Consider the following 57671-nt stretch of genomic DNA (forward strand, 5'->3'; position numbering starts at 1 on the left):
CCCGTCGCTGCGGACTATCCCCGACAATCCGCCCGAGTTCCTTGCCGCTGCTCTCCTGACCGGAGTACGAAAACTGCCGCTCACCCTCGGTCGGATGACCGGCAAACCGCGCTCGACACCAGCGACCCGGCTGGATGGAACGGAAAACTGAGGGAGGTGCGGGCTGTGTGGAGAACTCACGAGACACAGTTCTGGCTGCGCGGAGAGCAGCCTGAGAAGCCGGTCTGCTTTGACGAGTCGGCGGGCCTCTGGCATGTCTACGGCTATCCGGAGGTGCAGGCCGCCCTCGCCGATCCCGCGACATTCTCCTCCGACCTTCTCCGGATCACCCCCGAACATCGCCGGCCCAGGGCCGAGGGCAAGGACGTGTCCCTGGACGGGATGATCACCCTGATGGACCCTCCCCAGCACACCAAGCTGCGGAAGTTGGTCACCGCTGCGTTCGCGCCCAGAGCCGTCGCCAGTCTCGAACCCCAGATCGCGGCCCTCACGAACGAGCTACTCGACGAGGCAGGCACGGAACGGTTGGAGCTCGTCACCGACTTGGCCTTCCCGTTGCCGGTCATCGTGATCGCTGACATCCTCGGCGTGCCGAGGGAGGACCGCGACCTGTTCCAAAAATGGGTGGCCGGGATGTTCGAGCGCAATAATCAGCCCTCGCAGTTGGAACAGAGCGAGGAGCGAAGGCAGGAGGTGCAGAAGCACACAGACAGCATGCTGCAATTCCGGGCCTATATCGCTGAACATGCTGCCGAGCGGCGCAAGAAGCCCCGCGAGGACCTGCTCACCACGCTGGTCGTAGCCGAAATAGATGGTAAGCCCCTGACCGACGACCAGGTAGTGAACTTCGCGTTTCCGCTGCTGATCGCCGGGCACCTCAATACCACTATGTTGCTCGGCAACACCGTCCTTTGCCTGGACGCGTTTCCCGAGGTGCAGGACCGGGTCCGGGCCGACCGTTCGATCATTCCGGCGGTGATCGAGGAGTCGATGCGGTTCCTCACGCCTTTCGCCGCGCTGAGCCGGGCTACCACGCGTGAGGTCGAACTCGGTGGCGAGAAGATCCCCGCCGACCAGATGCTCATGGTCTGGCTAGCCACCGCAAACCGGGATCCACGCGTGTTCCCAAACCCGGACACCTTCGATCCCAGCCGTGGCTCCAGCGCCCATGTGGCGTTTGGCTGGGGGATCCACTTCTGCCTGGGCGCCTTGCTGGGCAGGGTGGAGGGCAGGGTGGTGCTCAACATCCTGCTCGACCGGTATCCGTCGCTGCGGACTATCCCCGACGAACCACCCGAGTTCCTTGCTGCTGCTCTACTGACCGGGTTGCGAAAGCTGCCGCTGAGGCTCAGCCGATGACCCCGACCCCACCAGCGGGCGGGCCAATGTCATCGAACTCGTGCGTTGGCCAAGGCCGGGGGTGACCGGCGAGGGACCGGAATTGCAGGGTCGACCCCCGGTCGATTGGGACGGCTCCCGCACGGTACGACCCTCAGCAGGCCGTTTATGCCCTATTTTGGGTCGCCGCGAGGGTGGTCCGATGCCGGTCCCTCTCTGGCGAAACCGCGATTTCCTCCTGTTGTGGACGGGTCAGGTCGCGTCGACGCTCGGCACCCGGATCAGCGGCCTTGCGTACCCGCTGCTCGTGCTGGCCGTGACCGGCTCACCGGCGTGGGCCGGCCTGGTGGCGTCCGCGCAGGCAGCCCCGTTCCTGATCTGGTTTCTGCCGGCGGGTGCCCTGGTTGACCGCTGGCCCCGCAAGCGGATCATGCTCGCCGCCGACGCCGGCCGGGCGGTCGCCCTGGCGTCGGTCGCGGTGGCCGTGGTGCTCGGGCGGATCACGATCGGTCACCTCATGGTCGTGGCTTTCGTCGAGGGGACGCTGTTCGTCTTTTTTCTGCTTGCCGAGACCGCCGCCCTGCCGCACGTGGTACCGAAATCCCAGTTGCCAGCGGCGATCGCCCAAAACCAGGCCCGCGACCAGGGTGCCGACCTGGCCGGTCAGCCCCTTGGTGGTTTGCTCTTCGGGTTGGGTCACGCGATGCCGTTCGCTGCCGACGCGGTGTCCTACGTGGTGGGCTTGGCCCTGATCGTCCCGATCCGGCGGAGCCTGGGGGAGGAGCAGGTAGCGCAGCGCCGCCACCTGCTGGCGGAGATCTCCGAGGGCGTCCGCTGGCTGTGGCGCCAGGACCTCCTGCGCGCCCTTGTGGCGATCGCGTCGGCTGGCAACCTCGCTTTCAGTGCCCTCGGCCTGACCATCATCGTCCGCGCCACCGACCTCGGCGCTTCCTCGGCCGCTGTCGGTGTTCTCCTTGGCCTGTTCGGCGTGGGCGCGATCGCCGGCGCTCTGGTGGCCCCGCCGGCCCAGCGCCTCGTCGCCCCGAAGGTGATCATGCTCGGCGCCCTGTGGTGGTGGGTCGCGCTACTGGTGGCCTTGGCCCTGGCCCCGACCGTGTTCGTGCTGGGCGCGGTCTACACGGTCGGTGCCTTGATGGGTCCGATCTTCAACACCACCAATGCCGCCTACCGCTACGTCCTGACCCCCGATCGGCTCCAGGGCCGCGTCAACGGCGTCTCCCGAATGATCGGCTGGGGCGCCCGCCCTGTCGGCGCCCTCCTCGGCGGCATATCCCTGGGAACCCTGGGCGCGGTGTGGACCTTCGCCGCCCTGGCGACGTGGCTGGCCATCGTCGCGGCGGCGTCGACGGCGAGCCGGCAGATCAGGCGGATCCCGAGGCTGGAAACGCTTAGTAGTGCATCTTGAGCACCTTGTCGTGCGCCTCGTCGCTCGGCGACGTGATCTCACAGACCAGCCGCACCGCCTCGACCGGTGCGACCACCACATCCAAGTCGAACGGCGATGTGATCACGATGTCTGGGATCAGTATCCGGCCCCGCTTCAGCCGGAGATTGAGGGGCCCGAGGACACGGAACTCCCGGGCCCGGGCCGGCAGATGAACTAGCTCGGAGGAGATGACCTGGTGCAAGACGCTTGCGAACGGACTTATGAAGAGAGATCCATCGATGATGGCTCGATGCGGTCCTTGGTCTCGCCGAGGGCAAGGTACTCCTCCTCGGTCCACGCGCCGTGGTCGGTGGGGATCATGGCTGTCACTGTCACCTCCCGAGGTCGCGAGACCGGAACTCTTGGCACAAGCCTTCCATGGGCTCCTACCGGCGTGTCGCGGTATAAAAGTTCTCTTGCACATCGAGGGCCGCGGGGCGAGGGCCCATCGAAACCGAGTCGTAACGACGTAGAATATTTTCAGTCTTCGCAGCTCGTTGTAAGTTCTCTACGAACGAGTGCGGAGGAGGCCCGGTGCGACCAGTCGGCGACGGCCCATATCTGCAGGTCCGCGACCTGCGGGTGCGGTTCGACACCGAAGACGGCGTGGTGCGCGCGGTGGACGGCGTCTCGTTCTCGGTCGAGCGCGGCAAGACTCTCGGCATCGTCGGTGAGTCGGGCTCCGGCAAGAGCGTCACCAGCCTGGCGGTGCTCGGACTGCACGATCCCAAACGCGCCCGGACCAGCGGCGAGATCCTGATCGGTGGCCGCGACATCGTGGGGCTCGCCGAGGAAGAGGTGCGCCGCCTGCGCGGTCGCGACGTGGCGATGATCTTCCAGGATCCGCTCTCCGCCCTGCACCCGTACTACACCGTCGGCCGCCAGATCGCCGAGGCGTACCGGGTGCACCACTCGGGCGCGACCCGGCGCGAGGCGCGACACCGCACAGTGGAGATGCTCGACCGGGTGGGCATCCCCCAGCCGGAACGCCGGGCCGACCAGTACCCGCACGAGTTCTCGGGTGGCATGCGGCAGCGCGCCATGATCGCGATGGCCCTGGTGAACGACCCCGACCTTCTGATCGCCGACGAGCCGACCACCGCGCTCGACGTGACCGTCCAGGCGCAGATCCTCGACCTGCTGAGCGACCTTCAGGACGATTTCGACTCCGCGATCATCTTGATCACCCACGACCTCGGGGTGGTGAGCCAGGTCGCCGACGAAGTGCTGGTCATGTACGGCGGTCGGGTGGCCGAGCACGGCAGCGCCCAGCAGGTGCTCCGCCGGCCACAGCACCCGTACACCTGGGGGCTGCTCTCCAGCGTGCCCTCGCTGCACGGCGACGCGGACGCGGACCTCGTGCCCATCCGGGGCAACCCGCCCAGCCTGATCAACCTGCCCTCGGGCTGCGCGTTCCACCCGCGCTGCCCGCACGCGACCGACCGCTCCCGGGACGACGTGCCCGACCTGCTGCCGGCGGCAGAGCCCGGCCACCTGGTGGCCTGTCACCTTCCGGAGCCCGACCGCCTTCGGCTCTACCAGGAGGCCCGATGAGCCTGCTCGCCGTCGAGGGGTTGACCAAGCACTTCCCGGCCCGCGGCGGCGTGGTGCGGGCAGTCGACGGGCTGGACTTCGCCGTACGCGCGGGGGAGACGCTCGGCCTGGTCGGGGAGTCCGGCTGCGGCAAGACCACCACCGGGCGGATGCTGGTGCGCCTGCTGGAGCCGACCAGCGGGCGGATCATCTTCGAAGACCGCGACATCACGCACGTGGGTCGCCGCGCGATGCGCCCGCTGCGACAGGACCTCCAGATAATTTTCCAGGACCCGTACGCGTCGCTGAATCCCCGGCACACCGTCGGCAGGATCGTCGCTATGCCGTTGACGGTCAACGGGATCCGGCCGCCGGGCGGGGTGAAGAAGCGGGTCCAGGAGCTGCTCGAACTGGTCGGCCTCAACCCCGAGCACTACAACCGGTACCCGCACGAGTTCTCCGGCGGCCAGCGGCAGCGGGTGGGTATCGCCCGCGCGCTCGCGTTGCGCCCCAAGCTGATCGTGGCCGACGAGCCGGTCTCGGCGCTGGACGTCTCGATCCAGGCCCAGGTGATCAACCTGCTGCGGCAGCTGCAGCGCGACCTCGGGCTGGCGTTCGTGTTCATCGCGCACGACCTGGCCGTGGTGCGGCACTTCTGCCAGCGGGTGGCGGTGATGTACCTGGGTCGGATCGTCGAGATCGGCGAGCGCGCCGAGATCTACGAGCGTCCCCGGCACCCGTACACGCGGGCGCTGCTGTCCGCGATACCCGATGTGGCGAAGCTCGGCGAGTCGCAGGGGCGGATCAGGCTCTCCGGCGACGTGCCCACGCCGATGAACCCGCCGTCCGGCTGCCGGTTCCGGACCCGCTGCTGGAAGGCCCAGGACATCTGCGCCAAGGAGGAACCGCCGCTGGCGGCGGGCGTGGCGTGCCACTTCCCGGAGGGAAGCCAGGAGCTCAGCCCGGAGGGAAGCCAGGAGCTCAGCCCGGAGGGAGGGAAGCTGTCGTGAGCCTTTCCCCCGAGATAGTCGAGCCGGTGCAGGCGACCGATCCCGTACCGGTTGAGCGCGGCGTCGTCGGCCGCTCGCCCGGCCAGCTTGCCTGGAGGCGGCTCCGCCGCGACCGCACCGCGGTGATCAGCGGCTGCACGCTGCTGGTCCTCGTGCTCGTCGCCCTCGCCGCACCGCTGATCGAGGCGCTGTACGGCGTCGGGCCCCACGACGAGTTCAAGCACCTACTGACCCGGCGCGGCAGCATCCCGCTCGGGTACGCCGGCGGTGTCAGCGCCGACCACTGGTTCGGCATCGAGCCGGGAACGGGCCGCGACATCTTCATCCGCATGGTGTACGGGCTGCGCACCTCGCTCTTCATCGCGCTGGCGTCCGCCCTGGTCACCGCCGCGATCGGGGTGACCGCCGGCATCGTCGCGGGCTACCTGGGCGGCTGGGTCGACGCGGTGATCAGCTGGATCACGGACTTCGCCCTCGCGCTGCCGTTCCTGATCTTCGCCTTGGCCGTCATGCGCCCGGTCGAGCTGCGCTTCTACGGCCCGCGTGAAGAGGTGCCGACGTGGTTCCGGGTGGCCGTACTGATCGCGATCTTCGCGGCGTTCGGCTGGACCAGCACCGCCCGCCTGGTACGCGGACAGGTGATCTCGCTGCGCGAACGTGAGTTCGTCGAGGCGGCCCGGGCCAGCGGCGCCGGGCTGGGACACATCCTGTTCCGGCAGCTCCTGCCGAACCTGTGGGCGCCGATCCTGGTGTCGTTCTCGCTGGCGGTGCCGGCGTACGTCACGGGTGAGGCGGCGCTGTCCTTCCTGGGCATCGGCATCGTCGACCCGACTCCCGACTTCGGCGCCATGATCTTCCGGAGCATCGCCTACCTACAGACCGACCCGGCATACGTCTTCTTCCCCGGAGTCACGATCTTCGCGCTCGTGCTGGCCTTCAACCTCTTCGGCGACGCGCTGCGCGACGCGCTCGATCCGAAGTCGTCCCGCTAGAGGTCGCCATGATCCGATTTTTGATCAAGAGGTTGCTGTCGGTCTCGCTGACGCTGTTCGCGGTCAGCGTGGTGAGCTTCCTGATGTTCTTCGCGCTGCCGAAGGACCCGGTCGCCGGCATGTGCCCGAAGAACTGCAACGCCGAGCGCCTGGAGCGGGTACGCCAGGAGCTGGGCCTGCGCGACCCGAAGGTCGAGCAGTACGCGGCGTACATGAAGGGGATCTTCGTCGGGCGCGACCTCGGCAGCGCCCAGGGCGGCAAGTGCGAGGCGCCGTGCCTCGGGTACTCGTACGTCAACAGCGAGGCGGTCACCGACACCCTCGGCCGGGTGCTGCCGGTGACGCTCAGCATCGTGATCCCGGCGGCCATCCTGTGGCTGCTGCTTGGCGTCGGGCTCGGCATGCTCTCCGCACTGCGGCGGGGCACGCTGCTCGACCGGCTCGCCATCGGCTTCTCGCTCACCGGCGCCTCGATGCAGCTGTACTTCGTCGGTGCGCTGTTGCTGCTGATCTTCACGTACCAGCTCAAGCTCGTGCCGGTGCCGCACTACACGTCCATTCTGGACAATCCGCTCGACTGGGCGAGCGGCCTGGTGCTCGCGTGGATGGCGCTGGCGTTCCTGTTCTCGGCGATCTACGCGCGGCTGGCCAGGGCACAGATGCTGGAGACCCTCTCGGAAGACTTCGTGCGCACCGCGCGGGCCAAGGGTCTCGCGAAACGCACGGTGTACGGCCGGCACGCGCTGCGCGCCGCGATCACGCCGCTGGTGACGATCGCCGGCCTCGACGTGGGCGCGGCGCTGGGCGGCACGGTGATCACCGAGACCACCTTCGGCATCCAGGGACTCGGGCGTACCGCGGTCTACGCCGTCCGCGGCGGCGACCTTCCCATGATCATGGCCACCGTTCTGATCGCGGCGGTCTTCGTCGTGGTCGCGAATTTCGTGGTCGACCTGCTCTACGCGGCCATCGATCCGCGCGTCCGATTGTCATAGGGGGTGTCTGATGGATCTTGTGGTGCCGCAGCTCCGTGAAGATCCATCAGGCATCGCCTCACCCCAGGGGAGGTACAGATGAGGTCTAAAGTGGCCGCCACCGCGGCCCTGGTACTCGTGATAAGCGCCGCCTGTAGCAAGACCACTGACGAGGGCGAGGAGGTCGACCAGACCCGCACCGCCACCGGCGTGATCGCCACGGACCCGAAGGACTCGATGGGTCCGGCGGCCGAGGTGCCCGGCGCCACGAAGGGCGGCACGTTCACGATCATCCGCGAGAACAAGATTTCGCACCTTGACCCGCAGCGCGTCTACTCGTTCGCGGGCCTGATGAACGCGCCCCTGTACGCCCGCTCGCTCACCACCTGGAAGGACGACGGCAAGGGCAACCTGACACTCGTCGGTGACCTCGCCGAGACGCCCGGCACGAACGTCAACAAGGACTGCAAGGTATGGGAGTACAAGGTCAAGAACGGGGTGAAGTTCGAGGACGGCACCCCGATCACGTCCAAGGAGATCGCGTACGGCATCGCGCGCTCCTTCGACCCGGACCTGACCGGCGGCCCCACGTACGTGCAGGAGTGGCTGGCCGACAGCGCCGACTACGACACCAAGTGGGACTTCAAGGCCAACAAGACGTCGCTGCCCCCGGGCCTGACCACGCCGGACGCCAAGACGGTCAAGTTCGAGTTCGCCAGGGCGCGGTGTGACCTGCCGTTCGCGCTGTCGCTGCCGTCCAGCGCGCCGCTGCCGCCGGCGAAGGACACCGGCGTCAACCTCGACAATCAGCCGTTCTCGTCCGGCCCGTACAAAATCACCAAGCACACGCCCGGCGTGGAGCTGGTGATGGAGCGCAACGAGCACTGGGACCCGAAGACCGACCCGGTGCGCCACCAGTACCCGGAAAGGTTCGTATGGACCTTCGGCGCGGACCCGGACGCGGGCGCCAACCGCGTGATCGCCGACACCGGCGGCGACGCCGCCGCGCTCGCGTTCAATGGCGTGCCGTCCTCACTGGTGTCCAAGGTGGAGGCCGACGCGACGCTGAAGGGCCGCACGATCACCTCGCCGACCCCGTCGGCATGGCGACTGACCATCAACACCCAGCGCGTCACCGACCTCGCCGTCCGGCAGGCGCTGAACTACGCGATCGACCGGCAGGGCCTCATCACCGTGTACGGCGGCACGACCGTCGCGTCGCCGCTGACCACGCTCATGCCGCCCGCCACGATCGGCTACAAGGAGTACGACGCGTATCCGGCCGGGGCGACCGGCAACCCGGAGAAGGCCAAGGAGGTGCTCGCCGGCAAGGCGCCCGAGCTGGTGCTGGGTATCAGCGACGACTCCACGGAGCTGGGCACGCAGCTCAAGACGAACCTGGAGAAGGCCGGCTTCAAGATCACGGTGAAGACGATCCCGGCGGACGCCAAGCTCGACGAGACCAAGAAGAAGGACAACCCGTGGGACATCTGGCTGGACCAGTGGGCCGCCGACTGGCCCAGTGGCGCGGCCATCCTGCCGGTTCTCTTCGACGGTCGCTCGATCAAGGCTGAGGGCAACAGCAACACGTCCTACTTCAACAACGACGCGATCAACGCGGAGTTCGACCGCGTGCTTGCGATGGACCCGTCCGCCCAGGCGTCGGAGTGGTCCAAGATCGACGAAAAGATCATGAAGGAGCAGGCGCCCGCCGTGCCGCTGTTCGTGGAGGTGGCGTACTACCTGCACGGCTCCAAGGCAGGCGGCGTCTTCATCTCCAGCGTCTTCGGGTACCCCGCGTTCGTGAACGCGTACGTCAAGCAGTAGTCACCGAGGTGTGGAGGGCGCCGGACGGGCGCCCTCCACCTTCAGATGTTGCGCCGCAGGAAGTCCAGCTCCAGCGCGAGCAGCTTTTCCGCCACGCCCCCCGCCGCCATGTGGGTCGCACCGGTCAGCGGAATCACCGAGTGCGGGCGGCCCGCCGCGAGCAGGGCCGCCGACAGGCGCAGCGTGTGTGCGGCCACCACATTGTCGTCGGCGAGCCCGTGGATCAGCAGCAGAGGCCGGGTAACGTCGGCCGGTTCAGCCGCCAGGTCGACCAGCGAATGATGCGAGTACACGTCCGCGTTGTCCTCGGGCAGGCCCAGGTAGCGCTCGGTGTACGCCGTGTCGTACAGGTGCCAGTCGGTCACCGGCGCTCCGGCGATCCCGCACTTGAAGAGGTCGGGCCGGCGCAGCACCGCCAGCCCGGCCAGCCAGCCGCCGAACGACCAGCCCCGCACGGCCACCCGGTCCAGGTCGAGGTCGGGGTGCTTGCCAGCGAGCGCGGCCAGCGCGTCGACCTGGTCGGTGAGCGCCACGTCGGCCACCCGCCGGTGGATCACCTTTTCGAACGAGGGAGCCACGCCCGGCGTGCCCCGGTTGTCGACGGTCACCACCGCGAACCCGGCGTCAGCCCACCACTGCCGCTCCAGCCAGCGCGAGCGCGCGGCCACCACCTCCTGGTGACCCGGCCCGCCGTACACGTCCAGCAGCACCGGCAGCCGCCGGCCACCCACGTGGCTGCGCGGGTAGACGACCGCGGCGGGGAGCCGGCGGTCGGTGACGCGCTCCAGGGTGGGGCGCGGCGCGTACGGCGGCTTGGCGGCCAGCGAATTCAGCGCGGTGACCTGCTTGTCGCCCCGCCAGACCGTCCACTGTGTGCCCGCGTGGTCGAGCGAGGCGGTGCCGATCACCACCACGTCGCCGCCGACCGCGCCGAAGTGCCAGCCCGGTGCCGTGGTCAACGCGCGGATCTCGGCGCCGCCCCCGCCGATCGCCGTGCGCACGCGATACAAGTGCTGCTCGCTCGGCTCACCCTCGCTGCCCTCGACCAGCAGGTCCGGCGAGCCGGAGCCGCCGGACATCCGGCCCACGACCCGGCGCACGTATAGCGACGGCGGCGTCAGCAGCGTGCCGTCGGCGAAGAGGCAGCGCGCGTCGTACCCGTCGTGCGCCAGCTCGCCGCCGACCAGCACCCGGCCGTCGGGCAGGTGGTTGGGCGTACCGGCGACCGGCTCCACCCAGCGCGGGTCGGCCAGCTCGGCGTGCACCTGGGTTTCGCCGGTGCGCGGGTCGACCGACAGCACGAGGCCGTGTTGCTGGAGGCGGCGCAGCACGGTGATCAGCGGGCCGCCCTCGGCCCAGTGCACGGACACGAGGTAGGGGTACGTCTCACGGTCCCAGTGGACGTCGACCCAGCCGCCGTCGAGGTCGAGCAGGTGCAGCGTGACCTCGGCGTTCGCGGCGCCGGCGTGCGGGTACGCCACGGAGCTGGGCGCCTGCTCGGGGCGGGCCGGGTCGTGCAGGTGCCAGCGCGGCACCCGAGACTCGTCGACCCGTGCCGCCAGGATCGAGCGGCCGTCGGGAGACCACCAATACCCGCGGTACCGGTCGAGCTCCTCAGCCGCGATGAACTCCGCGAGGCCCCACGTGACGCCGCCTTCTTCGCCGGCCAGCATGGCGTCGGTGCCGTCGGGATGCACGATGTGCAGGTGACCGCCGGTGACGTACGCGATGCGCGTGCCGGCGGGGTCGGGCCGAGGGTCGACCACCGGCCCGGCTGTGTCGACCTCGGTCACCTCGCCGCGCACCAGGTCGGCCCGAAAGAGCCGCCCCGCCAGCGGAAACGTGCAGACCCGCGCGGCGGTGTCGGTCGCGTACGACCCGATGCCGGCGGCGGAGAGCCGCAGCCTCTCGCGTAGCGCGCGTTCCTCGGCGGGCAGGTCCTCGGCGCCTCTATCGCCGCCTGCGAGCAGTGCCGCGGGGTCGGCGACGAGTCGCTCGGACGCTGTGCCCACATCGAGCACCCACAGCGCGTCGGCCGTCGCTTCCGGCCCGTCTGACCTGAGGAAAACCACCCGCGATCCGTCGCTCGCGACGCTCACCGCCCGTGGCGCGCCGCGCGTGAACCGGCGGGTGCGGGCTGCCAGCTCTGGATACTCCACACTTGGGATCGTAGATCCGGGAGGCCGCGGTGCCCGACCGCCACGGGCGTGTCTGCCCGGAACGTGGTGATCTCTACGCGCGCGCGTAGAGTGACGCGGGTGGCACGACGACTGATGCTGGTGCATGCGCACCCTGACGATGAGACCGTCGGCACCGGCGCGACCATGGCCCTCTACGCCGCCGCCGGCGTCCAGGTCACGCTCGTGACCTGCACGCTCGGTGAGGAGGGTGAGATCCACGTGCCCGAGCTCGCCCTGCTGGGGCCCGCCGAGGCCGACCAGCTCGGCGGATACCGCCTGGCCGAGCTCGACGCGGCGTGCGCCGCGCTGGGCGTCACCGACCGCCGCTTCCTCGGCGGCGCCGGGCGCTACCGCGATTCGGGCATGATGGGCCTCGAGACCAACAAGCATCCCCGCAGCTTCTGGCAGGCCGACGTCGAGGAAGGCGCCGGTTACCTTCTGGAGATCATGCGCGAGGTACGCCCGCAGGTGCTGGTCACGTACGACGAAAACGGGTTCTACGGTCACCCCGACCACATCCAGGCGCACCGGGTCGCGATGCGCGCGGCCGAGCTGGCCCGCGCCGAGGGCTTCGGCCCTGACAAGATCTACTGGACCGCGATGCCGAAGAGCGTGCTCGAAGCCGGCATCAGCGCGTTCGCGCAGTCGAGCGACAACCCGTTCGAGGGCATCGAGCGCATCGAAGACTTCCCGTTCGGCACGCCGGACGACCAGGTCGCCGCCCGGATCGACGGCACCGACCACCACGAGGCGAAGGTGGCGGCCATGCGGGCGCACGCCACCCAGATCCCGGAGACGTCCTGGCTGTACTCGATCGCCGGCAACTTCGGCAGCGAGTTCATGGGCGTCGAGTACTACACCCTGGCGTCAGGCGAAAAGGGCCCCGGCGGCGGCCCGTACGGCTGGGAGAGCGACCTTTTCGCCGGTTTGCCGGTATGAGCCTGTCCAGCACGCCCACCGCGGAGCCGGCCGTGGAGCCCCAGCCGCCGTCCCGGTTCGCGCCGCTGGCGCACGCGGCGCTGCGCACGGCGGGCGGTGTGATCGCGGCATTCGCCGCGGTGCTGACCGCCGTGCTCGAATTGCTGCTCGCGCCCCTGCGGGTCGGCGGGCAACTGGTTGGCGTCTCCGTGGTGCTCGCGGTGGCGGCCAACCTGGCGCTGGGCTGGTTCGCCTACACCACCGTGGGGCGGAAGTGGGCGATCGCGTTGCCCGCCGTGGCCTGGCTCGGCGTGATGCTGGTGGCCTCCGGCCGCACCGCCGAGGGCGACCTGCTGCTCGTCGGCCCTTCGGGCGGCAAGGTCATCGACGGCAACAGCTGGGTGGGCATCACGATGATCTTCACAGGCGCCATTGCGTACGCAATGGCCGCTTTCCGCCTGATGCTCATGCCCCCACCGCCGCCGTCCGCGCCACCATCCGCGCCGCGCGCCCCCACCCCTTCCGCCGATCAAGGGCATACGCACGTGCTTTGATCTCCGATCCGCGTGCATTCGCCCTAGATCGATGCGAAAGCCCTTGATCGGCGCGTTGCCACGCGCCGTAGTCGAGGGTTTACTCGTCATGCCTGGCGGATTTTCCGGCCGCGCGGTAAAGGAGAGGTACTGCTTCGGGGAGGTTGAGATGAAGGATCGTTGGCTGCCGGTCGGCGTGCTCGCGGGCGTGCTGTTCGCGGTCAACGTGGCGGCCCGCCTGGTCGCCCGCTTCGCGTTCGACGGCGACAACGAGGCGCAGGACCGGATCTCGTTGGTCATGTTCGTCGCGATCGGGCTGATCCTCGCCACGATGGCGTTCATCTGGGGCCGGCGGTATCCGGCCGGCCGGTGGATCGCGGACATCGGCGCCGCCGTCCTCACCGCGATGGTGCTGACGATCTTCGTCGGGCCGTTCATCAGCGGTGACGCCCCGTTCGAGGGCGGGGCCGGCGACTTCTTCTCGCAGATCTGGCTCTACTGCGGCTTCTCCATCGGCGGCGCGCTCGTCGGCTTCCTGATCCTCACGACGCTGGGCTGGGACTACCGCTCGCAGTCGCTGAAGCGGTTTGCGGAGACGAAGCTGGCGAAGCCGCGCCGTCCGGTCCGCCGCTGACGCTCGCCGATCAAGGGCTTTCGCATCGATCAAGGGCGAATGCACGCGGAAAAGAGATCCAACCGCGTGCGTATGCCCTTGATCGACGGAAGGGACGGGGGCGCGCGGCTTGAGCGGCGCGGCTTGAGCGGCGCGGCTTGAGCGGCGCGGCTTGAGCGGCGCGGCTTGAGCGGCGCGGCTTGAGCGGCGCGGCTTGAGCGGCGCGGCTTGAGCGGCGCGGCTTGAGCGGCGCTGTGGCGGCCGTGTGGGTTTATGGGGGTGGGGGTGTGCGGGTTAGGTAGGCGTGGTGGGTTGCGAAGCCTAGGCGGCTGTAGAGAGTTACCGCCGGGGTGTTGCGTTCCTCTACCTGGAGGAAGGCGCGAGAGACGCCCAAGGTGGCGGCCCACGCCGACAGGGCGCCGATGATCTGTTGGGCAAGGCCGCGGCGGCGGGCCTCGGGGACCACCTCGATCAGCGAGAGTCCCAGCCAGCGCCGGTCGGCGGTGACGGCGCCGCGGCCTATCGCGATCAGTTCGCCCGGCTGGCCGTACACGTGCGCGAAGCGGACCTGGGGCACGGCGGTGAGGATGTGGCGCGCGGCGCCCGGTAGGCCGCCCTTCCGATCGCCCGCGATCCGCAGCCAGCCCTCGGAGGGTGACGTGGCGAGATCGACTTCGACGGTGCTGGTGATCGCCGGCAGGGGCGCGGTCTGGACGAGTGTGAGCGGGCGGGCGCCCCAGCCGCGCGCGTCGAGCGCCGCGCCGACCGGCGCGGCCAGCGGCAGCGGCGTGTTGACCAGCGCGGGCAGGCCGCGGTCGGCGTACCACCGCTCGATCGCGTCGATGGCCGCCTCCAGCGGGCGGTCGGGGTCGCCGATCGGGAGTGCGGAGTTTCCCCGGCCGCTCCAGCCGTCGGCGGCGCGCAGCAGCCAGCCGCCGAGCCGGTCCTGGACGGGCGCCGGCCAGGTCTCATTGGACGCCAGCTCAAGGGCCACGACGTCCGTGGCGTTCGGCCGCCGCGAGGGTGGCACCCGCTTGGCCCGGTGGATCTCATCCAGTGGTACGCGGAGCGGGCCCTTCGCGGTCGCCAGAGTGAGATCGGTCTCGGACACCTCGATCAGTTCGCCAAGTGCGTCGGAGTAAAGCGGACGATTGTTACGAGTACCGACAATTCGCCGCACCACGACTCGGTGTCCCACATCCTGCCGCCGGAGCACTTTCCACCCCCTCTCCGGCGTGATACTAGGCTCCTAGAAGCTGTGGAGAAGTGCGGCAGTGCCTGCAGCGCTTGCGGAGAGGAAGACCCGTGACCTACATCATCGCCGAGCCGTGCGTTGATCTGCTCGACAAGGCGTGCATCGAGGAGTGCCCGGTCGACTGCATCTACGAGGGCAACCGGATGCTCTACATCCACCCCGATGAGTGCGTCGACTGCGGGGCCTGTGAGCCGGTCTGCCCGGTCGAGGCGATCTTCTACGAGGACGACGTGCCGGAGCAGTGGAAGGACTACACCGCGGCGAACTACGAGTTCTTCGAGGATCTCGGCTCGCCCGGCGGTGCCTCCAAGATCGGCAAGGTCGAAAAGGACGCGACCTTCGTCGCGGCCCAGCCGCCTCGCGAGGAAGCCCACTGAGCAGAACCTCCGGGCTCCCGGACTTTCCGTGGGACCTGCTTGCGCCGGCCAAGCGGGCCGCCGCGGCACACCCGGACGGGCTCGTCGATCTGTCGATCGGCACGCCCGTCGACCCGGTGCCGCAGGCGGTCCGCGACGCGCGCGCGGCGGGCTCCGACGCGCCCGGGTACCCGCTGACGGCCGGCTCACCCGGCCTGCGCGCCGCCCTGGCCGACTGGGCGGTGCGTAACTGCGGCGCGACCGCCGACGCGCTGGGCGTGCTGCCCACGATCGGCTCGAAGGAACTGGTGGCCTGGCTGCCGACGCTGCTCGGCCTCGGCCCGGGCGACGTGGTCGTCATCCCGGAGGTCTGCTACCCGACGTACGAGGTGGGCGTCCGGCTGGCCGGAGCCACCCCGGTACGCAGCGACTCGCTCACGGCGGTCGGCCCGGCTCGGGTGCGGCTGGTGTGGGTCAACTCGCCGTCCAACCCCACCGGCCGGGTGCTACCCACCGCGCACCTGCGCAAGGTCGTCGACTGGGCGCGCGAGCGTGGCGCCGTGGTGGCAAGCGACGAGTGCTACCTGACGCTCGGCTGGGACGACACGCCGGTGTCGGTGCTGGCGCCTGAGGTGACCGCCGGCCGATACGACGGCGTACTCGCCGTGCACTCCCTCTCCAAGCGGTCCAACCTGGCGGGATACCGGGCCGGGTTCGTGGCCGGCGACCCGGCACTGGTGGCCGAGTTGCTGGCGGTACGCAAGCACGCCGGCATGATCGTGCCGGCACCGGTGCAGGCCGCGATGGTGGCCGCGCTCGGCGACGAGGAGCATGTCGCGGAGCAGCGCGCCCGGTACACCGCCCGGCGGGAGACCCTGCGCTCGATGCTGATCAAGGCCGGCTTCGAGATCGAGCACTCGACCGCCGGGCTCTACCTATGGGCCACCCGGGGCGAAGACTGCTGGGCCACTGTGGACTGGTTCGCGGCCCGGGGCATCCTCGTCGCGCCCGGTGCCTTCTACGGCCCGGCCGGCGAGCGACACGTGCGGGTGGCGCTCACCGCCACGGACGAGCGGGTCGCCGCCGCCGCTGACCGGCTCAGCGCCTGATCCACGATTTCGCACCCTACAGATCGAGCCGCCCGAACAATTCCTTGATCGACCGATTTGGAGTACGGTCCGTCGTGCCGCAGCCCGTGAAGGGGAGGCTCGTGTCGGCTCGGAAGATCATGGTCGGTTACGGCCTGTGGATGAGCATTCTGGCGGTTGGCGCTTTCGCCCTGCCGGCACTCCATCTGCATTTCTGGGCCGCGGTGGGCGTGAGCAGCACCGCCGCGATCGTGTACGGGGTCGTGCGGCACCGCCCGAGGCGCTGGTTGCCGTGGTCCTTGCTGGCCGCCGGCATCGCGACTTTCGCGGCTGGCGATCTCGTCTTCAACGCGGCCGCTGACTCGCAGTCGCAATCCGTGCCGTTCCTGGCGGACGTGCTTTACCTGTCGGTCTTTCCATTGGTGGCGGCCAGCTATTGGGGGTTCACCCGATCGAGCACCACCATTAGAGCGCGCTCCGGCCTTCTCGACCTGCTGGTGTTCGTCTCGGCGGGTGCACTCCTCTTCTGGGTACTGGTCGTCGGGCCGCAGGTCACCGATGCGAGCCGGGATCCGTTCGAGAAGTCGGTGGCGGCCGCGTACGCCCTGGGCAACCTGCTGGTTCTCGCCACCACGCTCCGGCTCCTGGTGGTGTCCCGGCGTGCCGTTTCGGCGACGCTGCTGACGGTGGGCGCCGCCGGCCTGCTCGCGGCCGACCTGGTGTACGCGGGCGCCGAGATGCAGGGCGGCTGGGAGAACGGCCAGCCGGCAGAGCTGGGCTGGCTGCTCTTCTACGCCGCGTGGGGTGCGGCGGCGCTGCACCCGTCGATGGTCCGGCTGACCGCTCCGGCCGACGCGAGGCACGGCGACGTCAGTCGCGTGTGGATGGTGCTGCTCGGTCTGGCGGCGCTGGTCGGCCCAGGGGTGCTGCTGGTCCAGGCGATGATGGGCGACGTGCGCGACGGCGCCGTCATCGCGGTCTGCTCGGCGATGGTGTTCTGGCTGGTGCTGAGCCGGCTCACCGACTCCATGGAGGCGCACCGCCGGTCGGTTGCCCGCGAGCGGGCGCTGCGCCAGGCGGCTGGCTCGATGGTCTCCGCCACGCGCGTGGCCGAGGTCGACCGGGCGGTCCGGACGGCGGTCGGACGGCTGGTCCCGCCCGACACCGGATACCGCGTGGTGTTCGCGGTGCACCACGCCGACGGCATCCCCACGACCGCGCTCAGCATCTGGGGTCCGGCGGTGGCCTCACTGGTCGGGTCGCCTTCCGTCGCGGCCCGCCGCATGAAGCTGCTCCGGGTACGCGGGTTGCACCCCTCGCTCTCCGAGCAACTCGGCGGGTTCGAGTCCGCTGTGCTGTGCCCGCTGGTGCTCGACGTGCGGTCGGCCGGTGCGCACTGGGTCGGTGCGCTGCTGGTCGCGTCCGATGCAGGGGTGCTGAGCACGCTGCGAGACTCGCTGGAGGTGCTCGCCGCCGAGGCCGCGTTGGCCCTGGAACGGATCACGCTGAACGACGAGATCGACAGGCGCAACAGCGAGGCGTACTTCCGGACCTTGGTGCAGAGCACCGCTGACGTGATCCTGATCGTGGGCGACGACGACGAGATTCGGTACGCGAGCCCGTCCACCGCGTCCGTGCTAGGCGTCGACCCGGCGAAGTGCGCCACGCTCGACGCGGCCATCCACCCGCACGACCAGGCGGCGGTGCGGCGCACGCTCGACCTGGCGCGCAGCGGTCAGGAGCCGGCCAGCGAGTGGATGCCGTGGAGCCTGCGCCGCCCCGACGACAGCCGGGTACAGGTCGAGGTGAGCTGCCGCGACCTGCGCGCCGACCGCACCGTACGCGGACTCGTGATCACGATGCGCGATGTCACCGCGCGCCGCCAGCTGGAGCGGGAGCTGAGCCACAGTGCGCTGCACGACGCGCTCACCGGCCTGCCCAACCGGGTGCTCTTTCAGGACCGCGTGCGGCACGCCGTCGCGCACCCGCCCGGCGACGGCAGCCCCGTCGCGGTACTGCTGATCGACCTGGACGACTTCACGATGGTCAACGAAGCGTCGGGGCACGCGATCGGCGACGAGCTGCTCGCCGCCGTTGGCGCCCGGCTGTCCACGGTGCTGGGCAGGCGCGGGATGGTGGCCCGGGTGGGCGGCGACGAGTTCGCGGCTGTGGTCGACGCGGTGGCCGATCCCGAGGCGGCCGAGCATGTCGCGGCCGAGGTGCAGGCGGTCCTCACCGAGCCGTTCCAGCTCCGCGGGGACGGCGAAGGCGGCCGCACGCTGGTCAGCGCCCCGGCGAGCGTGGGTGTGGCGACGACCGCTGACGCCGCGACAGCCGACGAGCTGTTTCGCCAGGCTGATCTCGCACTGCGCCTCGCGAAGGGCGCTGGACGCGGCCAGTGGCGGCGGTACGAGGCGACCCTGCACACCGCCGTGCTCCAGCGTTTGGAGCTGCGCGCCGCCCTCGACCGGGCGGCGGCAGACCTGGACTTCACCCTGGAGTACCAGCCGATCGTCGAGATGGCCTCCGGGCACACGGTGGGCTTCGAGGCGCTGGTGCGCTGGCGGCACCCCACGCTGGGCCTCGTCCCGCCCGACGAGTTCATCGAGATCGCCGAAGAGACGGGGCTCATCGAGGCGATCGGCGACTTTGTGCTGCGTCAGGCGATCGGCGCGGCGAGCCAGTGGGCCAAGCAGGACGGCACGAAGCCGTACGTCAGCGTCAACGTTTCGGCGCGGCAATTTCGGACACCGGGGTTCGTGTCCAAGGTGTGCCAGGAGTTGGCGGATGCGGGGCTCCCGCCGTCGGCCCTGATGCTGGAGATCACCGAACGCCTGCTGCTGCGCGACGACGAGCAGGTCTGGCACGACCTCACCTGCCTGCGCGAGCACGGCGTGCGGATCGCGATCGACGACTTCGGCACCGGCTTCTCGTCGTTGAGCTATCTGCGTCAGGTGCCGATTGACGTTTTGAAGATTGACAAGTCGTTTACGGCCACTGTGGCCTCATCGGCACGGCAACAGGCCATTGTGGACGGTATCGTGCGGCTGGCCCAGACGCTTCAACTGGACGCGGTCGCCGAGGGCATCGAGACCGCCGCCGACCGCGACTTGCTGTGCGACCTCAACTGCCCGTACGGCCAGGGTTTCCTTTACTCGAAGCCGTTGCGCCTCGACGAGGCCATGGAATGGCTGCGTTTCGAGGGCAACGCCGCAGATGCCGAGATCGCCGCCATTTCCACCCACCCCTGAGATCTTCCCTGAATTTTCCTCCTGAGAGATTTAGGGGCAGCGGGATGCATACTCGGTATGCAATGCTGGCCCCCATCTGAAACGGGGTTCGGTGTCTATATAGACACCTCTGAGGGGAGGATGCGTTGCATCTACTCAGGAAAATCGGCATGGCACTGCTGTCGACCGGGCTCGTGCTCGGCACGGCGCAGGCCGGGTGGGCCGCACCGGAAGGGGCGGCACCAGGCGGTGGAGCACCGCCGGCAGCAGGTAACCGAGGCACGACGACGGTCACGCTGGTGACGGGCGACCAGGTCACGGTCGCGCCCGGCGGTCGTCTGGCGGTGCGGCCCGCGAAGGACCGGGCGGACATGAAGTTCGCCGTCCAGCGCGACCGCGGCGCCACGTACGTCATCCCGCAAGACGCCCTCGGCCTGTTGCGCAGCGGCAAGGTCGACCGCCGGCTCTTCGACGTCACCGGGCTCGCCAAGGCCGGATACCACGACGGGGCCCGCGACACCGTGCCGTTGATCGTCACCTACGGCAAGGGTGTGGCCAAGCGCGGAAACAGCGCCCTCGCGGCGGCTGGTGCTGAGGTCAAGCGCGACCTGCCCGCTGTCGGCGGCGCCGCCGTCACCGCCCGCAAGGACCGGGCGAGTGCACTGTGGACCGCGCTCTCCGGCACCGGCGAGGTGGCGAAGGTCTGGCTCGACGGCAAGCGCGAGGTGCGGCTGGACCAGAGCGTGCCGCAGATCGGCGCGCCGACCGCGTGGCAGAGCGGATACACCGGAAAGGACGTGACCGTCGCGGTGCTCGACACCGGCGTCGACACGTCGCACCCCGACCTGGCCGGCAAGGTGGCCGAGGCGCGCAACTTCAGCGAGGCGGCCGAGGAAGGCGACATGGTCGGCCACGGCACCCACGTGGCGTCCATCATCGCCGGCAGCGGCGCCGCGTCCGGCGGCAAGTACAAGGGCGTCGCCCCCGACGCGCGGCTGGTCTCCGGCAAGGTGTGTGCGTCGAGTTTCTGCACCGAGTCGGCGATCCTCGCCGGCATGCAGTGGGCGGCCGCCGAGAAGAACGCCACCGTCATCAACATGAGCCTCGGTGGGTTCGACACCCCTGAGATCGACCCGCTCGAAGAGGCCGTCAACACGCTGACCGCGCAGTACGGCTCGCTCTTCGCGATCGCGGCTGGCAACAGCGGTTCGGGTGACGGCACCATCGACTCGCCGGGCAGCGCCGACGCGGCCCTCACCGTGGGCGCCGTCGACAAGTCCGACGAGCTGGCCGACTTCTCCAGCCGAGGGCCGCGGGTCGGCGACGACGCGATGAAGCCCGACATCACCGCGCCGGGCGTCGACATCGTCGCGGCGAAGGGCGCCGGCACCGACATCGGCGACCCGGTCGGCACGGGGTACACCACCCTCTCCGGCACGTCGATGGCCACGCCGCACGTGGCGGGCGCGGTGGCGATCCTCGCCCAGGTGCACCCCGACTGGACGGCGGGTCAGCTCAAGGCGGCTCTCACGGCGTCGGCCAAGCCGAATCCGGCGCTGTCCGGGTACCAGCAGGGCGCTGGCCGCGTCGACGTGGCCCGCGCGATCGCGCAGAGCGTGACAACCGACCCCGTCGGTGTCTCATTTGGACGGCCGTTCTGGCCGCACCACGACGACGAGCCGATCGTGCGGACCGCGACCTATCGCAACACCGGCTCCGCCGACGTGACCCTCGACCTGGCCATGAACGTTCGTGGCCCGAAGGGCGTGGCCTCGCCGGCAGGCATGTTCACGTTGAGCTCCGCCCAGGTGACCGTGCCGGCGGGCGGCGAGGCGAAGGTGACCATCACGGCCGACACCACCGTGGGCGGCCCAGACGGCCTGTACTCCGGCCAGCTCGTGGCGACCAGCGGCGACACCCGGGTGATCACCGGCATCGGTGTGAACAAGGAGGTGGAGAGCTACAACGTCACCGTCTCGCACCTGGACCAGGCGGGTGCCGCGACGGGAGACTACTTCAGCCTGCTGCTCGGGCTCGACTCGTTCGCCGCGATCGACGTCTACGACGAGGACGGCACCGCGACGGTGCGGGTGCCCAAGGGCAACTACAACCTGTCGACGGTCATCTTCAAGTCGCGTGGCGAGGAAGAGGAGTCCGACGCGGCGTTCCTGGTGCAGCCGACCGTCAAGGTGACCGGCGACCTGACCATCGGATTCGACGCGCGGACCGCCAAGCCGGTCGTCTCGTCCGTGCCGGAGCGCTCGGCCCGCCCGGCGCTGATCGACGTCGCGTTCGTGCACTTCACCGAGGATGTCAGCTACGGCGTGGGCGTGTGGGCTGGCTCGTTCGAACGGCTCACCACGCGGCACATCGGCCCCGCGCTGCCGGCGAACGAGTTCGTCTCGTACGTCGCCAGCCAGTGGGGCAAGCCCGGCCCGGATGGCAGCTTCGAGGACACGCCGTACTTCTACGCGGTGGCCGAAGGCATTCCGGGGCGGCTGCCCACCGGGTACACCCGGCACTACCGGGCCGGTGAGCTGGCCACCGTGCGGCACCAGTTCGCACAGAACGTGGCGGGGCTGACAGCGGAGCGCACCGTGTTCCCGGCCCTGGAGTGGAACACCGGTGGCTCGGCGATCGTGCTGCCGACCGACCTGCCGGGCCGGCGCGTCGAGTACTACAACACCGCCGACGTTCGGTGGGAAAGCGCGCTGGCGATCGGCACGATCGACGAGGAGGAAGGCTGGCTGGACGCCAGCACGTACCTGTTCCACCCGCCGAAGGCGTTCCGGGCCGGTCAGGTGTACCGCGACCAGTGGAACGCAGCACCGTTCGGCCCGGCGCTGCCAGCCAACCCCTGGTGGCCCTCGCTCGGGCGGGTGGGCGACTACATCTTCGCCGACGTGTCGCTCTACGGCGACCGGGCAGGTCACGGTGGCTACTCGCTGACCGACACCTCCCGCACCGCCCTGTACCGCAACGGGAAGCTGGTCGGCGAGAACGAATGTTCGGCCTGCGGCGAGTTCGAGGTGCCGGCGGGCCGAGCCAGCTACCGGCTCGAGGTGGCCGACACGCGTAGCGTCGGCGACCTGACCACGGCGGTCAGCGCGGCGTGGACGTTCAAGTCCGCGCACGTGGGCGAGGAAGAAGTGGCGTCGCTGCCGATCTCGGTGGTGCGGTTCGCGCCGAAGCTGGACGAGGCCAATGCCGCCCCGTCGGGCGGGGCGTTCGAGATCCCGGTCACGGTGGAGCGCCAGGCGCGCACGCCGGGCGTCTCGCGGCTGGCCGTCGAGGTGTCGTACGACGACGGCAAGACGTGGCGCACGGCGAAGCTGCGCAAGACCGGTGCCGGATGGGTCGCGACCGTGTCGCACCCGAGCGGCGCGGGCTTCGTCTCGCTGCGGGCCAAGGCCACCGACACCGGCGGCAACACGGTCACGCAGACGATCGTGCACGCGTACCGCTTGAAGTAGGAATCTGACGGGGGCGGGCGCTGGCCCGCCCCCGCTCAGTCGTTGGCGTGCAGGGCGGCGTTGAGCTCGATGCCAGTGCCCTTGCGGTGCCGCACTTCCAGCGCGCCTGTCACCGAGTTGCGCAGGAAGAGCAGGCCGGAGGCGCCGGACAGGCTCGCCGCCTTGACGATCTCGCCGGTGGGCAGCGTCAGCTTTGAGCCGGCGGTCACGTAGCACCCGGCCTCGACCACGCAGTCGTCGCCCAGCGAGATGCCGACGCCCGCGTTCGCGCCGATCAGGCAGCGCTCGCCGATGCGGATGCGCTCCTTGCCGCCGCCGGAGAGGGTCCCCATGATCGAGGCGCCGCCGCCGACGTCGGAACCGTCGCCGACCACCACACCGGCACTGATCCGGCCCTCGACCATCGACGAGCCGATCGTGCCGGCGTTGAAGTTGACGAAGCCCTCGTGCATGACCGTCGTGCCCGACGCGAGGTGCGCGCCGAGCCGCACCCGGTCGGCGTCCGCGATCCGGACCCCCGCCGGCACCACGTAGTCGACCATCCGGGGGAACTTGTCGAGCCCGTAGATGGTCAGGTGGCGACCGCGGGACCGCTCGATCAGCCGCAGCTCATCGACCCACTCCGGCGGGCAGGGGCCCGCGGAGGTCCAGGCGATGTTCGGCAGCAGGCCGAAGATGCCGTCCAGGTTGACCTCGTTGGGGCGCACGTGGCGGTGGGAGAGCAGGTGCAGCCGCAGGTACACGTCGGCGGTGTCCTTCGGCGGATCTTCCAGCGAGCCGATCTCGGTGCGCACCGGCACCGTCTTGAGCGTTGGCAGCGCCGGCTCGCCCACCACGGTGGTGTGCGGCTCGTCGGCCGGGATAATCCCGAGCCCGAGCTTGCCGGTCGGGAACCACGCGTCAAGGACCTGGTCGTGGGGCGTCACGGTGGCCAGTCCAAGGCCCCAGGCTGGCAAGGTCTGCATGAGGAAAAAGGTACCGTGCCATCCATGGCGAACCCGCTCACCCCCGAGGTACTGGCCGACCCGGTGGCGCTCACCCGCGCCCTGGTCGACATCGAGTCGGTCTCCCGCAACGAGAAGGAGATCGCCGACTGCGTGGAGGAGGTGCTGCGGACCGCACCGCACCTGACCGTCGACCGGTACGGCAACACGGTGATGGCGCGCACCGATCTTGGGCGGGCGCAGCGGGTCGTCCTCGCTGGCCACCTCGACACGGTGCCGCACAACGACAACTTCCCGTCCCGGCTGGACGGCGACCTCATCTACGGCTGCGGCACCTCGGACATGAAGAGCGGGGTGGCGTTTGCCCTGCACCTGGCGGTGACGGTGACCGAGCCGCGCTTCGACGCGACGTACTTCTTCTACGACGCGGAGGAGATCGAAGACAGGTACAACGGGCTCAAGCTGGTCGCCGAGGCGCACCCGGAGTGGCTGGCCGCTGACTTCGCGGTGCTGCTGGAGCCCACGTACGGGATGGTCGAGGCGGGCTGCCAGGGCACCATGCGCGCGACCGTGTCGACGACGGGTCGCCGGGCGCACGCGGCGCGGGCCTGGCGGGGCGTCAACGCCATCCACGCGGCTGCTGAGGTGCTCGACCGGCTGCGGGCGTACGAGGCACGCACGGTGACGATCGACGGCTGCGTGTACCGCGAAGGGCTCAACGCGGTGCGGATCAACGGCGGCGTGGCCGGCAACGTTGTGCCCGACCGATGCGAGGTCGAGGTCAACTACCGGTTCGCGCCGGATCGTTCCGAAGAGGAGGCGCAGGCCCACGTCCGCGAGGTGTTCGAGGGCTTCGAGGTCGAGGTGACCGACTCGGCCGGCGGCGCCCTGCCCGGCCTCACTCAGGCGCCGGCGCGCGAGTTTCTGGCCGCGGTCGGCGAGGAACCGGTCGCCAAGCTGGGCTGGACCGACGTGGCGCGGTTCGCCGGGCTCGGTATACCCGCGCTGAACTTCGGACCCGGCGACCCCAACCTCGCGCACGCACCAGACGAGCACGTCGAGATCGGCAAGATCCGCGACGGGGCGGCGACGCTGCACCGCTGGCTGGCGCTCAGCTAGTCGGCGTGTCCTTCCGGTCGCCCGATGGCTCGCTCTCGGTGGCCGGCCGCTGGTTGACCGCCAGCCGGCGCTCCGCCACGACCTCCTGGATCCGTCGCTGCATCTGGCGACGGAGCCGGATCATCTCGATGCGGGTCACGGTCGTTCCCCCTCCCCGTGCATACCCGGTATGTGAAGTGTAAGACGCGCCAGGCGCCCAATTGGTTGCAATCACATACACGAGTCGTAGCGCACTACGGTTGATCCCATGAACCACATAAAGCGCAGCGGCATTCCTGGACCGGAGCGCCACCGCGGGGCGGTCACTCTGCGTGGGGAGGCCATCCCTGGCAGTACCGCTGATCAGCGACTGCTCGACTCCCGGCTGCGTGCGGAGTGGAAGACCAAGGACGCGTGGCGGGCGCTGCGAATCCTGTCGGAGTTCGTGGAGGGCTTCGACACGCTCGCCGACCTGCCGCCGGCGGTCAGCGTGTTCGGGTCCGCGCGCAGCAAACCCGACAGCGCCGAGTGCGAGCTCGCCCAGCAGCTCGGCGGCGCGCTGGCCCGTGCCGGGTACGCGGTGATCACCGGGGGCGGTCCGGGCGTCATGGAGGCCGCCAACCGGGGCGCCAACGAGGCCGACGGGCTGTCCGTCGGGCTCGGCATCGAGCTGCCGTTCGAGCAGGGCATCAACGAGTGGGTCGACATCGGCATCGATTTCCGGTACTTCTTCGCCCGCAAGACCATGTTCGTCAAGTACGCCCAGGCGTTCGTCGTCCTACCGGGCGGCTTCGGCACCATGGACGAGCTCTTCGAGGCGCTCACGCTGGTGCAGACCCGCAAGGTCACGCGCTTTCCGGTCGTGCTCATGGGTTCGGCGTACTGGCGCGGGCTGCTCGACTGGCTGCACGAGACGATGGCCGGCGAAGGCAAGGTCAGCCCGACGGACCTCGACCTGATCTGCGTGACCGACGACGTCGACGAGGCGGTGCGGCACATCGTCGAGGCGGACGCGGCCCTGGTCGAGCAGGCCCAGGCGACCACGCCACCCGATGGCCCGGTGGAGGACTGACGTGGCGGCCATCTGCGTGTTCTGCGCGTCGTCCCGGACCCTCGACCAGCGCTGGCTCGACCTGGCCACCGCCACCGGTCAAGAGATCGCCCGGCGTGGGCACACGCTCGTCTCCGGCGGCGGATGTGTCGGCATGATGGGCGCGGTCGCGGATGGCGCCCGATCAGAGGACGGCCACACCGTCGGCGTGATCCCACAGATCCTGGTCGACCGCGAGATCGCCGACACCAACTCCGACGAGCTGGTCATCACCGACGGGATGTTCGATCGCAAGGCCACGATGCTCGAAAAGTCGGACGCGTTTCTCACCCTGCCCGGTGGCCTCGGCACGCTCGACGAGCTCTTCGAGGTGTGGACCATCGCGATGCTCGGCATGCACCGCAAGCCGGTCGTGCTCGTCGACGCGCACGGCTTCTATACCGGTCTCGTGCACTGGTTGGCTGGCCTCGCGGAGAATTCTTTTGCCCGACCGGCCGCGATGGACCTTCTGATCGTCGCCGAATCGGTGCCCGAAGCGCTGAACAAAATTGAATCCCTGCTTGAATGAGTCGCCAATACGACTCCAATTCCCCCATCGGGGACGCGACGTTTCCGCGCTGATCCACAACAATTTGTGGTCCGGATATCTCGATGGAGGGCACGTGAAGAAGACCATCGGCCTCATCGCCGCCGCGCTGTTCGGCGCGACCGTCGCTTTCGTTGGCGCGGCACCGGCGGGCGCGGCAACACCCACGCTGCGCTTCCACGGTGCGCAGTACGACTCGCCGGGAAAGGACACCGGCTCGAACGGCAGTCTCAACGCTGAATGGATTTCGCTAATCAACACCGGCTCGTCGGCGGTGAACCTGAAGGGGTGGACCATCCGCGACAAGGCGGGTCACGTTTACACGTTCACCAGCGATTACATCATTCCCGCCAAGAACGGCCGGCTCTGGGTGCACACCGGAAAGGGCACCAACAACGCGCAGAACCGTTACTGGTGGCGGAGCGCGTACGTCTGGAACAACACCGGCGACACCGCCTACCTGCGCAAGCCGTCCGGCACCACAGTCGACACCTGTTCGTGGGGCCAGAAGTCCGGGCGCACCTGGGTCGCGTGCTAGGTAGGGCGTGACCCGAGAGGTCAGACGGGCGTGGTGTGATTGGCGGTGTGGCTGAGGCGGCTGTGAGCAGATGGGCCGGATACCGGCTGGTCCGCCGGCCAGCCGAGCCCGCGCCCGCGCCGCTCGACGATCCGCTCCAGTCGCACGTCGCCGGCCACACCGACGGTCCGCTGCTCGTCGTCGGCGGCCCGGGCACCGGCAAGACCACCACGCTGGTCGAAGCCGTCGCTGCCCGGGTCGCCGAGGGCACCGACCCGGAACGCATCCTGGTGTTGACGTTCGGGCGGCGGTCGGCCGCGGCCCTGCGGCAACGCATCGAGGGCCGCGTCGCGGGCACCGGCCGGGTGGTGCACGAGCCGCTCGTGCGCACGTTCCACGCGTACGCCTTCGGCCTGCTGCGCCGCGCGGCGGCCGAACGCGGTGAGCTGTCCCCCCGGCTGCTCACCGGCCCCGAGCAAGACCTGGTCATCCGCGAGCTCCTCGAAGGCGCCGACGACAACTGGCCGCCCAGCCTGCGCCCCGCGCTGCCCACCCGGGCGTTCGCCGGGCAGCTGCGCGACCTGCTGCTGCGGGCCGCCGAGCGGGGCCTGACGCCACCCGAGCTGGCGCGGCTGGGCGAGCGGCTTGGCCGCCCGGACTGGGCATCCGCCGCGAGCTTCCTGCGCGAGTACGTCGCCGTGCTGGCGCTGCGCGACGCCACCACGCGAGGCTCGGTCGCCTACGACAACGCCGAGCTGATCCGGGCCGCCACCGGGCTGCTCGGCGACGACGACGCGCTGCTGGACGCCGAGCGCCGGCGGCTCGAGTACGTGTACGTCGACGAGCTCGCCGACACCGACCCCGCGCAGTTCGACCTGCTCGCCATGGTCGCGGGCGGCGGTAAGCCGCTGGTGGCGTTCGCCGACCCCGACTCGTCGACGTTCGCCTTCCGGGGGGCCGACCCGGCCGGTGTCGGCGTGTTTCCGCACCGGTTCCGCACAGCGTCGGGCGCGGTCGCGCCGACCGTCACGCTGCACGCCACCTACCGCACGAGCGGCGAGCTGCTGGAGGCCACCGCGCGGGTGGCGCGGCGGCTGCGCGGTGCCGCCGGCCACCGTCGCCTGACGCCGGCCACCGAGGGCGACAGCGCCGTCGAGGTGCGGACCTTCCGCTCCGGCACCAGCGAGTCAGCGTACGTCGCGCACGTGCTGCGTAAGGCGCACCTCGAAGACGGCGTGCCGTGGTCGCGCATGGCGGTACTCGTGCGCTCGACGATGCTCCAGCTCGCGCCTTTGCAGCGGGCCCTGCACACGGCGGGCGTGCCGACCGTGACCCAGGCCGAAGACCTGCCCCTGCACCTGCAGCCGGCGGTCGCGCCCCTGCTGTTGCTGCTGCGCTGCGCCCTGGAGCCCGACCGGCTCGACGAAGCGGCGGCAGTCGCGCTCCTGCACTCGCCGCTGGGCGGCGCCGATCCGCTCGGCGAGCGCCGGCTGCGGCAGGGCCTGCGGGCGCTGGCGCTCGCGGCCGGCGATCCCCGGCCGTCCGGCGACCTGCTGGTCGAGGCGCTGCGCGACCCGGCCGAGCTGGCGGCGATCGAGCGGCGGTGGGCCACGCCTGCGAAGGCGATCGCGGAACTCATCGCCAAGGCCCGCGAGGCGGCCGCCCGACCGGCCGCCACGGTCGAAGACGTGCTCTGGGCGGTATGGCGGGCCAGCGGCCTGGGAGACCGGTGGTTCGGGCTCACCGCGCGCAGCGGACCGGCCGGCGACCCGGGGGAGGAGCGTGGACTGCAGTGGCGGGGGATCGCCGCCGACCGCGACCTCGACGCCGTGGTCGCGCTCTTCGACACCGCCGCGCGCTTCGTAGACCGGCTGCCGGGCGCCCGCACCGAGGTGTTCCTCGACCACGTGCTCGGCCAGCAGCTGCCGGCTGACACGATCGCGCCCAGCGCCGACCGCGGCGAGGCCGTACGCCTGCTCACCGCCCACGCCGCGAAGGGTCTGGAGTGGGACGTGGTCGTCGTCGCCGGGGTGCAGGAAGGCATCTGGCCCGACCTGCGGCTGCGCGGCAGCCTGCTGGGCTCCGAGCGGCTCGTCGACGTGCTCGCCGGCCGTGCCGAGGGTGCCGGCACCGCGGCGTCGCTGGTGGGGCAGACCTCCGCGCTGCTCGACGAGGAGCGCAGGCTGTTCTACGTGGCGATCAGCCGGGCTCGGCGGCGCCTGCTCGTCACGGCGGTCGCCTCGGCGGCGGTGGGCGGCGCCGACCACGAGGAGCAGCCGAGCCGGTTCCTGTACGAGCTGGCGCCGGCCGTCGATGCCGAGGACGGGCTCGACGAGCTGGCGCTCCACCGGCTGCCCCGGGCTCTCACCCTGCCCGCGCTGGTGGCCGATCTGCGCACCGCCGTCACCGACCCCGCCTCGTCCACGGAGCGCAAGCGCGCCGCGGCGGCCGAACTGGCCCGCCTCGCGGCCGCCGGCGTGCCCGGCGCGCACCCCGACGACTGGTGGGGCCTGCGGCCGCTCTCCGACGACCGGCCGCTGGTCGACGAGGGTGAGCCGGTCAAGGTGACACCGTCCACTATGGAGAGCGCGCTGCGATGCAGTCTGCGCTGGCTGCTGGAAAAGCATGGCGGTGGAGCGCCCGCCAGCGCGGCGCAGGGCGTGGGCAACCTCGTGCACGCGGCGGCCATGCTCGCGGAGGACGCCAGCGTCGACAGGGGAAAGCTGATCGAGTACGTAGCCGGGCGGTTCGACGCGATCGAGTTGGCGGCCCAGTGGATGGCCGGTGCTGAGCGCAGCCGGGCCGAGGCGATGGTCGACAAGCTGCTGCGCTGGCTGGCCGTCAACCCGAGGCGGCTGCTGGCGATCGAGCACGAGTTCGCGGTGCGGCTGGCCCACCCGACGCACCCGATCGAGCTCACCGGGCGGGTCGACCGGCTGGAGGTCGACGCCGACGGGCGGCTCGTCGTCATCGACCTCAAGACCGGCAAGTCGACGTCGGTGACCGAGGCGGAGCTGGCCGAGCACCCGCAGCTCGGCGCATACCAGGCGGCCGTCGAGGCGGGCGCCTTCGACGAGTTCGGCGCCGACACCGGCGGCGCCTCGCTGGTGCAGCTCGGCACCCCGACCAAGGAGGCGAAGGAGCAGGCGCAGGCCGCGCTCGGCGAGGGCGAGGACCCGAACTGGGCGGGCGCGATGGTCCGGCGCACCGCCGACACGATGGCGGCGTCGACGTTCCACGCGGTGGCCAACTCGAAGTGTCGTGTGTGCCCGGTGCGCACGAGCTGCCCGATCTCGGGCAAGGGCCGCCAGGTGGTGGAGCCGTGACCGAGCTAGCTGGCGCTCGCCTGCGCTTTGTGGCGGCTGCGGGAGGCGGCGCATGACCGCCACTCTCTTCCCGGTTTCGCACGCGGAGGCGGGGCCGCGGTATACGCCGCACGAGTTGGCGCGGATGCTGCGGCTGCATCCGCCCACGCCCGAACAGGCGGAGATCATCTCGGCGCCGGTCGAGCCGCTGTTGGTCGTCGCTGGCGCTGGCTCCGGCAAGACCGAGACGATGGCCGCCCGGGTGCTGTGGCTGGTGGCCAACGGGTACGCCGCCCCCGACCAGGTGCTCGGCCTGACCTTCACCCGAAAGGCCGCCGGCGAGCTGGCGCACCGCATCCGCACCCGGCTGGGGCAGTTGGTGCGGCGCCTCGGTCAGGAGGAGCTGCTCGCCGGCGAGCCCACCGTGGCCACCTACCACTCGTACGCGGCGCGCATCGTGGTCGAGCACGGGCTGCGGGCCGGGTTCGAGCCGTCCGCCCGGCTGCTCACCGAGGCGTCCCGCTGGCAGATCGTCGACCTGCTGGTGCGCAACTACACGGGCGACATGACCGGCGTGCACTTCTCACCGTCCACGGTCACCGACGCGGTGCTGGCGCTCTCCGGCGAGCTGGCCGAGCATCTGGTCACACCGGACGACCTGGCGGCGTGGACCGGCCGGTTCTACGCCGAGGTGCAGGACCGGCCGGGCAAGGTGTCGGCCGCGGTTCGGGACGCGCTGGCCCGCCAGCAGATAAGGCTGAAGCTGCTGCCGCTCGTGCGGGCGTACGCGCAGCGCAAGGCCGACTTCGAGGCGATGGACTTCGGCGACCAGATGGCCCGCGCGGCCATGGTGGCCCGCGACCACGCCGAGGTCGGCGAGATCGAGCGGGCCCGGTACAAGGTGGTGCTGCTCGACGAGTACCAGGACACGAGCCACGCGCAGGTTGTGCTGCTCCGGTCGCTCTTTGCCGGAGGCGGGAAAGGCCGGCTCAGCGCGGGGGAGCACCCGGTGGCCGCGGTCGGCGACCCGTGCCAGTCCATCTACGGGTGGCGCGGCGCGAGCGCGGGCACGCTGGAACGGTTCCCGGCCGAGTTCGGTGGCGACCAGCGGTCGCTCACCACGAGCTGGCGCAACCGCCCCGAGGTGCTCAAGGTCGCCAACGCGCTGTCGGCGCCGCTGCGCGAATCGGGTGCCCAGGTGGCTGAGCTGACCGCCGCCGCCCGGGTCGACCCGCGGATCGGCGGTGCGGCCGTCCACTGTGCACTGCTGGAGTCGTACGCCGACGAGGCGGACTGGATCGCCGAAAGCATGCTGCGCGCCTGGCAGGTGGCGGCCGGCATGCCCGACGCACTGGCCGAGCAGATCCCGGTGGAGCAGCGCCCGACCAGTGCGGTGCTGGTGCGGGTGCGCAGTCAGATCCCCGCGATCGAAAACGCGCTGCGCGTCCGGGGCGTACCGGTCGAGGTGGTCGGCCTCGGCGGCCTGCTCGACACGCCAGAGGTCCGCGACGTCGTCTGCACCCTGCGGGTGCTCGCCGACCCGACCGACGGCGCGTCGCTGCTGCGGCTGCTCACCGGCGCGCGCTGGCGGATCGGCCCCCGCGACCTCGTCGCCCTGTACCGCCGCTCGCGCGCGATCGCCGCGGCGAGACGTGGCCTGGCACCCGACCAGCCGGAGCTGATGCCGGACCGCCTCGACGAGGCCAGCCTGGTCGAGGCGCTGGCCGACCCGGGCCCGCCGCAGGCGTTCTCGGCCGAGGGATACGCCCGGCTCCGCGCGTACGGGCGGGAGCTGGCCCTGCTGCGGCACCGGCTCGACCAGCCGTTACCCGATCTGATCGCCGACGTCGAGCGCACGACCGGCCTGGACGTCGAGGTGGCCGTGCGAGTAGGCGCCGACGCGGGGCTGGCCCGCGGCCACCTCGACGCGCTCGGCGACGTGGCGGCGCGGTTCGCGCGCGACTCCGACGGCGGCACGCTGGGCGGGTTCCTGGCGTTCCTCGCCGCGGCCGAAGACGAGGAGCGCGGGCTGTCGCCGGGCGAGGTCGACGTGGTCGAGGGGGCGGTGCAGATCCTCACCGCGCACGCCGCGAAGGGCCTGGAGTGGGACATCGTGGCGGTCGCTGGGCTGACCCGCGGCGTGTGGCCGGGACCGGCGCGCAACTCCGACCACTACCTGATGGGGTTGGGCGTGCTGCCGTTCCCGCTGCGCGGCGACTCAGACGGGCTGCCGCGGTTGATCCTGGACGAGGCTGAAGACCAGCGTGCGGTGGCGCAGGCGGTCGAGGCGTTCAACGACGATTGGCGCGCGCACGACGAGCGCGAGGAGCGGCGGCTGGCGTACGTGGCGGTCACCCGGCCGCGCCGGCTGCTGCTGTGCAGCGGGTACTGGTGGGGCGAGAGCGTGAAGAAGCCGCGTGGCCCGTCCGTGTTCCTCACCGAGATCCGTGACCGTTGCCAGGCGGGCGACGGCGCCGTGGTCGCCTGGGCACCGGAGCCGACGCCGGACACCGCCAACCCGACGTCCGAGGTCGTGCCTTCGGCACAGTGGCCGGCCGACCCACTCGGCCCGCGCCGTCCCGCATTGACCGAGGCCGCCGCTCTGGTGCGGTCGTTCCTCGCCGATCCGCCCACGGAGGACAGTCCGTGGCGGCGGGAGGTCGAAGTCCTCCTCGCCGAGCGCGAACGGCAGGCCCGCCGGGACGGCCCGATCGAGGTGGCGGTGCCGGGCCACCTTTCCGTGTCGCAGCTCGTGACGCTGCGCCGCGACCCGCAGGCGCTGGCCCGTTCGCTGCGTCGCCCGATGCCGTCCCGTCCCGACCCGTACTCGCGCCGCGGCACCGCCTTCCACCTGTGGCTGGAGCAGCGGTACGGCGCCGCCCGGCTGCTCGACGTCGACGAGTTGCCTGGTGCCGCCGACGAGGATGCCGCGCCCGACGAGGCGCTCGCCGACCTTCAGGAGAAGTTCCTGTCGAGCGAGTGGGCCGACCGCACGCCGGTGGAGGTCGAGGTGCCGTTCGCGACGGTGATCGGCGGCGTCGTGATTCGTGGCCGGATGGACGCGGTGTTCGGGTCGCCGGGTGGGCGGTACGACGTCGTCGACTGGAAGACCGGCCGCCAACCGTCTGGTGTGGACGCCTCAGCGGCGGCGGTGCAGCTGGCCGCGTACCGGCTGGCGTGGGCGGAGCTGGCCGGCGCGCCGGTCGAGCACGTGCGTGCGGCGTTCCACTATGTACGCGACGGTGTGACGATCCGTCCCGCGGACCTGCTCGACGCCGAGGGCCTGACCGCCCTGATCACCGCATTGCCAGCAGGATGAGCGCGAGCAGCGCCTCCCCGTAGGCCTCCGCCGGCTCCGCTGCCTCGAACCCCCGCTCCGCGCCGTTGAATTCGACTGTGACCCGGTAGCGGTCGCCGACTCTCACCAGCGACTGGAACGTGCCGCTGAGCAGCTCTCGCAACTGGTCTTCGCGCGGCAGCCAGATGGCCTCTTCCTTCTCGACGTCGTCGAGGGCCCACTCGGTGGTGCCGTTGAAGCCGATGATCTCGCCGTCGGGCAGGTCGTGGACTTCGATCGTCATGTTGCTGAGCACGAACACGTCGTCGTCGAGGTCGCGGTCGGGGATGGCGAACCGGTCGCCGGCCGCGGGTTTCCACACGAGCCCCGCCTCGCGGAGCCGGGCAGCGAGATCGAGCGGTATCACGGTTCCATCGTGCCACGAGCGCGGGTCTGCAAAGGAAATTTTGCAAAATACTCTTTGTGGTCTTACGGTGAGTGGCATGGCTGAGCGGCATTTCGAACGCAACGTCCATGACGCCGAGACGCTCCGGGCGGTGGCACACCCGACCCGTTCGAAGATCCTTGGCCTGCTGCGATACGAGGGCCCCGCCACCGCGTCGGAGCTGGCCCGCCGCCTCGACGACTCAAGCGGCTCGGCCAGTTACCACCTGCGGCAACTCGCCCGGTACGGGTTCGTCGAGGAAGACCCCGACCAGCCCAACAAGCGCGACAAGCGGTGGCGCGCCACGTACTCGATCACCACGTGGAGCCGAGCCGAGATGTCCAGCCCGGAGGGGCGCGAGATCAGCGACGCCCTCCAGCGGCGCCAGATGCTGCGCGCCGTCGACCACTTCCAACGCTGGATGGCGCAGGAGCGCGACCCGCGCTGGGAAGACAGCGGCGGCCCGTCCGACTTCATGCTCCGCCTCACACCGTCGCAGGTCGCCGCGCTCGACGACGAGCTGATGGCGGTGCTGGACCGCTATCGCACCGACCCGCCGCCCGCCGAGCCAGACGAGCCGGTCGCGCACATCTCCGCGTACGTCCAACTCCTCAACTTCGAGCAGTCACCGATATGACGCCGCTGACCGCGGCGCGGGTGCAGCGCCGGTACCTCCTGCTCATCGGGCTCCGGTGGGCGGCCACCGGCCTAGTCCTCCCGGTCAGCATGCTGATCTACGCCACCCGCGGCATCGACCTGCCGACCGTCGGGCTCCTGGTCGCGCTGTACTCCGGCCTCGTCGTCCTACTTGAACTGCCCACCGGCGGCCTCGCCGACCAGCTCGGGCGGCGCCGCACGATGCTGCTCGCCGGCGTGTTTCTCGTGCTGGCGCCGCTGTGCATGGCGTTCGCGCAGGTGTGGTGGCAGTTCGCGATCGCGGCGACCGCGTCCGCGCTGGGCCGCGCGCTGGGCTCCGGGCCCGTCGAAGCCTGGTACGTCGACACCATCCGGGCCATCGACCCCGACGTGTCCCTGCGGGCCGGCCTGTCCCGAGGTTGGGCCGTGGAGGCGTTCGGGCTCGGCGCCGCCGCCACGATCGGCGGGGCGGTGCCGGGCCTCGTCGGCGGGCTGGCCAACGATGGCCTGATCACGCCATTCTCGATATCGGCGCTGGGAGCCGCGGCGCTCGCGGTGGTGAGCCTGATCGCGCACGCAGTGCTCATGACCGAGACCGAGACCGCGACGCGGTCGGGCGGCAGCGTCCGCATGGCCTTTCGGACCGTACCCACCCAGGTCCTTCATGGGGTACGCGTGGCGTGGCGCGAGCCCGTCGTGAGGCTGATCGTGGCACACGGCGCGGCGATCGGGCTGTTCCTGAACAGCGTCGAGATGCTCGCACCGCTCCAGTTCGCCGAGATGCTGGGCGGGCCCGAGCGGGCCGCCCTCGCCTACGGCCTGCTCGCCGCGGGCGCCTTCCTGGGCACCGCCGCCGGTGCGGCCGTCGCACCGGCGCTGTGCCGGCTGCTGCCGCTGTCCGCGCTGGCCGTGGCCGCCCTTGTCACCGTGGCTGGCGCCGCGGCGGTCGGCCTGGTCGGCCTCGCTTCCGCCGGCCCGGGTGGCTTCGCGCTCGCGGCCGCCGGCTACCTGGCTGTCTACACGCTGACCGGACCGGCGGGGCCGCTGGCCGCCGAGGCGGTGCACAACCGCGTCACCGAGCGCGAACGCGCCACCCTCGTCTCGGTCGAATCGCTCGCGCTGCAACTGGGCGGATTCATCGGCGCCATCTCGGTTGCGCGGCTGGCCGCCTGGGCCGGATTCGTCACCGGCTGGCTCGCGGCCACATTGGCGCTGGTCATCGCGGCATCGCTCACGGTGGCTGCCCGCCGGGCCGAACGCAGAGCCGGCAAAACAGGCAAGGTTCCTGCCTATGAGTTCATCTGATTGCGTCCGATGGGCGACTGTATCAAGACACCTGTTACCGGATCCTGTCCTATGGGGGATTTGGGGGAGGGTGGACATGACCGATGCCAGCGCCGGGGCGGTACGCGAGATTCTCGTCGTAATGGCGCTCGCCGTGGTCGGCCTGATATTGGCGGTAGCCGCCGCTTTCACGCCGTGGTACGCGGCGCTCGACGAGCCGGGCGGCGCGGCGGTCGTCGAGATGCACGCGCCGTCGATACCTGAGTCCGGCGCGGGGGCGGCGGCCGGCGGGGTGGGCTGAGCTGGCGTGGTGTTCACTGGAAAGCATGCCGGCGACACCTGACCAGCGACCATGGGGCGCGGGCACGGTGACTGCACTGGGCACCCCGGTGCCCCCGCCGCCCGAGACCCGGCCTGACGAGGCACCCGATCAACGCAATCGCGACCGTCGACGCCTGCTGTTCTTCGCGGGTGCGGCGGGTGGCACGCTGGTGATCGGGCTCGTGGTCATCCTGACGATGGTGCTGTCCGGCAACTCCGACCCGTTCGGCCACGACGTCGCAGGCCCGTCCGACAAGCGCCCGCCGCTCGCCCGGATGTGCCCGGCGCCTACCGTCGTCGCCGAGCAACCGCAGCCCGTCGACCCCGGGCCCCCGCCCGCCGGCCCGCGCACCGTCGACGCCGAGTCCGGCATCTCGTACGCCGCGTACGGCGCCCCTTGGGTGCCGTGGAACGCAGTGTGGAGCGCCGGCACCCTCGAAGTGCCGTACAAGGTGGGTCAGCATTTCATCACCGAGAACTACAGCGGCGGCACCTACCACGCCTCGATCCTGTCGGCGGCGGTGCCGGCGGCCGACAACGACGCGGTGGCCCTCAACCTGGAGTGCCTCGGCCGGCAGGTGGCCGCCGACGTGCGCGCCGAGTACTATCCGCAGCCCAACCGGATGGAGCTTTTCCGCGACGAGCAGGCGCTCCTCGGCGGCCGCCCGGCGTGGGTGACGGTATTCCGCCTGCACTTCGCCCGTCCGGGGCTGAAGGCGACGGATGAGCTGGCAGCCGTAGCCATCATCGACGTAGGCAAACCCACGGCAGCGGTCCTCTACGTGTCGATCCCCGGCACCCACCGCCAGTTCGACCACGTGGTAGACGAGGTCCTAGCGTCCGTCCGCCCCACCTGACGGCCCTTCTTCCACCGATCGTGCGGCTGCCGGTCCCCGAGCTCTCCTAGATGGACGGTGCCGAGCAGTTCGGCGACGCGGGCCTTGCGTTCGGTCCTGGGCACACCGCCGAGCTTGAGCGGCAGCTCCACATTGGCCGCTACGGTGAGCCAGCCGCCGAGCGAGTATCCCTACTTGTTCGGTAGGTCCAGTGGATTAGATCGGATATCCGCCTGTCAAGAGGGGGTGTGGCAACATACGCCGAATGAGCGCCCGGGGCTGGCTTCTGCTCGCATTCGCCTTGTTCACGGCCGTTTCGGGGCCGGGGTCCTGTTCGGCTCGCCGCTCCTGCCGTCGTCCGGGCTCCTCGCCTGGGCGGCGCTGTGCGGATACGTGCTGGTAGCCGGGCGCGGCGCATCGGTGGCCGTCAGGGTCGCGCTCGGCGCTGGCCTGCTCGCTTTCGCGGGACTCGAACTCATCGACTATCAGGTCCCGCTGGAGCGCACGACCAGTCTCGTGGCCGCTCTCCGCGCGGGCCTGCGGGAGATCGGTCCGCTGATGATCGGGTACGCGTGCCTTACGGTCGCCGGGTTCGCGCTGGCGCGCGCCGGACGGCTCACCCGGGCGGGCGCGGTCATCGTGATGGGCGGCGTGGCCTGCGCGGTCGGGTATGCGGTACTCGAACTGTGGAGCCATGCCGACGGCGAGGGCGAGTGGCTCGGGTACCCGAGCAGCCTGGTGCTGCCCGCGAGCCTTGCCACGGCCGCCTTCGTGGCGGCGGGGCGCGCGGTGGCCCACAAGGTCACCTGCGCCGGCCTGATCTTGATCGGGTTCGCGGCGATGGCGCTGTACGACGGCGCCCTCTCGCACATGGCGCTCTGGCAACCCGTGGAAGCGGACGCCTTCCTCCAACCCGGCTACATGTTTTCTCTCGCCCGTCCGGCTGATCCGGTTAGCACCCGGGAGGCGTTCGGTTCCGTGCTGCCACTGGCCATCGCGGCGCTCGTCACGGTCGGATGTCTGCGCCGGGTGGGGCGCGCCACGGGCTGACGCGCTACTGTCGCCGTGTGGCGCCGAGATCAAGGATTCCAGCGACGAAGTACCCCGTCGAGCGGCGCACGCTCGACAACGGCCTGCGGGTGGTGCTGGCCCCCGATCGCAGCGCCCCGGTGATCGGTGTGGCGGTCGTCTACGACGTCGGCATCCGGTCCGAGCCGGAGGGGCGCACAGGTTTCGCGCACCTTTTCGAGCACCTGATGTTTCAGGGTTCGGAAAACCTCGAGAAACTAGCGCATTTCCGTCATGTGCAGGGTTCCGGAGGCACCTTCAACGGTTCCACGCACCTGGACTACACGGACTACTTCGAGACGCTCCCGAGCAACGCGCTGGAGCGGGCGCTCTTTCTCGAAGCCGACCGCATGCGCGGCCCTCGGCTGACCGAGGAGAACCTGCGCAACCAGGTCGACGTGGTCAAGGAAGAGATCCGTGTCAACGTGCTCAACCGGCCGTACGGTGGCTTCCCCTGGCTGAAGCTGCCGCCGGTCATGTTCGACACGTTCGCCAACGCGCACGACGGATACGGCTCGTTCGACGACCTTGAGAGCGCGACCGTCAGCGACGCGGCCGAGTTCTTCGACCGGTACTACGCCTGCGGCAACGCGGTGCTGTCGGTCGCCGGCGACGTCGACCTCGACGAGGCGATGACGCTGATCGAGCGGCACTTCGGCGACGTGCCCGCGCGCCCGGCTCCGCAGCGGCCCAGCTTCGCCGAGCCCGACCTGACCGCCGAGCGCCGCGAGTCGTACACCGACCCGCTCGCGCCGCTGCCCGCGGTGGCCGCCGGCTGGCGGATTCCGGACCCGGTGAACGACTTCGCGGCCTACCTGCCCTACGTGGTGCTCGCCGAGGTGCTCACCGACGGCGACGCGTCCCGCCTCGTCGAGCGCCTGGTGCTGCGCGACCGCACGGTCACCAGCGTCGGCGGATACATCGGCTTCCTGGGCGAGGCGTACGAGGTGCGCGACCCCACCGCGTTCCTGCTCCAGGCGCACCTGCCACCCGGCGGCGACTCCGACAAGGTGATGCGCACGATCGACGAGGAGCTCGACCGGCTGGCCGCCGACGGCCTCGCCGACGGTGAACTGGCCCGCACCCAGGCGCGGATGGCCACCCACCTGCTGCGCGACACCGACGCGGTGCTCGGGCGGGCGCTGCGGATGGCGGTACTGGAGCAGCAGCGGGGCGAGCCGGCGCTGCTCAACGAGCTGCCCCGGCTGGTGGGCGAGGTCACAGAGGCGCAGGTCCGGGAGGCGGCCGCCGCGCTGCGCCCGCAGCGCCGCGCATCCATCGAAGTCGTACCGGGAGCGGGCGCATGAAGACTCTGCCGGACCTCGGTCCCACGAAAAAGCTCAAGCTGCCCAAGGAGACCGAGCGCAAACTCACCAACGGGCTGACCGTGCTGGCGATCCGGCGACCCGCGGTGCCGCTGGTCGAGGTGCGGCTGCGGGTGCCGTTCGGGCGGGCCAACCTGGCGCGGGCCGCGCTGCTGTCCCAGACGCTGTTCTCCGGCACCGCCGACAAGTCCACTGTAGAGATCGCCGCCGAGCTTCAGTCGGTGGGCGGTGGGCTCTCCGCGGGCGTCGACCCTGACCGGCTGATGGTCAGCGGCAACGGGCTCGTGTCGGGCCTCGACCGGCTGCTGGAAGTGCTCGCCGAGGTGCTCACCGGCGCGGCGTTCCCGGCCGACGAGGTGTCCACCGAGCGCAGCCGGCTGATCGACCACATCCAGGTCGCGCAGAGCCAGCCGTCGCACCTGGCCCGCGTCGCGTTGCTCAAGCGCATGTACGGCAAGCACCCGTACGCGGTGCAGACGCCCGAGGCGGAGCAGGTGCGCGGGGTGCGGCCGGCGCAGCTCCGGGCGCTGCACGGCGAGCGGCTGCACCCGGCCGGCGCGACGCTCGTCCTGGTCGGCGACATCAACCCGGAAAGGGCTATCGACGCCGCCGAGAAGGCGCTCGGCACGTGGAACGGCGGCGGCAAGCAGGCCGACCTGCCGCCCGTGCCCGAGCTGGTGCCGGGCCCGCTGACGCTGGTCGACCGGCCGGGCGCGGTGCAGTCGTCGCTGCGGATGGCGCTTCCGGCGGTCCGGCGCACGCACGAAGACCACGCGGTGCTCCAACTCGCCAATCTGATCTTCGGCGGGTACTTCTCGTCGCGCTGGGTGGAGAACATCCGCGAAGACAAGGGCTACACGTACGGGCCTAACTCGGGAATCGAGCACTCGGAAGCCGGCTCCGCCCTGATCGTCTCCGCCGAGGTGGCTACCGAGGTCACCGGCCCGGCGCTGCTGGAGACGTTCTACGAGCTGGGCCGGCTGGCCTCGCTCCCGCCCAAGGACGAGGAGCTGGAGCAGGCCCGGCAGTACGCGCTCGGCACCCTCCAACTCGGCATGTCGACCCAGGCGGGGCTGGCCAGCCTCGCCAGCACGTACGCCGGCTCCGGGCTGCGGCTGAGCTACCTGGCTGAGCACGCGACACGGCTGGCCAAGGCGAGCCGCGACGACGTGGCCGCGGCCGCGGCGCAGTACCTGGCGCCGAGCCAGGCGGTCACCGTGCTGCTCGGCGACGCGAGCAAGGTCGAGCAGCCGCTGCGCGCGTTGACCGCGGTCGAACGGGCCTGACGTGGCGCTGCCGCCCCTCGCGAGATCCACGCTCGATCGGGCGGCGCACCACCGCACCGACCCCGAGTGGCTGGCGGACGCCTGGGCGCGCGCCCGCGTACTGGTGGTCGACTCGGTCGGCGGGGGCCGGGCGCTGCTCGACGACGGTGGTCTGGTCGTCCTGGACGCCAAGGAAGCGCCGGACGGCGATCGGCTGTTCCTCGGCGTGGAGCCGGACGGCACGCCCGTCTTCGCGGTCGACGCGCCGCTGCCCGAGCGCCCCGGCGCCACAGCGGTGGCCCTTCGGGAAGTTGGACACGAGCTCAACGACCGGGACGCGGGCCTGTTCGTCGCCGCGCTCGCCCTGGCACAGTGGCACGCCGGTCACCCGTACTCGTCGGCCACCGGCCTGCCCACCACGCTCGCCGAGGGCGGCTGGGTACGCGTCGACGAGGGCGGCGCGCAGAGCTTCCCGCGCACCGACCCGGCGATGATCGTGCTCGTGCACGACGGCGTGGCCGGACCGGACGGCCAGTGCCTGCTGGGCAGCAACGCGACCTGGGGCCGGAGCCCGACCGTCCGGCGGTTCTCGTGCCTCGCCGGGTATGTCGAGCCCGGCGAGTCGGCCGAGGCCGCCGTCGTGCGCGAGGTCGCCGAGGAGGTCGGCGTCGCGGTCCGGGACATCGTGTACGAGGGCAGCCAGGCCTGGCCTTACCCTGGCTCGCTGATGCTGGGCTTCACGGCGTACGCCGACCCGAGCCAGCCGGTGCGCGTGGACCCGGCCGAGATCGCGCACGCCCGCTGGTTTATGCGCCGCGAGATCGGTGCCGCGCTGGCGGGTGACACGGTCGACGCCGGCGACGGCCTGCGGCTGATGCTGCCGCCGCCCGCGTCGATCGCGTACTTCCTCGTAAACACCTGGCTACGACAGGGCTAGAGGTCGAATTCGCCGTCTTTCGTGCTGGCCACGAACTCACGCCACCGCTGCCGTTCGAAGACCAGCATCGCGCCGCCCCGGTCTTTGCTGTCCCGCATGGCGACCGGCGCGGCATTGCTCGGCCCGAGCGCGGCTACCTCGACGCAGTTGGTGTTCTGGCTGCGGGAACTTGTCCGCCAACGAACAGCTTTGGCGTTCGACCGGGCAGACCTCATGTGGCCACTCCTCTCTGAGCTGAGCGGTGCACGTGTGGCCGGCGCTGTGCCGGCCGTATCGGGGGACGATGAGCGGCGACGATCTCGGCGATCAGCGCGAGCGAATCGTCGGGTGGCAACGCTGCCGCGCGCAACCACTCCGCTACCCGCGTGTACCGGGTGAGCGTAGGGTCGTCGGCCAGGACCATGTCTGCGGCCAGCGTCTCCACCGCAACAGTGTCCGGGTCGTCAGGGTCTGGGAACCGGTAAATCGAGAATGCTGTCTCGGGAACGAACCAATTGGCGAGCGCCACCGTGTGTGGCAGCACCCGGATCGTGATCGTGGGCAAATCGCCGAGGCGCAGCAGGCGTTGGAGTTGAACCGTCATCACGTCGACCGGTCCACCGCGCGGACCGAGAGCGCCTTCGTCCAGCACCGCCTCGTAGCGGGGCGGATCCTCGCGGGTCAGGGTCGCCTGCCGCGCGAGGCGTGCCGCGATCTCGGTCTCGGTCTCTTCGCGCGCTACGGCGTCGTCATCCTCGGGTGCGAGCAGCGGGCGCGACGAGATCAGCCGGACCCGTGTGTACTCGGGCACCTGGAGCAGCCCCGGGATGATGGCCGGCCCGTACTCGAAGATCTCGCCGCACCCGGCCTCGAGCTCGGCGTAGCCGCGCTGCCGCTGAGTCATGACGGGGTACGACCGCAGCCAGCCCCGCGTGTTGCCGGCGTCGCGGGTGATCGCGATGAGGTCGTCGCGGGCCGCGCCGGTCACCTCGTACAGGTCGAGCAGGTCGAGCACGTCGCTCAGGTCGGGGCGGCTGCGGCCGTTTTCCAGGCGGGAGAGCTTGGAGGCCGACGCCCAGCCGATCCGCGCCACCACCTGGTCACCGGTCAGCCCGGCGGCCTCCCGCAGCCGGCGCAGCTCCGCCCCCAACCTTCGGCGCCGCACCATCGGGCTGGGGGCTGGCGGCACGACTGGTCTCCCTCGATGAGGAATGCTGCGGGTCGACTCAGTATGAACCTGGCGGCGGTCCGATTGCCGGTCCCCGCCAAAAGCTTCTTCGATTAGTGAGTCGTCTGCGTCAACCGGGCCTTGACCTGTGTGATCGACGGGTTCGTCAGCGCCGTTCCGTCCGGGAACCGCACCGTTGGCACCGTTTGGTTTCCTCCGTTGACGCTCATGACGTATTCGGCGGCCGCCAGGTCCTGCTCGATGTCGACCACGACGTACCCGATGCCTTCCCGATCGAACTGCGATTTGAGCCGGTAGCAGTAGCCGCACCAGGTCGTCGAGTACATGGTCAGCATCAGGTAGGTCCTTTCGTACGGGCCGTCAAGCGGGTCAACGTCGGGGGTGGGTGTCATGATTCCTAGCTGTGGCGGGTGACTCACAGGCGAGGGGAGTGCTGGCCGGGCTCGACCCGGAGCAGCGCACGGCTGTGACCGCGCCCGCCGGTCCGGTGTGCATCCTCGCCGGCGCCGGCACCGGCAAGACCCGGGCCATCACCCACCGCATCGCGCACCGGGTGCTCTCCGGTGAGATCGTCGCGCGGCATGTGCTCGCGGTCACGTTCACGGCGCGGGCCGCCGCCGAGATGCGCGCCCGGCTCGCCGAGCTCGGTGTCGGCGGCGTCCAGGCCCGCACGTTCCACGCGGCGGCGCTGCGCCAGGTGCGATACTTCGCGCCCCGGCTGCTCGACGGGCGTGCCATGCCCGAGCTGCTGGAGAGCAAGGCGCGCCTGATCACGCTGGCCGCGAGCCGGGCCGGGCTGCGCGTCGACCGCACCGGCGCCCGCGACCTCGCCAGCGAGATCGAGTGGGCCAAGTCGTCGCTGGTCGAGCCGGCCGAGTACGCCGTCGCGGCCGCCAAGGCCCTGCGCGAGCCGCCGTACGAGCCGTCGAAGGTGGCCGAGGTGTTCGCCGCGTACGAGCGGGTCAAGCGTGCCGGCGGCGTCATCGACTTCGAAGACATGCTCCGGGCCGCGGTCTGGGGCATCGAGGAGCACTCCGACGTCGCCGAGCAGGTGCGGGCGCAGTACAGGCACTTCGTGGTCGACGAGTACCAGGACGTCAACCCGCTCCAGCAGCGGCTGCTCGATGCCTGGCTCGGCGGGCGTGACGACCTGACCGTCGTGGGTGACGCCAGCCAGACCATCTACTCGTTCACCGGTGCCACCTCGGGATATCTCATCGACTTTCCGCGCCTGCGGCGCGACGCCATCGTGGTCCGCCTGGTCCGCGACTACCGCTCTACGCCGCAGGTCGTCGGGCTGGCCAACGCGGTGATCCGCCAGGCCCGCGGCGCCGAGGCCCGGCTGCGGCTGGAGCTGGTCGGGCAGCGACCGCCGGGGCCCGAACCCGACCTGCGGATCTTTCCAGACGAGCCGGGTGAGGCGGCAGCGGTCGCGGCGCGCTGCAAGCAGCTGATCGCCGAGGGCGTTCCGGCCAGCGAGATCGCCGTGTTGTTCCGCATCAACGCGCAGTCCGAGACGTACGAGGAGGCGCTGGCGGCCGCCGAGGTGCCGTACGTGGTTCAGGGCGCGGAGCGGTTCTTCGACCGGGCCGAGATTCGGCAGGGCATGCTGGCGCTGCGAGCGGCGACCCGCGCCACACCGGCCGACGCGCCGGTGGTGCCGGCGGTCGTCGAGGCGCTCGCGGCCACCGGCTGGCAGCACGACATGCCGCCGTCCGGTGGCGCCGCTCGGGAGCGCTGGGAGGCGCTCGCCGCCCTCGTCACGCTCGCGGAAGGCGCGGCGTCATTCGCCGACTTCGTCGAGGATCTTCAGCGCCGGGCCGCGCAGCAGCACGCGCCCACAGTAGAGGGTGTGACGCTCGCCTCACTTCACTCGGCGAAGGGCCTTGAGTGGGACGCGGTGTTTCTGGTGGGGCTTTCCGACGGCACGCTGCCCACCACGTACGCGAAGACACCGGAAGCGGTGGAGGAGGAGCGCCGGCTGTTGTATGTCGGCGTGACCCGGGCGCGGCAGTGGCTGTGGCTCTCGTACGGCCAGGCCCGCTCGCCGGGCGGCCGGGCCCGCCGCCCATGCAGGTTCCTGCCGCAGTTCGAGCGGGGCGGCGGAGCGTCTTCGGGTGGCACGGCGGCGCTGAGTCGCAAACCCGACAATCGCCGGGCGCAGGTCGTCTCCTGCCGGGTGTGTGGTGCGACTCTTCTGTCCGGCGCCGACCGCAAGCTGGGGCGATGCGGGAGCTGTCCGTCCGATTTGGACGAAGAGCTGCTCGGGCGACTGCGCGAATGGCGGGTTCGAGTGGCCGGTGTGCAGAAAGTCCCCGCATACGTGGTTTTCACCGACGCCACACTCGTCGCACTGGCTGAACGGCAGCCCAGCAAGCCCGCGGAACTCCTGGCCATCGCCGGCATCGGGCCGCGCAAGCTCAGCCTGTACGGCGAGGCCGTGCTCGCCCTCGTGGGCGGCGCGAGCGTAGATGATCTTGCTCCGGAAAAAAGTTCCGCAACATAGTCATAAAACCGTTTGCCCTTGCCCCGGGCAGGGGCTTAGCCTCAAGGCACACCTCGCGCGCGGCGGCGTTAACGCTGCTCGCAAGGCACCGGAGACCGAAACTGACGACGAGCCAAAGACAGGAGGTGGCCCCGGTGAAGATCTTCAACCTGATCGAGCGACCGTCCGTGCTGCCTGCTGCCCTGGCTCCGGTGTCGGCCGAATGCGCCAATTGGCTCATGCGTGTCGACGTCTCGCAGGTTCCGCAGGTGCACCAGGTCCACGCCGTAAACCCGGCGCAGACCGCGGTGCTCATCGATGGACGCTACGAGATCAGTGGGTTCACGGCTAAGGACGTTCCGGCTGCCGCCAAGAAGCGGCTGGATGTCCGCGGTGTTCCACCTCGAGGAAGGCCGGTCTAAAAGACCATCGCCGGCTCACCTCGAGGCCGCGGAACCCGCACACCGGGATCCGCGGCCTCAGTTATTTCCGCCACAAAGCCACAAGCGAGAGAGAGGTGACCGGGCGATGAGTCTGGCCTTGGCCCCACTCGACGAGCGCGTCGAGTTGGAGGCGAATCTGCCATGTCGGAAGTTCGACCCTGACCTGTGGTTCTCCGACTCGCCCACCGACCTGGAGCTGGCCAAGTCGCTCTGCGGGGACTGCCCGCTGCGCGTCGAGTGCCTGGCCGGTGCGGTAGAGCGGGCCGAGCCCTGGGGTGTCTGGGGCGGCGAGATCTTCGAGCGTGGCGCGGTGGTTCCGCGCAAGCGGCCCCGTGGCCGTCCACGCAAGGAGGACGTCGCGCGTGACGCAGCCCTGCAGGTCGAGGTCGAGGCGCGGATGGCGGCCACTGGGCTCGCCGAGTCGCGCGACAACGTTCGGCTGGCGGCCTGACATGAACCCGATCGTCGGAACTTCCAAGACTTCCCGAGTTGGAGACACCAAAATGCAACATCTACTTCACGAAGCGTTGTCCCGGGCTCGAATGCTTAGGCCTCAGGCTGGCAAGACCACGAGCGCTGAGGCAACCGCAACCCGATCCGCCCGTCGCGTAGCGATGCGGGCCCGCCAGCAGGCGGCCCGTGAGATGGGCACTCTCTAAGACCGCTACCTAGGGAAACTCGCCCCGGCGCCCGCGCGCCGGGGCGAGCTCCGTTTCAGGCGACGGGGGCGAAGCCGGGGAGCCAGCGCTCCAGGATGGAGCGGTACGGGGCCTTGGCCTCCAACTGGCACAGCACGCCGATCGAGCCGAGGGTCACGCGGTGGATGAGCAGGTAGCTGGGCGGCAGGTTCAGGTGGCGGCTCAACTGGTACGCAGGGCTCTTCGGGCTGGCCAGCCGGGCGGCTTCGGCGCGCAGCCAGGAACGGGTGAACCGGAACTCCTCCACCGCCACCGGCTCCAGCATCGGCAGCAGGAACTCGAGCAGTGCGTGCGCGTCGATGGGGTCGTGCTCCTTGACGAACCCCTCCTCCATCAGCCCGTCCAGTACGCCGTCCGCGTCACCGGCGAGCGCCAGCCGCACCAGCCGCCCGATCGGCTCGGGGTGGCCTTCGGGCAGGCGGGCCACGGCGCCGAAGTCGATCACGCCGAGCCGGCCGTCGGGCAGCATCCGGAAGTTGCCCGGGTGCGGGTCGGCGTGCAGGAGCCGGGCCCGCTCCGGTGCCGAGAAGTGCAGGGTGGCCATCAGGCGGCCGGCTTCGTCGCGTTCGGCTTCGCTGCCATCGCTGATGATTTTGGCCAGCGGTACGCCGTCGACCCACTCGGTGACCAGCACCCGAGGTGCGGCGGCGACGACCTGCGGTACGAAGATCTCCTCGTCGCCGGCGTACGCGGCGGCGAAAGCCCGCTGCGCCTCCGCCTCCAACTCGTAGTCCAGTTCTTCGGTGATCCGGTCGCGCAGCTCGACCAGCAGCGGCTTGACGTCGATGCCGGGCTGAATCACCCGGAACATGCCGCCGAGTCGGGAGAGCTGCTTCAGGTCCGAGACCAGTGCGTCGCCGGCGCCCGGGTACTGCACCTTGACGGCGACCTCGCGCTTGCCCTTCTTCCACACCGCGCGGTGCACCTGGCCGATGCTGGCGGCCGCGGCGGGCGTGTCGTCGAACTCCGTGAACTTCGCCCGCCAGCGGTCGCCGAGCTGAGCCGCGATCGCCTTGTGCACGCTGGCAGCGGGCATCGGCGGCGCGGACTCCTGAAGCTTGGTCAGGGCCTGGCGGTACGGCCCTGCCAGCTCGTCGGGCAGCGCCGCCTCGAACACCGACAGCGCCTGGCCGAACTTCATCGCACCGCCCTTGAGCTGCCCCAACACGCTGAAGAGCTGCTCGGCTGTGCGTTGCTGGATGTCTGCCGAGATCACCTCGGAGGCCAGCCCGGTGACCCGCTTGCCCAGCCCGAGGACGGTGCGCCCGGCGAAGCCGAGCGGCAGTGCGGCGAGCCTGGCGGTGCGGGACACGGCCCGGCGCGGGATGTCGGTCACCGGATCATTGTGACCGACGGTGCAGGGATTTGACGGCTGTGAATGTCACCGGGGCGTCGTGCGGGCGCATCCGCACCCGGGGTGGGGCGGCCACGTGCGGCGCCGGCTGCGCCCGGGCGCGCTGATCTCCACCGCGGCGCCGACCGTCTCCGGCGTCGCGCCGTCGAGGTAGGCGAGGACTTCGGCGGCCGCGTAGGCGACGGCGGCGAGCAGCGTCGGGGTCGTGCACGTTTCGGGTACGCCACCGGCGGCGAGCTGGGCCGCGATGGCCGGCCACGCGGGATCCCGATCTTTCCGGTGCAGATCGAGGCAGTTCAGGCACGGGGCGCCGCCCGGCGGCACCAGTGGACCGATGACGGCGGTGCCGTCGCGGACCCCGACCGCGAGGTGCGCCTGCCGCCGCTGGGCGAACCCGGCCGCCACCAGCGCCGCCGGCCGGTCGGTGCCGGCCTGTACGACGAGGGTGGGCCGCCCGTTTCGTACCGGACCGGTGTCTGTGTCCGGTGTGGCGCGCGCGATGGCGTCTATGGTGGCCGCTCCGCGTGGCCGCTGGGCGTCGTCGGCGGAAAGGGGCCCGCCGGGCATGTCGGCGGCCTCCACGGATCCGGCGAGCGCCGGATGGACGTGCCCGACGCCGGCCTGTGCGAGCGCCACCGCCAGCGGCGCGGCCAGCCGGCTGTGCCCGGTGAGCACCACCTGGGTGGCCGCGCGGCGCCGCAGCACCTGGGCTGGGCTGGCGGGGGCGTCAATGCCTCGCAGGGCCATCGCGGTGGCCTCGGGGACCAGTCTGCGGCGTACGGGCTCGGGAAGGCTCGTGGGCACCAGGCTCGGCGCGGCTACGACGAGCCCAGCGCTGCGGAGCGTGTCGAGCAGCAGCCGCGCCTCGTCGCGGCTCACACCGATCTTGCTGGCTTCGTCGAAGACGGCTCGCTCAGGGTGCGCGCCGTCGAGCAGGTCGAGGAGCCGGGCGGCGCTCGGGTTGGCGATCTCCAGCAGTACGGCGCGGGCCGGGTCGAGGCCGAGTTGGAGGGTGTGCCGGTCGCGCCAGAGCCGGTGCAGGCCGGGCAGGAGGGTGGGCCGGAGGAGGGGCGGCGAGCTCGTCATGGCATGACAGGTTGTCACCGTGTCCTTGCGCCACGTCGTTCGTTGTCCACAGGTGGCCACGCCCAGGTTCAGGGTTATCCACAGTTTTTCGCCGGTTGTCCACAGGTAGCGATGTCGTGACCGTGTGTGTCGACGTCCTCACGAACGACCGAAAACGGAACGGGGCGGCCCGAAGGCCGCCCCGTTCCGCATGGAAGGACCGCTGTCCTTTCACGTAACCGTGGATCCTGGTCGGCCTGCGGGTGACCCCGACGGCGGACGACCCGAATTCCGGTTTGGGTTACTTGGCCTTGCCAAGGATCCGGTTCACGGTCGTGCCGCAGACCGGGCACTTGCCCTTGGCCATGTTCATGCCGGTCTTCGACACCTCGACGGTGCCCTCGAAGTCCCGCTTCTCCTTGCACTTGACGCAGTAGCCGTTGTAGGTCTGGGTCTTGGTGGCCACGGTGCCCCTCCTCGTACTCTTTGCCGGTTTTCGACTCCGGCGTCCCCCCAACCGGCGCCCGGACGGCGCCGGCGCTGAGACCCCCTCCGCGGCCACCCGTGTGACCGCCGGTTCCGCCGGACCCTACCCATGTTTGGGCAGTTCCATGTCGACAACGCGTCGACACTGTGAGGAAGCCGACGACGTGAGTGTGCATGGGGGAATGTACCGGATAAGTCAGTTTCGCCGGGACACGCCGGAGGAACCGCTCAGAACACCCCCGATTAAGTGATCACTAACTGTAATCATGCAAGATTTTTTCAGGATGTACGGCTCAAATCTGGACGTTTCTGGCGAGCCAAGATGTCTTGACTCTTGCGGCCACCTGGCACATACGGATTAGCGTGCCATCGTGAACGTTGCCCGGGGCTGCGCGGGCCAGTAATGGCTGCGGCGCGCAAGCCAGTCGTCGAAGTACGGCGCAGCCAGCGCCGGCGGCGGACGGTGTCCGCGTATCGCGACGGTGAGCGCGTGGTCGTGCTCATCCCGGATCAGTTCTCCCGGGCCGAGGAGACCGAGTGGGTCGACCGGATGCTGGCCCGGCTCGCCGCCCGCGAGGAGCGGCTGAGCCGCTCCGACGACGAACTGCTGGTCAGGGCGCGCCGGTTGATCGGGCGCTACCTGAGCGAGCACACCCGGATCGTGGTCCCCGCGAGCGTGCGCTGGGTGACCAACCAGAACGGCCGCTGGGGCTCCTGCACGCCGGCCGACCGCACGATCCGCATCTCGCACCGCATCCAGGAGATGCCCGAATGGGTGATCGACTACGTGCTGCTGCACGAGCTGGCCCACCTCGTCGTGCCGAGCCACAACGCCAGCTTCTGGGAGCTCGTGGGGCGATACCCGAAGGCCGAGCGGGCCCGCGGATACCTGGAGGGCATCGCGGCCGCGACCGGCGTCGTCCTGGCCGACTAGGGCCCGCGCTGGGTTAGCCTTCTCGCGTGGTGCGACGCGTGATCATTGCGGTCCTCGGGCCGGTGACCTGGCATCCTCCGGGTGTAGATCCCGGCACGTGGCGGGCGGCGCTGGTCGAAGACGTGGTCGACCTGCTCGCGACGCTCAACGAGGTCGAGCCGGCCATCGCAGCGACGGCCGCCGACCGCGCGCTCGCCGAGTCGGTGGCCTGGCCCAGCATGCCGGTGTACGAGGTGCCCGACCTGAGCGCCTCGGCGATCTTCGCGGCGGCGGCAAAGGACGGCTTCGAGCAGGCCGCAGCGGTGGCCGGCGACGCTCCGGACGTACCCGGGCTGCTGCTCGGCAAGCTGCTGCGCCCACTGACCACCCGGCCACTGGCCGTGGCCCCGGCCGACCCCGGTCCCGGCCTGCTCGGCCTGGCGGCCCGGCTGCCAGCGCCCGACTGGCTGCCGGACGTCGATCTCGACAGCGGCGCGGTCGTCGTCTTGCGCTCCGCCGCGCCGCGCTCCGCCGATGTGGGTGCCTCGCCCGCGTGGCGCCGCCTGCGCGGCCCTGCGGACCTGGCAACGCTCGACCCGGCCGTGGAGGGCTGGGACACCACCCGCGCCCTCCTGTCGGCGCCCTGACCGCTACATCAGGTCGTCGAGGTTGCCCAGGTCGAGCTGGGAGCGTGCGTAAGCGTCGGGGTCGGCGAAGTCTTCCTCGGAGGGAAGCAGGTCGGGGTGGCCCCACAGGGCGTCGCGGCCGGCGATGCCCCGGTGCTCGGTGAGTGCGGCCCACAGCGCCGCCGCCTCGCGCAGCCGCCTCGGCCGCAACTCCAGCCCCACCAGCGCCGCGAACGTCTGCTCGGCCGGCCCGCCAGCCGCCCGGCGGCGCCGGAACGCCTCGCCGAGCCGCACGACGTTGGGCAGCCGCTCGCCGGCCGCGCTGTCGACCACGTGGCAGACCCAGCCCTCGACGAGCGCGAGCGCGGTCTCCAGGCGGGCGAGTGACGCCTTCTGCGCGGGGGTGTCCTCCGGCGTGAAGATGCCTTCGAGCACGATCGCCTGCATCGACTCCGGATTCATCGGGTCGACCCGGCCCATCGCCTCTTCGATGGCCTCGCGGTTGACGGTGATGCCGGCCGCGTACATCTCGACCGTCGTCAACACGTGGCCGCGCAGCCACGGCACGTGCTGGAAGAGCCGCTGGTGGGCCGCCTCGCGCAGAGCGACGTACAGGCGTACCTCGTCGAGCGGCAGCTCGAGCCCCTTGCCGTACTCGTTGATGTTGGCCGGGACGAGCGCGGCCGTGCCGGCCGGTCCGAGCGGCAGGCCGATGTCGCCGGCGGAGAGCACCTCCGCGGCGAGCGACCCGAGTGCCTGGCCGAGCTGGCCTCCGAAGAGCGCGCCGCCGAGCGTGGCGACCATCGACTGCATCGGGCCAAGCTGGGCGCGGGCCTCCGGCGGCACCAGGTCGCCCATGGCGCCGACCATGCGGCCGGCCACCGGGTCGCACAGCTTCCTCCACACGGGGAGCGTGTTGTAGATCCACTCGTTGCGGTTCCACGCGACCGAGGTTTGGATGCCGGACGGCAGTGCGGACGTCGGCTCCAGCCACAGGTCGGCCAGGCGCAGCGCCTCGTCGACCGCGTTGCGGTCGAATGGGTTGACCGCTGGGTCACCCGCGCCGGACAGCTGGCTCACCGCGACCTGGCGTGCCAGGTCCCAGTTGACCGGCCCGGTGCCGGGTGAGGCGAGCAGCTGCTGGAGTTGCGCCATGAACTGCTGCATCTGCTGCGGGTCGTTGGGGTCGGGCGGCTGTGCGCCTGGGAGAGCGAAGCCGAACGGGATATCAGGCACGCAGTCAACGGTACGCGCGGCATCTGTGGGCTGCCTGGCTACGTCCTTAAGCTCAGGGTGAAACCGGGGGTCGGTACGCTTCGCGCATGAGACGTCGTGGTGTCACTGTCCTCCTTGGTGCGGTGATTACCGCGCTGTTGAGCATCGGCGTGCTGGCAGCACCTATCCCCTACGTGGTGCTGGGGCCGGGACCGACCGTGGACACGCTTGGCAAAGAGGACGGCAAGGAGGTCATCCAGATCTCCGGCACCCAGACATCGACGTCGAAGGGGCAGCTTCGGCTGACCACGGTGGGGGTCCAGCCCGATGTGAAGCTGCTCGCCGCGATCGCCGGCTGGTTCAACGACGAGAAGGCCGTTGTGCCGCGCGAGCTCATCTACCCGCCCGACGAGAGCGAGAAGCAGGTCGAGGAGCGCAACGCCCAGGAGTTCGCGGCGTCGCAGACCAGCGCCGAGACCGCCGCTCTGGTCGAGCTTGGCTATCCGGTACAGGTAGCGGTGAAGAACGTGGTGGCCGGTGGGCCCTCTGAGGGTGCCCTGCGCGCCGGCGACGTGATCACCGCGGTCGACGGTGAGGCGATCACCACCGCGCCCCGGCTGACCGCGCTGGTCCAGTCGAAGCCGGCGGGCACCGTGCTGAACGTGGAGTACACCCGGGACGGCAAGGCCGGCAGTGCCAAGATCACGACGCGGGTGCAGGGGAGTGCGCCGCCGCGCATAGGTGTCGAGATCGAGCAGAAGCAGCAGTACCCGTTCGAACTCAAGATTGACTTGGACGAGATCGGCGGCCCGAGCGCCGGGCTCATGTTCGCCCTCGGCATCATCGACAAGCTCGACACCGACGAGGATCTCACCGGCGGTCACATCATCGCGGGCACCGGCACCATCGACGACGAGGGTCGCGTCGGGCCGATCGGCGGCATCGCGCAGAAGCTGGTCGGCGCCAAGGACGCTGGCGCCAAAGTGTTTCTCACGCCCGCCGACAACTGCGAAGAGGCCAAACAGAACGCCCAGTCAGACCTGCCGTTGCTCAAGGTCGGTACGTTGGACGACGCCCTCGCGGCGCTGAAGGCAGTGCGCGAGGGAGCGCAGCCGAGCCTCTGCTAGCCGCTCCAGGTACACCCCGTACTGTAGGTGGCCTGATCGGAGCAGATCGGACCCTAACTTTGCGGAGCCTGCCGTGGTTATGCGTAGTAGTCCCCTGCCGAGGATGAGCCGGCGCGGTCGCGTCACGGTCGGCGTACTCATAGGGGTGTTCCTGCTGTTCACCCTATTGGGCTGGGCGGTCGAGGCGTGGACCGACTGGCTCTGGTTCGACGAGGTGCAGTACACGCAGGTCTTCACCGATGTGCTGACGACCCGCATCCTGCTGTTCCTGGCGGTCGGCCTGGCGATGGCGGTGGTGGTCGGCGGCAACCTGTACCTGGCGTACCGGCTCCGCCCGCTGCTGCGGCCGCACTCCGCCGAGCAGGCCACGCTCGAGCGGTACCGGATGGTGCTCAGCCCGCGCATCGGCACCTGGATCGCGGCGCTCGCGGGCATCATCGGCCTCTTCGCCGGCCTCTCCGCGCAGGGCCGGTGGAGCTCGTGGATGCTCTTCCGCAACGCCCAGCCGTTCGGGGTCAAAGACCCGGAGTTCGGCGTCGACATCGGGTTCTACGTCTTCGAGTACCCGTTCTGGCGCTATCTGCTCGGCGTCGGCTTCACCGCGGTCGTGCTGTCGGTGCTGGGCGCGCTTGCCGTCCACTATGTCTTCGGCGGCGTGCGCCTCCAGGGCATCGGCGACCGCATGACCACCGCCGCCCGCGCCCACCTCACGTCGCTGGTCGCGGTGTTCGTCCTGTTGAAGGCGATCGCTTACGTGCTCGACCGGCGCGCGCTGCTGCTGTCCTACAACGAGGGCACCAAGCTGTACGGCGCCGGGTACTCCGACATCAACGCGCTGCTGCCGGCCAAGGAAATACTGGCCTACATCTCCATCGTCGTGGCGGTCGCGATAGTGCTGTTCTCCAACGCGGTGATGCGCAACCTCGTCTGGCCCGGCGTCTCGCTGGCGCTGCTCGGCATCTCGGCGGTCGCGATCGGCGGCATCTACCCGTGGGCCGTGCAGACGTTCGAGGTCAACCCGAGCGTGCGGGACAAGGAGCGGGAGTACATCGAGCGCAGCATCACCGCCACCCGGGACGCCTTCGGCATCCGGGACACGCAGAGCACGGCGTACGGTGCGAACAACCTGAGGCCACCAGCGAGCCTCGCCACGGACACCACCGTGGTGCCCAACATCCGGCTGCTCGATCCCGAGCTCGTGTCGCAGGCATACACGCAGCTCCAGCAGGTACGTGGCTTCTACGACTTCGGCGAAAAGCTCGACATCGACCGGTACACGATCAACGGCAATACCCAGGACTACGTCGTGGGCATGCGTGAGATCAACTACCGGGAGCTGACCGAGCAGCAGGGCAACTGGATCAACCGCCACACCGTGTACACCCACGGGTACGGCCTCGTAGGGGCGCCTGCCAACCGGGTGGTCTGCGGCGGTCAGCCGTACTTCGTCTCCGGCTACCTGGGAGAGCAGACCGGAGAAGCGTGCGCCGCGCCGCAGGAGCAGATCCCCGTCGAGCAGTCGCGGATCTACTACGGCGAGCAGATGGGCCAGACTGGCGCCGACTACGCGATCGTCGGCCAGAACCAGGAAGGCCGGAACGTCGAGTTCGACCGGCCCATCGGGAGCGGCGGCGAGCAGTACTACACGTACGACGGTCAGGGCGGCGTCGAGGTCGGTTCGTTCACCCGCAAGCTGCTCTACTCGATCAAGGAGCGTGAGTCGAACTTCCTTCTCTCGGAGGCGGTCAACGAGAACTCCAAGGTGCTGTACGTGCGGAACCCGCGCGACCGGGTAGAGAAGGTGGCGCCGTTCCTCACCATCGACGGCGACCCGTACCCGGCCGTGGTCGACGGGCGCATCATGTGGATCCTCGACGGTTACACCACCTCCGGCACGTATCCGTACTCGGAGCGGATCAATCTCCAGGCCGAGACCCGCGACCAGCTCACCGGCACCGGCACCTTCGCGCTCGCCCGGGAAGACGTGAACTACATCCGCAACTCGGTCAAGGCCACCGTGGACGCGTACGACGGCACGGTGACGCTGTACGAGTTCGATGAAACCGACCCCGTGCTCAAGGCGTGGAACAAGGCGTTCGGCGGCGACCTCGTCAGGCCGAAGGCCGATACCCCGGAGGCACTGGCCCAGCACTTCCGTTACCCGGCCGACCTGTTCAAGGTGCAGCGCAATATGCTGGCCCGCTACCACGTGACGGACCCGGGCGACTTCTTCTCCGGATCGGACTTCTGGGAAGTGCCGAACATCCCAGACGCGCCGGACACGGAGGTCAAGCAGCCGCCCTACTACCTCCTGACCCAGTTCCCCGGCCAGGAGTCGCCGCGCTTCCAGCTCACTTCGGCGGTTACACCGCTCGGCCGTCAGAACCTGGCGGCGCTGATCTCCGGATCCTATGTGGATGGCAGGCCCCAGCTGGCGATGTGGGAACTGCCCGACCAGACTGCGATCTCCGGGCCGGTCCAGGTGCACCAGCGCATGACGAACAACGCGACCATCCGGCAACAGCTGAACCTGCTGTCGTCGAACCAGGCCCAGGTGGAGTACGGCAACCTGCTTTCGCTGCCATTCGGCGAAGGCATGCTCTACGTCGAGCCGGTCTACGTGAAGAGCAACCAGGAGAACGCGTACCCGCTACTCCAAAAGGTTTTGCTCTCCTACGGCGACGGCGGCTCGTACGTGGTGCTCGCGGACACCATCGATGCCGGCATCAAGCAGCTCGTGGAGCAAGGTCAGCAGGGTGGTGCGCCACCGCCGCCAACGAGTGGTGAGAATCCGCCGACAACTGGTGGCAACCAGACGCTGACTCCCGCCCTGGCGGCCGCGGCCGACAAGGTGGAGAGCGCCTGGGCGGAGGTCAAGGCCGCCCGCGCGGCCGGCGACTTCGAGCGCGAGGGGCGGGCGCTCAAGGCGTTCGACGACGCGATGACGGAGTTCCAGGCAGCCCTGAACGCGTCCGGCGGCGCACCGTCGACCCCAGCGCCCTCGGGAAGCCCGAACGCCCCACCAGGCACCCCATCCCCAACCCCAGGCGGCTAACCAGCGGGCGGCGGCGCCACCGGCGCCGCCGGCCGCTCCCATTCCCGTCCCATTTCCCTTGATCGGTGAGAAACCCCTGATCAACGCGGGGTTGCCGGATGGTGGCGCGCGCCACGGGGGGCCGTTTTGGAGGTACAGGGGACCGTGCGCTACTGTTAACGAGCCGACGCGGGGTGGAGCAGCTCGGTAGCTCGCTGGGCTCATAACCCAGAGGTCGCAGGTTCAAATCCTGTCCCCGCTACGAGAACGTTAAGGCCCCTTTCCGGGATCACGGAAGGGGGCCTTAATCGTTTGTGGCGCCGCTTCGGCGTAAAGATCCATGCCGTGCCCGCTTGCTCGACGCGAGCAACAGCGCGCATCTGATCTGGGACCAGGTCGCCGAGACCGACTCGTTCGCCGCGCACAACGCGCAGCGCTTCTATGACACGCGCGCCCTGCGGTCGTTCTGAACGCCCGCCGGTCTTCGTGCGGGCACACCACTGTGGATACGCACCGTAACGGCCTTCCGATCTGGACGTTTTCTCCGATGGATACATCATTCGTATACGAGGGGGAAGCCGAATGGCCGGCACTGAGGCCGATGGCGCCGAATACCGAGCGGCACGGCGCCGCATGAACCAGTTCCGCTGGAGCGCGATGGGGCTGGCAGCCGCGGGCGCCGCCGGTCTCGTGTTCGCGAGCGGCATCGCGAGCGCCGATCCGGCACCGCCGCGTGTGGTCGGGGGCAACCCCAACACGTGTGCTGCGGCTGGGCTCGGCGGCACCATCCTGCTGAGCAGCTCGATGCCGAGCGAGACCGCCAGCAGCGGCACCGTGAGCGGCAACGGCCTACTCCTCGACGTCACGATCAACTCCGGCTTCACTGCCAGCGGCATCGTTGTGAAGGGCGGGCCCCGGGCGAACGCGTACAACGGTCCGTTCACCGGCCCGGTGACCATCGAGGACCTGAGGGCGCCGACGAACCCGGGCGGCCAGCAACCGCAGATCAGCCATTGGTTCGTCTGTGGCGGGCAGTCGCCCAAGACGACGCCGCCCGCGACGCCGACCTCCAAACCGCCCACCACGCGCCCGACCACGGCACCCACCACGAGGCCGCCGACCACGCCGCCGATGACGCCTCCGACCACGGCGCCGGTGACCACGCCGCCCACCACGGCACCGCCGACGGTTGTACCGACCACGCCGCCGTCGACCGGTGGCGACCTGCCGACCACGGGTACCCGCGCCGGCCTGTTCATCGGTAGCGCGGTCGCGCTGCTCGCGGCTGGCGTCCTGCTCGTCGCCTTCGTCCGCCGCCGCCGGTTCGTCGCCTGACGCACCTGGTAACCGCTGATCCCGAGGGCCGGCGCCGCACGCGGCGCCGGCCCTCGGCCA

The 57671-nt window shown here is 70.4% G+C and carries 49 protein-coding genes and 1 tRNA gene; 37 read left to right on the forward strand and 13 right to left on the reverse strand.

All coding sequences use genetic code 11. From position 1 onward, the window contains the following. Positions 1-165 precede the first annotated feature (165 nt). Both V6V89_RS03305 and V6V89_RS03310 read left to right on the forward strand, forming a co-directional pair. The gene (locus V6V89_RS03305) at positions 166-1359 is read left to right on the forward strand and encodes a cytochrome P450 (RefSeq protein WP_334617417.1); all 1194 of its coding nucleotides are present in this window, start codon (positions 166-168) and stop codon (positions 1357-1359) included. A gap of 181 nt (positions 1360-1540) precedes the next feature. Then, a complete protein-coding gene (locus tag V6V89_RS03310; RefSeq protein WP_334617418.1) occupies positions 1541-2764 on the forward strand; it encodes an MFS transporter in 1224 nt (407 codons plus the stop codon). On the opposite strand, the gene V6V89_RS03315 is transcribed toward V6V89_RS03310, so the two are convergent. Further along, positions 2748-3029, reverse strand: coding sequence for a Uma2 family endonuclease (locus V6V89_RS03315; protein WP_334617598.1), 282 nt, complete (start codon positions 3027-3029; stop codon positions 2748-2750). The two genes, V6V89_RS03310 and V6V89_RS03315, sit on opposite strands and share 17 nt — an antisense overlap. Before the next feature lie 290 nt (positions 3030-3319). Between V6V89_RS03315 and V6V89_RS03320 the strand changes: the two genes are divergently transcribed. From V6V89_RS03320 to V6V89_RS03340, 5 genes are all read left to right on the forward strand, one after another. Beyond that, positions 3320-4339, forward strand: a complete 1020-nt coding sequence (locus tag V6V89_RS03320; protein ID WP_334617419.1) for an ABC transporter ATP-binding protein — start codon at positions 3320-3322, stop codon at positions 4337-4339. Further along, positions 4336-5328: an ABC transporter ATP-binding protein gene (locus tag V6V89_RS03325; protein ID WP_334617420.1), complete on the forward strand. Its 993-nt coding sequence runs from the start codon at positions 4336-4338 to the stop codon at positions 5326-5328. The genes V6V89_RS03320 and V6V89_RS03325 overlap by 4 nt, the downstream gene beginning before the upstream one ends. Beyond that, complete coding sequence (locus tag V6V89_RS03330) at positions 5325-6320, forward strand: ABC transporter permease (protein ID WP_334617421.1); 996 nt, start codon at positions 5325-5327, stop codon at positions 6318-6320. Before V6V89_RS03325 ends, V6V89_RS03330 begins: the two co-directional genes overlap by 4 nt. A gap of 8 nt (positions 6321-6328) precedes the next feature. After that, entirely contained in the window at positions 6329-7315 is a 987-nt protein-coding gene (locus V6V89_RS03335; protein ID WP_334617422.1) for an ABC transporter permease, read from the forward strand. A 78-nt stretch (positions 7316-7393) separates the two neighbouring features. After that, positions 7394-9121: an ABC transporter substrate-binding protein gene (locus tag V6V89_RS03340; RefSeq protein WP_334617423.1), complete on the forward strand. Its 1728-nt coding sequence runs from the start codon at positions 7394-7396 to the stop codon at positions 9119-9121. Positions 9122-9162: 41 nt separating this feature from the next. Here the strand turns inward: V6V89_RS03340 and V6V89_RS03345 are convergent, their stop codons facing one another. After that, complete coding sequence (locus V6V89_RS03345) at positions 9163-11280, reverse strand: S9 family peptidase (protein WP_334617424.1); 2118 nt, start codon at positions 11278-11280, stop codon at positions 9163-9165. Between the two features lie 114 nt (positions 11281-11394). Here V6V89_RS03345 and mshB point away from each other — a divergent pair, with 114 nt between their 5' ends. The 3 genes from mshB (at position 11395) to V6V89_RS03360 (ending at position 13386) form a co-directional block, all read left to right on the forward strand. Further along, positions 11395-12240: an N-acetyl-1-D-myo-inositol-2-amino-2-deoxy-alpha-D-glucopyranoside deacetylase gene (mshB, locus tag V6V89_RS03350; protein ID WP_334617599.1), complete on the forward strand. Its 846-nt coding sequence runs from the start codon at positions 11395-11397 to the stop codon at positions 12238-12240. Beyond that, positions 12237-12773 carry a hypothetical protein gene (locus V6V89_RS03355; protein ID WP_334617425.1) on the forward strand — a complete coding sequence of 179 codons (537 nt, stop codon included), beginning with the start codon at positions 12237-12239 and terminating at the stop codon, positions 12771-12773. The genes mshB and V6V89_RS03355 overlap by 4 nt, the downstream gene beginning before the upstream one ends. A gap of 148 nt (positions 12774-12921) precedes the next feature. Next, complete coding sequence (locus V6V89_RS03360) at positions 12922-13386, forward strand: hypothetical protein (RefSeq protein WP_334617426.1); 465 nt, start codon at positions 12922-12924, stop codon at positions 13384-13386. 250 nt (positions 13387-13636) lie between these two features. Here the strand turns inward: V6V89_RS03360 and V6V89_RS03365 are convergent, their stop codons facing one another. Beyond that, complete coding sequence (locus V6V89_RS03365) at positions 13637-14581, reverse strand: GNAT family N-acetyltransferase (RefSeq protein WP_334617427.1); 945 nt, start codon at positions 14579-14581, stop codon at positions 13637-13639. 89 nt (positions 14582-14670) lie between these two features. Here V6V89_RS03365 and fdxA point away from each other — a divergent pair, with 89 nt between their 5' ends. The 4 genes from fdxA to V6V89_RS03385 all read left to right on the forward strand — a co-directional run bounded on the left by fdxA (position 14671) and on the right by V6V89_RS03385 (position 22767). After that, complete coding sequence (gene fdxA, locus V6V89_RS03370; RefSeq protein ID WP_334617428.1) at positions 14671-14997, forward strand: ferredoxin; 327 nt, start codon at positions 14671-14673, stop codon at positions 14995-14997. Then, the gene (gene dapC, locus V6V89_RS03375) at positions 14994-16085 is read left to right on the forward strand and encodes a succinyldiaminopimelate transaminase (RefSeq protein ID WP_334617600.1); all 1092 of its coding nucleotides are present in this window, start codon (positions 14994-14996) and stop codon (positions 16083-16085) included. Before fdxA ends, dapC begins: the two co-directional genes overlap by 4 nt. A 101-nt stretch (positions 16086-16186) precedes the next feature. Further along, positions 16187-19315 (forward strand): putative bifunctional diguanylate cyclase/phosphodiesterase, encoded by a 3129-nt coding sequence (locus tag V6V89_RS03380; protein ID WP_334617429.1) that lies wholly within the window; start codon positions 16187-16189, stop codon positions 19313-19315. A gap of 149 nt (positions 19316-19464) precedes the next feature. Next, on the forward strand, positions 19465-22767 hold the full coding sequence (locus V6V89_RS03385; protein WP_334617430.1) for a S8 family serine peptidase: 3303 nt from the start codon (positions 19465-19467) through the stop codon (positions 22765-22767). A 35-nt stretch (positions 22768-22802) separates the two neighbouring features. Here V6V89_RS03385 and dapD read toward each other — a convergent pair whose 3' ends face one another. Further along, on the reverse strand, positions 22803-23732 hold the full coding sequence (dapD, locus tag V6V89_RS03390; protein ID WP_334617431.1) for a 2,3,4,5-tetrahydropyridine-2,6-dicarboxylate N-succinyltransferase: 930 nt from the start codon (positions 23730-23732) through the stop codon (positions 22803-22805). A gap of 24 nt (positions 23733-23756) precedes the next feature. Between dapD and dapE the strand changes: the two genes are divergently transcribed. Further along, positions 23757-24830, forward strand: coding sequence for a succinyl-diaminopimelate desuccinylase (gene dapE, locus V6V89_RS03395; RefSeq protein ID WP_334617432.1), 1074 nt, complete (start codon positions 23757-23759; stop codon positions 24828-24830). On the opposite strand, the gene V6V89_RS03400 is transcribed toward dapE, so the two are convergent. Next, positions 24823-24969, reverse strand: a complete 147-nt coding sequence (locus V6V89_RS03400; protein WP_334617433.1) for a hypothetical protein — start codon at positions 24967-24969, stop codon at positions 24823-24825. The genes dapE and V6V89_RS03400 overlap by 8 nt on opposite strands. 108 nt (positions 24970-25077) lie before the next feature. Here V6V89_RS03400 and V6V89_RS03405 point away from each other — a divergent pair, with 108 nt between their 5' ends. From V6V89_RS03405 to V6V89_RS03425, 5 genes are all read left to right on the forward strand, one after another. Further along, positions 25078-25881, forward strand: a complete 804-nt coding sequence (locus tag V6V89_RS03405) for a TIGR00730 family Rossman fold protein (protein WP_334617434.1) — start codon at positions 25078-25080, stop codon at positions 25879-25881. 1 nt (position 25882) lies between these two features. After that, complete coding sequence (locus V6V89_RS03410) at positions 25883-26428, forward strand: TIGR00730 family Rossman fold protein (protein ID WP_334617435.1); 546 nt, start codon at positions 25883-25885, stop codon at positions 26426-26428. 94 nt (positions 26429-26522) lie between these two features. After that, a complete protein-coding gene (locus V6V89_RS03415) occupies positions 26523-26984 on the forward strand; it encodes a lamin tail domain-containing protein (protein ID WP_334617436.1) in 462 nt (153 codons plus the stop codon). Between the two features lie 86 nt (positions 26985-27070). Next, on the forward strand, positions 27071-30289 hold the full coding sequence (locus V6V89_RS03420) for an ATP-dependent helicase (RefSeq protein WP_334617601.1): 3219 nt from the start codon (positions 27071-27073) through the stop codon (positions 30287-30289). A 52-nt stretch (positions 30290-30341) separates the two neighbouring features. Next, a complete protein-coding gene (locus V6V89_RS03425; RefSeq protein WP_334617437.1) occupies positions 30342-33587 on the forward strand; it encodes an ATP-dependent helicase in 3246 nt (1081 codons plus the stop codon). Here V6V89_RS03425 and V6V89_RS03430 read toward each other — a convergent pair. Further along, positions 33565-33972, reverse strand: coding sequence for a pilus assembly protein CpaE (locus tag V6V89_RS03430; RefSeq protein WP_334617438.1), 408 nt, complete (start codon positions 33970-33972; stop codon positions 33565-33567). The two genes, V6V89_RS03425 and V6V89_RS03430, sit on opposite strands and share 23 nt — an antisense overlap. Before the next feature lie 76 nt (positions 33973-34048). Between V6V89_RS03430 and V6V89_RS03435 the strand changes: the two genes are divergently transcribed. The 8 genes from V6V89_RS03435 (at position 34049) to nudC (ending at position 41662) form a co-directional block, all read left to right on the forward strand. Further along, positions 34049-34627 carry a helix-turn-helix domain-containing protein gene (locus V6V89_RS03435; RefSeq protein ID WP_334617439.1) on the forward strand — a complete coding sequence of 193 codons (579 nt, stop codon included), beginning with the start codon at positions 34049-34051 and terminating at the stop codon, positions 34625-34627. Next, a complete protein-coding gene (locus V6V89_RS03440; RefSeq protein WP_334617440.1) occupies positions 34624-35931 on the forward strand; it encodes an MFS transporter in 1308 nt (435 codons plus the stop codon). The genes V6V89_RS03435 and V6V89_RS03440 overlap by 4 nt, the downstream gene beginning before the upstream one ends. Positions 35932-36007: 76 nt before the next feature. Beyond that, positions 36008-36211, forward strand: coding sequence for a hypothetical protein (locus V6V89_RS03445; protein WP_334617441.1), 204 nt, complete (start codon positions 36008-36010; stop codon positions 36209-36211). Between the two features lie 25 nt (positions 36212-36236). Next, on the forward strand, positions 36237-37088 hold the full coding sequence (locus V6V89_RS03450) for a hypothetical protein (RefSeq protein ID WP_334617442.1): 852 nt from the start codon (positions 36237-36239) through the stop codon (positions 37086-37088). A gap of 399 nt (positions 37089-37487) precedes the next feature. Next, positions 37488-38117 (forward strand): hypothetical protein, encoded by a 630-nt coding sequence (locus tag V6V89_RS03455; RefSeq protein ID WP_334617443.1) that lies wholly within the window; start codon positions 37488-37490, stop codon positions 38115-38117. 17 nt (positions 38118-38134) lie between these two features. Then, positions 38135-39442: a M16 family metallopeptidase gene (locus V6V89_RS03460; RefSeq protein WP_334617444.1), complete on the forward strand. Its 1308-nt coding sequence runs from the start codon at positions 38135-38137 to the stop codon at positions 39440-39442. Then, positions 39439-40746 (forward strand): M16 family metallopeptidase, encoded by a 1308-nt coding sequence (locus V6V89_RS03465; protein WP_334617445.1) that lies wholly within the window; start codon positions 39439-39441, stop codon positions 40744-40746. Before V6V89_RS03460 ends, V6V89_RS03465 begins: the two co-directional genes overlap by 4 nt. A 1-nt stretch (position 40747) precedes the next feature. After that, entirely contained in the window at positions 40748-41662 is a 915-nt protein-coding gene (gene nudC / locus V6V89_RS03470) for an NAD(+) diphosphatase (RefSeq protein WP_334617446.1), read from the forward strand. Here nudC and V6V89_RS03475 read toward each other — a convergent pair. From V6V89_RS03475 to V6V89_RS03485, 3 genes are all read right to left on the reverse strand, one after another. Then, positions 41659-41877, reverse strand: coding sequence for a DUF397 domain-containing protein (locus V6V89_RS03475; protein ID WP_334617447.1), 219 nt, complete (start codon positions 41875-41877; stop codon positions 41659-41661). The two genes, nudC and V6V89_RS03475, sit on opposite strands and share 4 nt — an antisense overlap. Continuing rightward, complete coding sequence (locus V6V89_RS03480) at positions 41874-42809, reverse strand: helix-turn-helix domain-containing protein (protein WP_442935060.1); 936 nt, start codon at positions 42807-42809, stop codon at positions 41874-41876. Before V6V89_RS03480 ends, V6V89_RS03475 begins: the two co-directional genes overlap by 4 nt. Positions 42810-42922: 113 nt before the next feature. Further along, the gene (locus tag V6V89_RS03485) at positions 42923-43165 is read right to left on the reverse strand and encodes a mycoredoxin (RefSeq protein ID WP_334617602.1); all 243 of its coding nucleotides are present in this window, start codon (positions 43163-43165) and stop codon (positions 42923-42925) included. Positions 43166-43233: 68 nt separating this feature from the next. Between V6V89_RS03485 and V6V89_RS03490 the strand changes: the two genes are divergently transcribed. The 3 genes from V6V89_RS03490 to V6V89_RS03500 all read left to right on the forward strand — a co-directional run bounded on the left by V6V89_RS03490 (position 43234) and on the right by V6V89_RS03500 (position 46209). Further along, positions 43234-45336 carry an ATP-dependent DNA helicase UvrD2 gene (locus tag V6V89_RS03490; protein ID WP_334617449.1) on the forward strand — a complete coding sequence of 701 codons (2103 nt, stop codon included), beginning with the start codon at positions 43234-43236 and terminating at the stop codon, positions 45334-45336. A gap of 134 nt (positions 45337-45470) precedes the next feature. Next, complete coding sequence (locus tag V6V89_RS03495; protein WP_334617450.1) at positions 45471-45737, forward strand: hypothetical protein; 267 nt, start codon at positions 45471-45473, stop codon at positions 45735-45737. Positions 45738-45843: 106 nt separating this feature from the next. Then, positions 45844-46209: a WhiB family transcriptional regulator gene (locus V6V89_RS03500; protein ID WP_334617451.1), complete on the forward strand. Its 366-nt coding sequence runs from the start codon at positions 45844-45846 to the stop codon at positions 46207-46209. 263 nt (positions 46210-46472) lie between these two features. Here the strand turns inward: V6V89_RS03500 and V6V89_RS03505 are convergent, their stop codons facing one another. From V6V89_RS03505 to V6V89_RS03515, 3 genes are all read right to left on the reverse strand, one after another. Beyond that, entirely contained in the window at positions 46473-47792 is a 1320-nt protein-coding gene (locus tag V6V89_RS03505) for an ABC1 kinase family protein (RefSeq protein WP_334617452.1), read from the reverse strand. A gap of 45 nt (positions 47793-47837) precedes the next feature. After that, entirely contained in the window at positions 47838-48896 is a 1059-nt protein-coding gene (locus tag V6V89_RS03510) for a TOMM precursor leader peptide-binding protein (RefSeq protein ID WP_334617453.1), read from the reverse strand. Positions 48897-49176: 280 nt separating this feature from the next. Further along, positions 49177-49341, reverse strand: coding sequence for a DUF5679 domain-containing protein (locus tag V6V89_RS03515; RefSeq protein ID WP_173057968.1), 165 nt, complete (start codon positions 49339-49341; stop codon positions 49177-49179). A gap of 423 nt (positions 49342-49764) precedes the next feature. On the opposite strand from V6V89_RS03515, the gene V6V89_RS03520 reads away from it, so the two are divergent. After that, positions 49765-50295 (forward strand): M48 metallopeptidase family protein, encoded by a 531-nt coding sequence (locus V6V89_RS03520; protein WP_334617454.1) that lies wholly within the window; start codon positions 49765-49767, stop codon positions 50293-50295. A gap of 26 nt (positions 50296-50321) precedes the next feature. Next, positions 50322-50921, forward strand: a complete 600-nt coding sequence (locus V6V89_RS03525; protein ID WP_334617455.1) for a hypothetical protein — start codon at positions 50322-50324, stop codon at positions 50919-50921. A gap of 3 nt (positions 50922-50924) precedes the next feature. Here V6V89_RS03525 and V6V89_RS03530 read toward each other — a convergent pair whose 3' ends face one another. After that, positions 50925-52136, reverse strand: coding sequence for a zinc-dependent metalloprotease (locus V6V89_RS03530; RefSeq protein ID WP_334617456.1), 1212 nt, complete (start codon positions 52134-52136; stop codon positions 50925-50927). Positions 52137-52222: 86 nt separating this feature from the next. Between V6V89_RS03530 and V6V89_RS03535 the strand changes: the two genes are divergently transcribed. From V6V89_RS03535 to V6V89_RS03550, 4 genes are all read left to right on the forward strand, one after another. Continuing rightward, positions 52223-53242, forward strand: a complete 1020-nt coding sequence (locus tag V6V89_RS03535; protein WP_334617457.1) for a YlbL family protein — start codon at positions 52223-52225, stop codon at positions 53240-53242. Between the two features lie 103 nt (positions 53243-53345). After that, positions 53346-56297, forward strand: coding sequence for a UPF0182 family membrane protein (locus tag V6V89_RS03540; RefSeq protein ID WP_334617458.1), 2952 nt, complete (start codon positions 53346-53348; stop codon positions 56295-56297). Between the two features lie 167 nt (positions 56298-56464). Further along, positions 56465-56538, forward strand: a tRNA-Met gene (locus V6V89_RS03545). 320 nt (positions 56539-56858) lie between these two features. Beyond that, on the forward strand, positions 56859-57611 hold the full coding sequence (locus V6V89_RS03550; RefSeq protein WP_334617459.1) for a hypothetical protein: 753 nt from the start codon (positions 56859-56861) through the stop codon (positions 57609-57611). Positions 57612-57671: the final 60 nt, after the last annotated feature.

The organism is Micromonospora sp. CPCC 206061 (assembly GCF_036906915.1).
Classification (GTDB): Bacteria; Actinomycetota; Actinomycetes; order Mycobacteriales; family Micromonosporaceae; genus Phytohabitans.

Excerpts from the sequence above, each read along its gene's own strand:
- dapD (WP_334617431.1), bottom strand. The coding sequence starts at position 23,732 with ATGCAGACCTTGCCAGCCTGGGGCCTTGGACTGGCCACCGTGACGCCC.
- V6V89_RS03540 (WP_334617458.1), top strand. The coding sequence starts at position 53,346 with ATGAGCCGGCGCGGTCGCGTCACGGTCGGCGTACTCATAGGGGTGTTC.
- V6V89_RS03310 (WP_334617418.1), top strand. The coding sequence starts at position 1,541 with ATGCCGGTCCCTCTCTGGCGAAACCGCGATTTCCTCCTGTTGTGGACG.
- V6V89_RS03480 (WP_442935060.1), bottom strand. The coding sequence starts at position 42,809 with ATGGTGCGGCGCCGAAGGTTGGGGGCGGAGCTGCGCCGGCTGCGGGAG.
- V6V89_RS03355 (WP_334617425.1), top strand. The coding sequence starts at position 12,237 with ATGAGCCTGTCCAGCACGCCCACCGCGGAGCCGGCCGTGGAGCCCCAG.
- V6V89_RS03435 (WP_334617439.1), top strand. The coding sequence starts at position 34,049 with ATGGCTGAGCGGCATTTCGAACGCAACGTCCATGACGCCGAGACGCTC.
- V6V89_RS03465 (WP_334617445.1), top strand. The coding sequence starts at position 39,439 with ATGAAGACTCTGCCGGACCTCGGTCCCACGAAAAAGCTCAAGCTGCCC.
- mshB (WP_334617599.1), top strand. The coding sequence starts at position 11,395 with ATGCTGGTGCATGCGCACCCTGACGATGAGACCGTCGGCACCGGCGCG.
- V6V89_RS03360 (WP_334617426.1), top strand. The coding sequence starts at position 12,922 with ATGAAGGATCGTTGGCTGCCGGTCGGCGTGCTCGCGGGCGTGCTGTTC.
- V6V89_RS03485 (WP_334617602.1), bottom strand. The coding sequence starts at position 43,165 with ATGCTGACCATGTACTCGACGACCTGGTGCGGCTACTGCTACCGGCTC.
- V6V89_RS03325 (WP_334617420.1), top strand. The coding sequence starts at position 4,336 with ATGAGCCTGCTCGCCGTCGAGGGGTTGACCAAGCACTTCCCGGCCCGC.
- V6V89_RS03550 (WP_334617459.1), top strand. The coding sequence starts at position 56,859 with ATGGCCGGCACTGAGGCCGATGGCGCCGAATACCGAGCGGCACGGCGC.
- V6V89_RS03535 (WP_334617457.1), top strand. The coding sequence starts at position 52,223 with ATGAGACGTCGTGGTGTCACTGTCCTCCTTGGTGCGGTGATTACCGCG.
- V6V89_RS03510 (WP_334617453.1), bottom strand. The coding sequence starts at position 48,896 with ATGACGAGCTCGCCGCCCCTCCTCCGGCCCACCCTCCTGCCCGGCCTG.
- V6V89_RS03445 (WP_334617441.1), top strand. The coding sequence starts at position 36,008 with ATGACCGATGCCAGCGCCGGGGCGGTACGCGAGATTCTCGTCGTAATG.
- V6V89_RS03500 (WP_334617451.1), top strand. The coding sequence starts at position 45,844 with ATGAGTCTGGCCTTGGCCCCACTCGACGAGCGCGTCGAGTTGGAGGCG.
- V6V89_RS03405 (WP_334617434.1), top strand. The coding sequence starts at position 25,078 with ATGAACCACATAAAGCGCAGCGGCATTCCTGGACCGGAGCGCCACCGC.
- V6V89_RS03520 (WP_334617454.1), top strand. The coding sequence starts at position 49,765 with ATGGCTGCGGCGCGCAAGCCAGTCGTCGAAGTACGGCGCAGCCAGCGC.
- V6V89_RS03335 (WP_334617422.1), top strand. The coding sequence starts at position 6,329 with ATGATCCGATTTTTGATCAAGAGGTTGCTGTCGGTCTCGCTGACGCTG.
- V6V89_RS03475 (WP_334617447.1), bottom strand. The coding sequence starts at position 41,877 with ATGAGGTCTGCCCGGTCGAACGCCAAAGCTGTTCGTTGGCGGACAAGT.
- V6V89_RS03385 (WP_334617430.1), top strand. The coding sequence starts at position 19,465 with ATGGCACTGCTGTCGACCGGGCTCGTGCTCGGCACGGCGCAGGCCGGG.
- V6V89_RS03440 (WP_334617440.1), top strand. The coding sequence starts at position 34,624 with ATGACGCCGCTGACCGCGGCGCGGGTGCAGCGCCGGTACCTCCTGCTC.
- V6V89_RS03425 (WP_334617437.1), top strand. The coding sequence starts at position 30,342 with ATGACCGCCACTCTCTTCCCGGTTTCGCACGCGGAGGCGGGGCCGCGG.
- V6V89_RS03450 (WP_334617442.1), top strand. The coding sequence starts at position 36,237 with ATGCCGGCGACACCTGACCAGCGACCATGGGGCGCGGGCACGGTGACT.
- dapE (WP_334617432.1), top strand. The coding sequence starts at position 23,757 with ATGGCGAACCCGCTCACCCCCGAGGTACTGGCCGACCCGGTGGCGCTC.
- V6V89_RS03340 (WP_334617423.1), top strand. The coding sequence starts at position 7,394 with ATGAGGTCTAAAGTGGCCGCCACCGCGGCCCTGGTACTCGTGATAAGC.